This is a genomic window from Rhodococcus sp. MALMAid1271 (assembly GCF_049195265.1).
Taxonomy (GTDB): domain Bacteria; phylum Actinomycetota; class Actinomycetes; order Mycobacteriales; family Mycobacteriaceae; genus Rhodococcoides.
Map to the genome: position 1 here is coordinate 170,699 of NZ_JBMIRQ010000058.1, position 56,225 is coordinate 226,923.

Consider the following 56,225-nt stretch of genomic DNA (forward strand, 5'->3'; position numbering starts at 1 on the left):
ACCAGGGCACGGCAGGGGTGAAGAAGGTCGGCGAGAACATCAAGGACACCTTCAAGTAATCGACGACCGTGAGGGCCGCCGATCCCAGGATCGGCGGCCCTCACCTCGTTGTGCCGGACCCTCGGTATTGGTTGAACAGCGATCTCGGTGCGATGTATACACTGCACAGCGCTGGCCGTTCGGCCGGTACGGGCGTCCAGCAGAAGGCGCATGATGTTGGACCTCTCCGACGAAAGGGCGGCAGAGGTCCCATGCGAGAGGACCCTGTGATGTCGACATCACCTGACGATGTCCACTTTTCCAGCTCGTCCCACGCATCGATGCTTGCCGAGTTCGCCCGCTCACTGCGCGACAGCCGTCGGTCGATGCCCAAGACCGTCAGCTCTATCCTGCGTACCGCGATTCGGCTCATCCCAGATGCCACCATCGGCTGCGTCACCACCGTGAACAAGGGGGAACGCACCGTCGTCGCATCCACCGATCCGTTGGCGGAGAAGCTGTGTCGACTTCAATACGAACTCGACGAAGGACCCATACCCACCGAGGTACGACACATCGACGTCGTTGTCTCGGACGATCTCGCGAGCGAGTCGCGCTGGCCACAGTTCGCCGCCCTCGCAGTCGACGAAGGGCTCCGGTCTCTGGCCGCATTCCAGCTGTACAGCAACGCCGATGATCTCGGGGCTCTCGTTCTCTACAGCACCGTCCCCGACGCATTCGACGCCGACGCGGTGGAGATCGGCGAAGCACTCGCCGCCCACGCTGCCATCGCGATGCTCAGTGTGCGCGACAACGAGCAGTTTCGCGCCGGGCTGGCCAGCCGCGACATCATCGGCCAGGCCAAGGGAATGATCATGGAACGCTTCGGCCTCGACGCGGTACAGGCATTCGAGTTACTCGCGAAACTGTCGCAGCAGCAGAACCTGCCCTTGCACCGGGTGGCTCGCGATCTGGTCGAGGCCGATCACCCGACGAACTCGACCTTCTGACCACCTCGGGGTTTCGATCAGCTGCTTGCGAGGAAGGCTGTCGGTGGTATCGGCTGGCAACACTCGATATCCGCGGGCGGTTACGTCGTTGAGACAACAGCGATAGACCGCTCGTCGCCGCAGTTCTGGTCGACAGCTCGAACACCACCATTGTTCGACGCTGTCCGTGGCCGGGATACCCAGCGTTGTGCCCGCGAGGTCCCTATCCGGCACCGCTCCTCACGGTGCAACCGACGACCGAAGGATTCCCGCCGACGTCGGCCGCAACACCGATGCGAGTTCAGCCAAGGGCACCGGTGCCTCGACGAGGGTTTCCCACGGATACTTCTCACCGGTAGCAGCCAGGAAGTCGACGGCTCGGTGCAGGTGCCGCGGCTCGTAGTTGTGGATTCCGGTGATGGTCAGCCAGTTCCGCACAACTGCTTCGGGGTCGACGGAGATCGGTGCGTCCGGCGCGACGGATCCCGCGAGCACGAGCCGCCCACCGATATCGAGTCGCTCCGAAGCCGCCTGCACAGCCGAGGACGATCCGGAGAAGTCGATGGCCACATCGGTTCGTGCGCCGGCGTCCGGCTCGGCCCCGAATGCGCGGGATCGATTCTGCCGCTCGAAGTCTCGATCGAGCACTGACACCGATGCTCCTCGCTCACTCGCTGCCGCGGCTGCCGTGACCCCCAGCATCCCCGCTCCGACGATCAGTACCCGCCGGCACTCGACATCACCGGCGGCGTCGAGAGCGGCCATCACCGTCGCCGTGGCACACGCTGCGGGCGCGGCGACGGCGTCGGGCATGGTGTCGGGTACCCGGGCCACTGCGGTTCCGTGCGGGAGCACGATGTGTCGGGCGTAGGAGCCGCTGAGAACCCATGAGCTTTCCGCGGATTCGTGACCCACCTTGCGCACGGACGAGCACTTGGCCGTGAAGCCGGAGGTGCACCGGGCGCATCGACGACACGGTACGGTCACCGACCAGACGATCCGATCCCCCACCTGCGCAGACGATGTCGCATCACCGACGGCAACCACACGGCCGACAGCCTCGTGTCCGAGTACCGACGGACACGCTGCGTGCCGCCTACCGGACACGGTGTGCAGATCGCTCCCGCACACCGTGGCGAGATCGACACGCACCAGCAGTCCTCCCGGCTCGAGGGCGGGAATCTCGATGTCCCACATCTCGATCCCGGTCCCGGTCCATACGGCAGCCTGTGTCAGACCAACTGTGATCTGATCCATCCGGAGATCCTTTCCACGACATACACCACGATGAAGATGACGAGAACGATCGCACCGGCGACATCGAAATTCAGAGTGCGAATGGACTCGAACAGCAGGAAGCCGACTCCGCCTGCGCCGACGATGCCCAGAATCGTCGATGTGCGGATGTTCACGTCGAGCAGATACAGACTCGACCCGATGATCGACGGAATAGCCTGCGGAACAATAGCGCTCAGCGTTCTGTTCCACCAACCGCCACCGACCGAGGCCACCGCTTCCACTGGACCGGGGTCGATCTCCTCGATCGCGTCGGCAACGAGTTTGCCGAGGAATCCGATGGATCCGATGGCCAATGCGCAGGTTCCCGCCACCGGACCCAGTCCGAGCGCTGCGACGAACACGACGGCGAGGATGAGTTCGGGGACGGCGCGAACCAGCAGGATCCACGATCTCGCGATCCAGTACACCGTAGGGTGCGGGGATGCGTTGCGCGCGGCCAGGACTCCGACGGGAACGGACAGTGCGATTCCGATCGCGGTGGCTACGACTCCGATGGCGACGGTCTGTACGGCAGCGTCGAACAGGTCCGCTCCCAGCGCGGAGAAGTCCGGTGGGACCATCCGCCCGAACACCTCGATCGACGGCCCGATCCACGTCAGAAGAGAGCGCGGATCCAATTCGAGAACCACGAACGACGCCACGACCGCGAAGACGAGCACGGCCGACGCCCCGACCCGCATCAGTCGATCACGCTGCGGACCTGCCGCGGAGGGCACCAGCAGCATCCGGCGAAGGGCCATCGCTGCCAATTCCATTGCGGCGATGATCGCCAGGATCACCAGCACGATTCCGAGAGCACGCGGGTAGATCAGTCCGCGAAGTGCGTCCTGCAGAGCGAATCCGATACCGCCTGCCCCGACGAAGCCGAGCACCACCGACATGCGCAGGTTGATGTCGATTCGATAGACGAAAGCTCCGATCCATGCGGGAACGACCTGCGGAACAACGGCGTTGATCATCTCCCGGCAGTAGCCGGCTCCGGCGGCTCGGAGCGCCTCCCGCGGCCCGACATCGGTCTCTTCGATGGCGTCGGCGAACAGTTTGCCGAGCATGCCGATGGAATGCAGTGCGAGGGCGAGGATACCGGGCAGCACCCCGATTCCCAATGCCCTGACGAACAGCACCGCGAACAGCAGATCCGGCATCGCCCGGCAGAACGTGATGACGGCGCGAGCAACGCCGTAGAGGACCGGGTGCGGCGAGGTGTTCCGTGCCGCCGCAAATGCCAACGGTACCGAGACGATCGCTGCGAGCACGGTGCCCAGTACGGCCATGAGCAAGGTGTCGAGTGCGAGGGAGACGATCCGGCCGGTGTCGTCGACGCGGGGCGGCAGCATCCGCTCGAGCAGATTTCCGACATCCTCCAGACCGTCGATCAACGTGGTCGGCGCGAAGTCGATGTACCCCGCCGAGAGCACGGTGAGAACCAGCGCGCAGACGCCGAGCGCCGGCAACACCCATCGACGTCGACGCGGATCGTGTTGTACTGCAGCGTTTGCGGGCTTGGGTTCGGCGGTGACGGTCATGTCGGTGCCACCGTGGTTCTGTTCCCGGGGTCGGGCGCGATTCGCTGGTAGATCGGCATGATGTCCTCGCGCTGCAGACCGGCGGCCGGACGATCGAGCACCAGCCGGCCGTCTCGCAGACCTACGAGGCGATGTGCCCAGCCGAGCGCGAGATCGACCTGATGCAGGGTGCACACCACGGTCAGCTTTTCCTCGCTGCACACCCGCTGCAACAGGTCCATCACCACACTCGCGTTCTCGGGGTCGAGCGACGCTACAGGCTCGTCCGCGAGCACGATCCGTGGACGCTGCATCAGGGTGCGTGCGATTGCCACCCGTTGCTGCTGCCCGCCCGACAGTGTGTCGGCGCGTCGATCAGCGAAGTCCGCCAACCCGACTCGGTCGAGGCACGCCCGCGCTTCCTCCCGCATCGCTTTCGGGTAGGTGGCCGCGCCGTAGCGCGGAACAGACAGACGGCCGATACCTCCCACGAGAACGTTCTCGAGGCAGCTCAACCGACCGACGAGGTTGAAATGTTGAAAGATGAAGCCCACATCTCGACGCAGTTCGCGTACCCGACGCCGGTTCGCGAGGTCGACGCGAACATCGAGGGCGGTGATGCTCCCCGAGGTGACGGGATGCAGGCCGTTGATGCACCGCAACAGCGTCGACTTGCCGGATCCGGAAAGCCCGAGCAGAACCAACATCTCGCTGCGATGCACATCGAGATTCACGTCCTTGAGCGCGGTGGTGGATCCGAACGCCTTGGTGACGTTGCGGACGCTGACCACCACATCGCCTCGGTCCATCGGTGCGGACATCATCAGCCCCGGCACTTCTCGGAGCCGGTGATCTCACATACGGCACGGACGCCGTCGTAGTCGCTGTCCTGCGCGGGCACGACGCCCCAGGCATCCTCGTCGGTGATGCGGCATTCCTCGGCGCAGATGCCGTCGGCGACGAAGGCATCCGAGTTCATGCCCTCGCTGAACACGTCCTCGAGCTTTGCGATGGCGTCGGCACCCAGATCGTCGTTGGCGGCGAAGAGCGAGCCGGCGATGGTGTCGGACTTCCAGACGGTTTTCAGTTCGCCGGGTGCGATCTCGCCGTTGTCGATCATCGTCCGGTCGACCATGGTGTCGAATGCGAATCCGGCGTCGCAATCGCCCGCTTTCACAGCAAGTACCGATGCATCGTGCCCGCCGGCATAGATCGGGGTCATCGCGGCGGAGATGTCGGCCTCGGAACCGGAGGCGATCACGTTGTCCTCGATGAGTCCCGCTGTCGGATAGAGGAATCCGGAGGTCGAGCTCGGGTCCACGAAGCAGACCTTCTTTCCCGCGTAGTCCTCGAGACTGTTGACCGAGGCATTGTCCGAGCGAGCGATTCCGTACGACTGGTATCCGGGAGGCGTGCCCTCGTCCTGAACGACCGCACCCAGCGGCGTCATCCGTGCGCCGTTGATCCCGGCGACGACGTAGGCGAAGGGGCCGAAGAACGCGATGTCGACGTTGCCGGCGATCAGACCCTCGACCACACCGGCGTAGTCCGAGGCCTGGATGAACTCGACGTTCGCTCCGGTCTCGTTCTCGAGCCGCTCGATGACGGGGTCGTAGCTGGCCTTCAGATCGGTCGAGTTCTCCGCGGGAATGGCAGCGAGCGTGATGGTTTCGGGGAATCCCTGCTCAGTGGTGGCTCCGTCGGAGGAGCTCGAGCAACCGGCAGCGACCAATGCCGCAGCCGAGAGCATGGCCGCGGCGGTCGCGGCACGACGGTGAGATGTGGTGATCATGGTGTGGTGTCCGTTCGGGCTGTGGTGGATGTTCAGGGCAGAGCTGTTCAAGACAGAGCTGTTCAGGGCAGGACGATGGGGGGAAGGTCGGCGACGCTGTCGAGCACGTGGGTGGCACCGGCGTCGCGCAGCTGGCTGCCGGAGTGCGCTCCGGTGAGCACACCGACCAGAAGAGATGCGCCTGCGCGTCGACCGGACAGGATGTCGCTCGACGTGTCACCGACGACGGCGACGGCGGAAATGTCGCTCACCTCGGAGAGCAGGGCAGCCGAGAGCACGAGATCGGGATGAGGACGGCCGCGACCGGCGCTGCCGGGTGCGAGGAAGGCGTCGGGCAGATCCCGCCAGCCGAGCGCATCGATGATGCGATTCTGGGTGGAGGTCGAGAATCCGGTCGTCAGAACGACAGTGACACCGGACTCACGAAGCTTCGTGATCGCCTGGGCCGCACCGGGTACCGGCGATACGCCATCGTCGATGCGCGCGTCGTACGCCGATTCGAAGGCGCGGTTCGCGACCTGAGCACGGTCCTCCGATCCGAACAGCGCCCGGAACACCTCGATCTTGGACTGCCCCATCGTGTCGAGGACGTAGCGGCGGGCATCGTCGCGTTCGGGGCCGGTGTCGGCGAGTCCGGCTGCGGTCGCAGCGGCTTCGAAGGATTCGAGCACCAGACCGTCGTCGCTGACCGTGGTTCCGGCCATGTCCAGGACGACGAGTTCGATGGCGGTGCTGGTGTGCGGGCTGGTGGGGTTCGGCATGACGAAGAGACTGCCGTTTGGTATAGACCATTGCGTGGAACCCGGGTGAACACATAGTGAACGACGCGCGAAGAATAGGTCTAGACCAATTAGTGCTATGGTCTGTCCATGGTTGTCGACACCGAACCTCGCGTACTCAAGCACCAGATCGTGCGTAGGAGTCTCGACGCCATGCTCGACGGGATGTCGGCGGGCGATGCGTTTCCTTCCGAGCGCGATCTCGCCGATCGATACGACGTGTCTCGCGAGACGCTGCGTCAGGCCATTCGAGAATTGTTGGTAGCCGGTCGAATCGAACGACGCGGCCGTGCGACGGTTGTTGCCGAACCCAAGGTCGTACTGCCGTTGGCCATCGGCTCGTATACCGAGGCCGCGCGGGAAAAGGGCATGAGCGCCACCCGAATCCTGGTCGGCTGGGATGTCTTCCGAGCCGATGAAACTCTGGCGGAGCTACTGCGAATCGACATCGGCTCGGAGGTGGTCCAACTCGAACGCGTCTTCACCACCGGCGACGTTCGAGTGGGACTGGAAACCACTCGCATCCCCGCCTCTCGCATCCCGGGCCTGCAGGACAGTTTCGATCACCGTTCGTCGCTGTATGCCGAATTGGCAGCACGGGGAGTCGCATTCGGTCGCGTCGTCGACACCATCGAAACCGTCCTCCCCGACGCCAGGGAGGCCGCACTGCTCACCGTCGACACTCGGACACCGATGTTTCTGCTGGGCCGTGTCTCCTACGACACGGACGGGGTTCCCATCGAACACCGGCGATCGCTTTACCGCGGAGACCGAATGACCTTCACCGCTGTCATGGACGCCTGACATGACCTCTCGAGGAAGACGCCACTGATGATATCGACATACGACGTCGTGGTCGTCGGGGCCGGCATCGTCGGTCTCGCACACGCCTATCACGCTCATCGGCGCGGTCTCACCGTGGCGGTGGTCGATCATGCCGATCGCGTCGCAGGCGCCTCGGTGCAGAACTTCGGACATGCCTGCATCACAGCGCAATCCGGCACCGCACTGGACTACGCGCGAGTCGGCCGCAGTCACTGGCTCGACCTCGCCCGCACAGCGGGATTCTGGGCTGCCGAATCAGGAACACACTGCGTAGCCCGGCACGAGGACGAGTTCGCGGTGCTCGAGCAGTTCGCCAAACTGCGCGGCGAGGAGCAGGTACAACTACTGGACCGCACCGAGGTGCTGAGCCGACTCCCTCTTGCCGACACCGATGTGGTCGGCGGCATGTATCTTCCGCAGGACGTGCAGGTGGACCCGCGTGCTGCTGCGCCCGCAATCGCACGCTGGCTCGAGACCGCCGGAGTGGATTTCCACTGGCGCACCGCTGCAACGTCGTTCGCACCGGGCGTCGTCCGCACCTCACGCGGCGACCTGCATGCCGGCACCACGTTCGTCACCGTCAACCACGACATCGATCGACTGTTCCCCGAGTACGCCGAACGCGGCGGGCTGGTGCGGTGTCGGCTGCACATGATGCGCGCCGCACTCCCGCTGCGTGCGCCGCTACCCACGCCGCTGTTCACCGGTTGGTCGCTGCTCCGGTACTCGGGTTTCGAGAACCTCCCCGCCGTCGCAGACGTCGCCGCTCGTCTGCAAGCCGAGTATCCCGACTACGTCGAGCTCGATCTGCACCAGATGTACACCCCCCAACCAGACGGGTCGATCCTGCTCGGCGACACACACGTTCGCGAGATCACCGCCTCCCCCTTCCAGAGCGAGGACGGCTTCGAGGTACTGCTCACCGAAGCTCGGGCGCTGTTCGGAGTCGACCACATCGACGTCACCGAGCGGTGGCAGGGGACGTACTGTTCGGCACCGGGTTCGGAGTTCCTGCTCGAAGAGCCGGTCGATGGAGTGCACATCGTCACCGTCACCACCGGGATAGGCATGACCACCAGCATGGGTCTGGCGCTGTCCACTGTGAACAGGACTCTGGTACCGGCCTGAGCGCACCTGGTTGTTCACGATCGAACTCCGGCTGCTTCGATCCCGCCGGCCAGAGACGATCGTGAACACCCCGGTGCGTCTACTCGAGCAAGCTCTGGCCCAGATAGCCGTCCTCGGCCACTCCCGGCAGTATCGCGAACACCGCAGACCCGATCGGTGTGGTCCACTCGTTGAGCGCATCGAATGCATCGAGACGCTGCTGAATCGGCAGAAACTGGGTCAGTACATCGCGCTGATAGCTCGCGAACAACAGCCCGGAGTTCGACACCGAACCGGGATCAGGTGGATCGTCGTAGTTGTACGCGCGCCGGAAGATGCGCTCGTCCTCTCGGGTGTGCCGAGCGCGCGCAATATGCGAGGACGGCGGAATGACGGGTATGCCGAATCGGTCGGTCGCGTCGAAATCGGCCTCGTCGAATTCACTGGCTCCGGTCAGTGGGGCACCGGTATCGAGAGTTCGCCCCACCGACAATTCCCGCCCGGGTCGATCCAGCTCGTCCCAGGTGTCCATCTCGATTCTTATGCGCCGTAACACCATCGACGTTCCGTGTTGCATCCACGGCTGATCGCTGCCGTCGTCCCAGACCAGGGTGTCGAAGTCGGTGCTCCCAGCCGCCGGATTGACCGTGCCGTCCACCTGTCCCATCAGATTGCGCATCGTGGTGCCCGATTGCTCCGTACCACGCGCTCGACGGAATCCACGCTGGGTCCAGGCGATGGTCACCAACGAACGTACGTTCTTGGTGAGCACCCGCACCGCGTGCGCGACGGTGACCGGATCATCGGAACACACCTGCAGTATCAGATCGCCACCCGTGAATTCTGGCTCGAGACGGTCGATTTCGAACGCCGGGAGCGGGGCCAGCCAGGACGGTCGTCGATCCGGTAATCCGATCGCATCGAACACACCGGGACCGAGTCCGACGGTGATCGTCAGACGCGCGGGCCGAAGGGCCAACTCTGCTTCGGTATCGGCCAGCGCCGGTGCACCGGCAGTCAACCGTCCGATGTCCTCGGTCCAGACCTTCAAGATCCCGATCAGCTCCGCACGCCCGACGCGACTGCGCAGATTCAGCCCGACGAAGGCCGAGTGCGCCTGCGGTGGAACGGTATCGATTCCGGCCTGATGCAGCCCGCGCCACGGCACCGTGTCACTTCCGGTGGCAGCCGCCTCGGCGCGACGGTCGTTGATCCCGTAGCCGGTCGCCGCTCCGACGCCCGCGACGCCGAGCGCGGCGACGCCTCCACCGAGGAGGCGTCGCCGGCTCATCGAGCGTGGAAACCGGTTTTCGTGCTCACCCACCGTTCGCCGGTGCCGATGTCGTCGATCCGTCCATGTTCATCCCTCCGGGCTGATAGTTCTCCTGGGCGCCGGAGAAGTCGCGAACCTGTGCGGTGAACGTCGTGGTCGACGCATCCTCGAACTCGAGCGTGACTTCGGCATCGGCTCCGGGGGTCAGCGGCGAGGTGACGTCCATCAACATCAGGTGATCACCGCCCGCGGCGAGCACATGTGTGCCGCCTGCCGGAATGACGAAGCCGCCTTCCTTGGGCCGCATCACCATCGCACCATCGGCCCCAGTTGCCATCTCGTGCAATTCCATTCGGCTCGAGGCAGGAGACGACGCTCCGACCACGTGCACATCGGTGTCTCCGGTGTTCTGTAGTTCGGCGAAGGCAGCTGTCATGCCGGAATCGGCGGCCTTGACCCATTGCTCGCGCACGACAACGGAATCGGACTCCTTCGCGGCAGTCTCGGTGGAGCCATCGCTGTTCGAGCATCCGGTGAGTATCAGACCGGTGACCGACAGGGCAGCCACCAGCATCGAAGTACGTCGGGAGAGGTTCATACGAGTTCGCTTTCGTGTTGGGAATCATGTACTACGGCCGCTCGGGTCCGCGCTCGACTGATCGAGCCGAGGACCACATCGACCGCGAGGAAGGCCACCAGGCTCAGGCCGAGCAGCGGGACGAACCACCCGACGGCACCCGCAACGACGGCCAGTACGACGGCCGAGACCGGCGAGATGCGGCGAATACCGCCACGGAGGGGCGGCCGACCCGCGCTCAGACCGCTCGCTCTGGTGGGACGGCGTTTCCACCACATCATGTACCCGCGAACGATGACTGATGCCAACGCGACTGCGAGTGCAAGGAGCGCAAGCTGATTGGCCACGCCGAACAGTGTCCCCATGTGCAGTTGAATGCCCCAGGCCGACAACTTGGCTGCCAGCGGCCAGTCGGAGAAGCGCGAAATGTCGACCACCGCGCCGGTGCTGCCGTCGATCGAGATGGAATCGTTCGACATCACCCAGGGCTGACGGGTTTGGGCGACGACGAAGGCCGCGTCCTCCGCCGCCGGAATCGATGCCTCCACCGCCCCGTCGATGCCGTTGGCTGCAGCGATGTCGAGCACCGAATCGATCCGTCCGACATTGAAGTCGGCCGTCGACGCGTCGGTCGACATATCCATCGAATGACCATCGTGACCGGAGTGATCCCCCGCCGTCGCTGCGCCGGAGGAACCGATCGTCTTCGTGACGGTCGGGGTGGTCCAACTCATCGCCGCCCGTAGGTCGCTGACGTTCTTTCCCGCGTAGGTGGACCACGTGAGCCCGGTGGCCGACAGGAAGATCAGACCCACCGCTATCCAGATTCCGGCTACACCGTGCCAGTTCAACGAGCGGTTGCGTCCCTTCGACCGTCGATCGAAGGTGAACAGACGTGCCCTGTCAGGGTTGCGTCGATATCGCTCGAACCACAGGAACACGCCGCCGAGCGCGATCACCCACAGCCACGAGGCGGCGAGTTCGCTGTAGAGGCGACCGGGCTCGCCCAGGTGCAGGTGTCGATGGAGTTCGGAGATCCAGCTGCGCACCGGCAATGCGCCGGACGAGCCGTACACCGGTAGTTCGCCGATGGTCATCGCGGTGGCGGGGTCGACGAAGACGGCCAGCCGCTTGGATTCGCCGAGGGTGGGGTCGGTGAACATCACCCGCGTCGTGTCGCCGGGATCGGCGGCGGGGCGCACTGCGGCGACGGTGAGGTCGGGTCTTTCGGCCTGGGCGGCTCGTATCTGATCCGACACCGGCGCGGCCGCGCCTGCGGCGTCGACGTGCAGGTAGTCCCGATACATCAGTTGTTCGATGGTCGGTGCGACGGCGTACAGGCCGCCGCTGATGGTGGCGATCAGGATGAACGGTGCGATGAGGATGCCCGCGTAGAAGTGCAGCCGCAGGATCAGCGGACGCCAACTGCGGGGAATGGTCGGACGGGTGGGCGGGGAAGGATCGGCGATGCGTTCCAATTCCGGTGTGGACACGAGAACTCGTTTCGTGAGTAATGCGGGCGCGCGGATGTGCGCGAGGTGGCATCGCAGGACGGATCGGGCCGCACGGAGGCGGCGCGCGTCACCGAGAGTGCGATGTGCGGTGTCGAATGCGGCAACAGCCCATTACCCGACGACCGAACGGCACGGGCGGGTATGAGATCGGGCTGTGCTCAGGCAGTTCGAGCCGGTGGTCCTCGATTTCCACAGCCGGAGAGGTCGAGCAGTCGGTAGGAGCGCGGAACTCGGTAGACCGGGAACGGTGGGCTGATGCGATTCTCGTCGACGACGAGGGTTGCCAACAGCGGAAGGGCCCTCCGAAGTGAGGTGATGGCACGCCGGATTCCGTGCTCCGCTCCGCGGATGGCCAGCGCCCCGACCACCACTGCAACGGCGTGGGCAGCCAGCATCTGCTGACCGAGCATCGGACCGTGATGGTGACCGTCGACGGCGGTGAGCAGCAGGTGTCCGATCGCCTGAGCTGAGGCCAGCACAACCAGGAGCTGCGCTCGGGGTGCCGCCGTGTTCGGTGTCGCCGATGTCGCATATCCGACCGCCGCGCACACGAGCACCAGCATCACGATCGCCGCGTCGGAGGGGAACATCCCGCCGCCGAAGGTATGTGCTGTTGCCGTGACCAGGGCAGACAGAGCACCCACGGAGGCACCGCGCAGGGGCGCGAATCCATCCGTGGTGGCAGACATGAACGGGATCCTACTACCGACTACGCCGCGTAGTAGACCAGGCATCCGAAACAGATCCTCGGACTCCGGAGCCGGACCGGCGGTCTTTTTTCGGATGGTTATCCTGATCCTCGGTACTCGAATCGTCAACGGTCGAGCCGCGAGATCGAAAGTGGATACATATGGCAGAGGATTCGGACGTGGCTCAGGCGCGGGTGTTCGCCGACATGCTGAACGTCGAGATCGCGGCTGCATCGAGTCGCGTGGAGGCGTCCGAGCAGCTCGCGCGCACGGCATTGCGCGTCGGCGACGCTCGTAGCCATGAGTGGCACGGCGGCGAAACGCAGGCGCACAAGCAGGCCCTCTACGAGCTGCATCGCCAACTGACCGCACTGCGAACCCGGTTTCCCGCCGTGCACTGCGGCTCGTAGAAACCACACGGGATTCAGATACCCAGCAGTCCTTGTCGACACTGATTACCGTGTTCGTTAGAGTCGGGCTCCATGGCCGAAGACTCGCTCGATTCCGCGGTCGCGCGCGTCCATGAAGTGCACCGATGCCTCGTCGATCGCGGCACCCGCGGTGTTCTTCCGACGGTGCCTGCAGCAGACGGGACGTGGGCGCTGCTCCCGCCACTGCCACTGCCACCGATGCCGCTCGACACAGCACTGCGTGACCGTCGTTCGCACTATCGATTCGCGGACATGGACCCGCGCCAGCTCTCGACTCTTCTTCGGTCGGCCACGGGGCCCGGCCGGCGAGTGGAGCGGCCGGACGGCACGCCGCACACCTTCCGCATGAACCCGACTGCTGGTGGCCTCGAATCGATCGACCTGCATCTGGTTGCCCTCCGCCGCACAGGTGAGATCGGCTCGGGAACCTATCTCTTCGATCCACATCGACATGTGCTGAGCAGAACCGGCACCGGACCGTGCATCGACGCGCTCGAATCATGCCTTGTGCAGCCACAATTCGCGCGGCGGGCGCCGTTCGTCGTCATTCTCGTCGGACGCCTCGACCGAACCCTGATCAAATACTCGGCACGCCACTACCGCACCCTTCACATCGACGCCGGCGTCGTCGCGCAAAACCTCTATCTGGTCGCGACGGCACTGAGATTGGCGTGCTGTGCAATCTCCGGCTTCTACGACGCGGAGATCTCGAACATGCTCCGCCTGGACCAATTGTCCGTTCCGCTCCTGGCTTTCGCGCTCGGCGGACTCGACGAGGGCGGCAAGCAGGGGTAACCGCGGCACCCCGAGCCACAGGGCCGCCGCCCCGGCGAGAGCGAGCGCGCCCGCCCCGAGTCCGACGGCCGCGGTCACACCGATGTTACCGGCAACAGCCCCGCCTGCAGCAGCCCCGACAGGAGTGCCACCCATCGCGATCATCCGCGCCGTGGTGTTCACTCGGGACTGCAGGTGGTCGGGTGTGACGGACTGACGAACCACGATGCCGTTGACGACGATCATGGTGTTGGCGGCCTGATAGACGACCAGGAGCAGCAGAGACACCACAAGCACTCCCGTGATGGACCAGGCGAGTACAGACACGAAGGCCACCACCACCCCGAGACAGGTGATCACACCGGTGCCGACCACCCGCTGGATGCGCGCACTGACAAGACTGATCAGGAATGCGCCGAGAGCCGTTGCTGCATAGAGCGATCCGATTCTCGCATCCTCGGGTTCGAGACCGAGCTGCCGAACGCCGACGACCACCATCAGTCCCACCACCACACCGTTGGCGATACTCACCCCGACGCCGACCGTCGTCAGGGCCCGCACCACCCGGTGACGCCGAATGAACGCCAACCCCTCGACGATGGACGCGCCGAGATCGAGACCGCCCGGAGCCGACGCCGATGCCGCTGGTAGCGCAACCGTCGAGGTGACCATCGCCGCGACGAGAAAACACAGTGCGTCGATCGCGATGGCACCCGGCGGACCGAGAGTCGTCGCGGCAATTCCGCCGAGCAACGGACCCGCGATCCCGATAACCGTGCCGACACTGACGAGTGTGCCCGTCGCGTCCGCGATCCGATGGCGTCCGACCAAAGCCGGTACGACGCCGAACGACGCGGCATCGAAGAACACGAACAGCGTCGAGACGATGAACGCGACGATCATCAGGTGTGCAACCGTCACCGATGCCATCAGATGGGCCGCCGGGATGCTGGCCAGGGCCAGAGCACTGGCCAGTTGAGTTGCGAGCAGGACCGCACGACGGTCGTACCTGTCGGCCAGTGCACCCGCGATCAGTCCGAACATCAGGTACGGCAACGACTCCACCGCGAAGGCGACGCCGGAGAGCAGGGGCGAGCCGCTCAACTGGTAGACGAGCATCGGCACGGCAACCGTGGACATCGCGTTGCCGATCCAGGCGACCGCCCGCGCCAGGACGAAACGCTGAAAGGCGGTCACAGGCTCGGGGGCGCAGCGAGCAGCAGCGTGTTCGGATCGGCCAGGTCGCAATCGGGTGCGTACCGTCGGGCGATCTCACGCCACCGGGGTAGCCCGAAGTAAGGAAATGCGGCCGGGGCGTTGGGAATCAAGCCGGAGGCGCAGACCCGGGCCACCCGCAGTGGCGTCGACGCCACGTCCGAGGTGGTGATGTCACAGACGACCACCTCGTGGCCCGCTGTCGCGAGTGCGCTCCGCATGCCGTCGGCGGTGCCGTGAGGAAGCGCGTCGATCGACACCGTCTCCGCCGGATGCGTGAACCGGGGAAGATAGGCGGCCTGAGTCCGCGGATCGAGCCACACCTGGGCCTGTGCGCCCAGGTCGCGGATGTGCTCACTGCGTGCTCCGGCGGCGTCGAGGTAACTGCGATCGGCGCGGTGATCCAGATACAGGCCCGGTGACAGCACCCCGGCCCGCATCGATCCGAACACCCAGCCGTCCGCGTCGAGCAGCCCTCGAGTGAACACCCAACTGTGGATCGCTTCGAGAACCGCCTTGCGAGCCGTCTCCACCGGATCCAGCTTCGCCGAGAAACCGCCTGCGACGATCCCGAGTTCGACATCGTGAACAACCGCCGCTACCAACGGAACTCCGAAGTACGACGGCAGCTCGAGGAGATGACACCGCAGTCGTGAGTCACCGAGGTCTGCCGCGAGGCCGGGCACCGATGCCGGATCTATGCCCCGGGCAGGCAGGTTCAGGTGCCACCACAGCGACAGCGAGTCTCGCTCCACCAGCTCGAGCAGGCCGCGTGTGGCCGCATCGTCGAGCCCCTGTCCTGTGGCGATGCCTGCGTAGTTCAGGTGGTGGATCCACGGGTCCTTCCTGCGAGATCCACCGCGCCAGTTCAGGTACACGTACGAGGCCGGAATCGCGACACATCCCCCGTCGTCCGATACCCCGTCGACCCAGGCGACGCGTGTGTTCTCGGTGAAGCGCTCGAAGGGGAACCCTGGCGAGTTCAGCTGCCAGGGCGCGAAGAACTCCAATGTCGCGTTGCCCCAATGTCGGATGCCTTCGGCGCGCAGCTCCGCCGGCGTTGCGTAGCGCAGAGTGTTCGGTACGTAGTTTCCGCAGTACCGCTCCACCGCTTCGCCGATCGCCGCTATCCGGGCACCTGCGGGATCGGCGAAGGTGGTACCGAGGGACACCAGGTCGCACGGCCAGTTCCCGAGCGCGCGGGTATCGGCGATCTCCGCCGTCAATCCGACGTACCGCTGCGGCATGCCGTCGAGTCTGTCGACCGGATGCAGCGCACGGATCAGTCCGGTGAACGGATCGACCAGATCGTCTGCGCCGAAACAGACCTCGCTCATGAGGGCATCTCCAGCTCGATGCCTCGCACGGTGCGATGCATCGGCACCGCTCGGCTTCCGTACAGATGGTCTTCGTCGGTGTGCAGATCGCGGGCATATCGTGGGAAGGCGTGTGCCGAGATCATCAGTGTCAGTTCCTCTCCCTCGTGGATGTGTGTGGACAACGGCGCGAGGTGAACGACAGAGCCGAGGGACATGCCCTGGGTCAGGTGCTCCACCTCGCCGCCGCGTCGATGAGCGACGAGCATCGCACCCCAATGCCGGTCGCTGTTTCCGCCGTCGATGCGCACCACGGGTGTGCCGACGACGGCTCCCGCTTGCCACGGCACCGGACGGACGAGGCAATCCGATCGGCTCGCCAGGCCGCGGACATCGATGCCGGGCGCGTGGGAAGGAAAGGGCTGCAGAGGGTCTGCGAGAAAGCTGCCACCGGGCAACTCGATCGCCTTCCGATCGCTCGGCCACCGGTGCAGTCGGAGCGGACCATCGGGGTGACCGTACAGCTGCGCTCCGGTCCACGGCCGACCGTCGAGCACAGCACCCAGCCACTCGTTCATGCGTCCGGCTCGATTCGATCCCCGCATGCAGTGGTCCCACGGTCCGAGTGCGAGCGCCGAGGGGCCGCCCCAGGACGACCAGAGGTCGATGGTGTCCTGGGTGAACCAGTCCGCGGTCCCGCCTTGTGCCAGCAGCGGACAGTGTTGTGCTGCAACGACGGCGGCGCGCTCGGCATCGGACCGTCGCGCCGCCAGGACGGAGTGCCACGAGGGTATCGGCGCGCTCGAGGACGATCCGATGTCGGACACCGGCAGCCTCTCGAGCAGACCGGGCGATGCCGAACTCGTGCGCGAGTGGGCAGCGTCGCCGTGCTCGGACCACCAGCCCAGACGAGACTCCAGGTAGAAGGCCCGGTCTCGATTCCGCGCCGTCTCCCCCAGTCCCAGCGCGGGCACCACCACGGATACTCCGGCAATCGAATCGAATTCGCTTGCAGCGAAGACTGTTTCGGTGGCACAGTGCGCTCCGTAGGAGGTGCCGTAGAGGAACAGGGCCGGGGCCTGCAGCCACCACGCTCTGGCGGTGATCCACTCGATGCAGGCCAGGCCATCGGCCCCTTCACCGCAATAGGGTCGAAACGACCCGGCAGAGCCGTATCGGCCGCGCACGTCCTGTACGACGGTGGTGAATCCGCGCTCGGCCCAACCCGTGGCCTCGGCGAGGTGGGCCTCGCTGTTGTACGGGGTACGGAGCAACAGCACTGCACGCGGATCTCGCGCCTCCACGACGAAGGTACGAAGTCCGCCGATTCGATACTCGTGCGGTGTCATCGAGGTGGTTCCGGCACCGGAAGAATCGGATGCCGAGTCACTCGGAGCGTACGCAGGTCAATCGCCGTGACGCTGTGATCGACCCTGGGTCCGATGAACTCGGCCATGACCTGAGCAGCCAGGAATTCGGCCGCGGCCCCGGACACCGGATGAATCGGCGAGATCAGTCGCCGCCCACCCACCCGAGGGGTGTACCCCTCCTCGATTCGATGCCGGTGCCGACGGGAGGCCGAGCGCCGCATCGAGACATCCTTCAGCCGGACCACCTCGGGTACGAGGACATACAGATTGCCGTCACGGAAGCACGCGATCGACCCGGCGGACCCCAGCGTCTCGATGCCGTCGTCACTGACCGTGATCGACCGGGTCGCAGTGCGGCATGAGTTCACACCGACGCGCCGCAGCAATTCCAGCAGCGCCGCGGCGACGGAGCCGCTGCCGAGCACCGCAACGTTCTCGGTCGGTGGATCGGGGACGACATGGCCGGCAGCGAGTAGAGCGGACAGCGCCGCCTTCGGCTTGCCGGATATCGCGTCCTCGGTGCCGGCCAACGCCCGTGCCAGTTGGTCGAACTCCTCGCCGTCGAGTGCGAGTGCGAAGTGTTCGTCGTCGGCGGTGCGGAGTACGAACCCTGAATCGGATTCGTACAGTTCGGTTCTGGGTGTGAGTTCCATGGCGGCAACCCGGCCGGGGTCTGCACATCGTGATGTGCAGACCCCACCGAGATCAGTCCTCGGCTTCCTCGAAGGGATTCTCGACCAGTGCGTTGCTGTGGCCCGCGGAGTGCGTCGCCAGGGATACCGGTGACTGGATCGAACGGAACAGCTCGTTGTCGTTCATGGTTCTCCTTTTTCGATGGTCAAATCGATTGCCGGGCAACCGATTCATGGACTCGACATCGTCGAGGAATCCGACCCTACGTCAAGTGACAATCATTTTCAATAAGCTGTCACGAGTTCTCGAGTTCCGCTGTCACAGTGGCGAGCACCATAAGCAACGAGATCGTTCCGCGCCCGGTCGCCCACACTCCGGCGTCCACCTCGATCACCCGATCGTTGCGAGCAGCGGTCAGGCCCGACCACAACGGATTGCTCGCCAGCCGGTCCGAGAGGGGCTCACTGTCGGAACCCGATGAAAATGCCTGTGCGAAAATCACATCCGGATCCGCCGACGCAATCTGCTCCACCGACACCGTGGCGAAGGCATCGGTTCCCGCCTGCCACGGATAGTCACTGACCTCCGCGAGCAGCGACCCTACGGGGGTAGCGACGGAATCGACTCCGAGACTGGCCGGTTCGCCGTACATCGACAGGGTGGTGAGACCCCGCCACTTCCCTGCGGCCGCATCGACCTCTGCGATGAACTCCTCGGCGGCGGCGTCTGCCTGTTGCTGCCGATCCGTCAAAAGCCCTATCGTGCGCAGGAAATCGACCGAATCCTGCCAGGATGCCGGGTTCACCAGATACATCGGTGCTACATCCTCGACGGCACCGCGCAAGCCGTCCTGTACGCCACCGAGTCCGATGACGAGGTCCGGTTCCGAGAGCGCGATGTCCTCGACGTTCTCCTCACCGAACCCGCCTGTGATCGGGCGCATGTCGGCATCCGGCCCGGCGTATCGGGGGTCGGTCGCAAGTTCCTCGCGGTAGGCGACCGGGGTCATGCCCACCTCCCTCAGGGCGTCGACGCACATGAGCGTCAGACACGCGATTCGCTCGACCGGTGCATCGAGCTCGATCACCGCTCCGCTGTCGTCGGTGACCGAGATGGCAGATGCAGCGTCGGCGCTGCCCGCATCGGCAGTACTGCAGGCCGCCAGCACCAGCACCGAGCTTGCGAGTGCGCCGAACCAGAGCGAAGAGCCGGACAACTTGCGCATGGGAACTCCTTTACAGAATGATGTGTCCGAAATGATAACCATTACCGATAGAGGGGTTCATGCTGCGGGTATCTGCGCCTGCGTCGCGGTGATCGTGGCGGCTCTGTGCCTGGGTGAGCCGACCCTCGATCCCCTGCGCGCCCTCCGTGCCATTGCCGACCCGGCGAACCCCGTTCATGCGCACGTTGCGCTCATCCGACTTCCGCGCGTGCTGTTGGGCCTGGTGAGCGGTGCGGCACTCGGCCTCGCGGGAGCATTGATGCAGGATGTACTGCGCAACAGAATCGCCGGTCCGGAGATTCTGGGTGTGTCCTCCGGCGCAGCCGTCGCGATGACGGCCGTTGCCGTGTTCTCGATTTCGGTTCCGCTCTCAGCACTTCCCTATCTGGCGCTGTTGGGCGCAGTTGCCGCCGGATGTGCGGTGATCACCACCGTCGGACCCACCAGCGACCCGCACCGGGTGGTACTACTCGGGGCGGCGGTGAGCGCACTCGCATCGGGACTGGTCATTGCACTGGTGAGCCTCGGCACCGAAGGGAACCTTCCCCTGCTCTTCCGGTATCTGCTCGGCAGTCTCGGGGAGCGAGGGTGGAGCCATCTCGGCGTCGTGACGCCCTGGCTCGCCGTGTTCATCCCGGTCGCTCTGTTCATGCGGCATCGGGTCGCCGCCCTTGCACTCGGGGACGATGTGGCTGCGGGACTCGGTATCTCCGTGGTGCCGACCCGACTGACCGCGCTGGTGTGCGCCGCTGCGCTCACCGCCGCGGTTGCATCGGTGTGCGGCCCGGTTGCGTATGTGGCGTTGCTCGCCCCTCATCTGGCTCGATGGATGCTGAACACGACCAGTTCACGGCGAGTCTTCCTGCTCACACCCATCGTCGGCGCAGTCCTGCTCGCCGCCGCAGACCTGGCCTCGCGAATCGCGCTGTATCCGATCGAGATTCCCGTGGGTATCACGACGACGCTCATCGGCGTCCCGGCACTGCTCGTAGCACTGCACCGACAGGCCGCCACGCGATGAAGTGTCGACACCTCGTGGCGATCGGGATGATGTGCATCGCCGTACTGGTGATGCTTCACCTCCTTTCGGGGCGAAGCGAACTCGCAGTGGCCGAGGTGATCAGGGCATTGACCGGCACCTCGCCGGTGCGAGCACACGAGATCATCGTCCTGAACTACCGACTTCCACGAGTGCTCGTCGGGTTGGTCGCCGGAGCCCTGCTGGCACTGGCCGGAGTGTTGCTGCAAGCCGTGATGCGCAACCCGCTGGCCGAACCGTCGACGACAGGGGTGGGATCCGGTGCGGCACTGGGCGTTGTGGTGTCGATTCTGGTGTTCCCCGCCTCCGGTGCTGCTCCCCTGGCGTCACTACTCGGTGCCGCATTCGCAGGAACGGCGCTGTACCTACTGGGCCGACGCTCCCTGGCGGTCGCGGGAATCCTCATCGGTGCCGTCCTGTCCGCAGTGACATCACTGCTGCTCGTCGTCGACGCACAACCGATGGGCGTCGTCCTTCGATGGCTGATCGGCTCTCTCAACGCCAGGACCATGGGCGATTGGAACTGGCTGTGGCCCTGGGCAATCGTCTTGATACCTGCGGGGATGCTCTGTGCGTCACGGGCGAATGCGCTCGTCCTGGGCGACGAGAGGGCCACCGGCCTCGGAATCGACACTCGGAGAACCCGAATGTTACTGCTGGCCATCGCGATATCGGCCACGGCAACAGCGGTCACCGCCACCGGCGCCGTTGCGTTCGTCGGCTTGATCGCACCGCACGCCGCCCGTGTCGCGCTCGGCGGGGACCACAGGCGACTGATTCCGGTCAGCATGATCGGCGGTGCAGTGCTCCTGTCCGCCGCGGACCTCCTTGCCTTCAGCGCGTCGATCGACATCCCCGGTAGCGGCCCAGATGTATCGGGGCTGCCGGTCGGTGCAGTGACAGCCCTCGTCGGGGCTCCCTATCTCATCTGGCTGATCAGAAAGGACACCCGATGACGGTGGACGTCACCATTCCGATTCTCGAGGCCGTGGACCTCGCGCTCGGATATCGCAATCGAACGGTATCCGAGCACCTCGACATCGCGATCGAGAAGGGAACGGTCACTGCGCTGGTCGGCCCCAACGGATCCGGCAAGTCGACGCTGCTGATGGCCCTGGCCAGGGTCTTGGCACCTCGACACGGACAGGTACGGCTGGACGGCCGTCCGCTGCGTGATCGATCGGCGATCGAGACGGCTCGACGACTGGCGATCCTGCCCCAGACGGCGGTCGCACCGCCGGGGCTGCGCGTCCGAGAACTCGTCGAACAAGGTCGGTATCCGAGGCTCGGTGCACTGTCGATGCTCAGACGCCATGACGACGAGGCCATGCACACGGCGATGTCCTCGACCGGAATCGAACACCTCGCCGACCGCACTGTCGATTCGCTCTCCGGTGGGGAGCGTCAACGCACGTGGCTAGCAATGGCTTTGGCGCAGGAAACCGGAATCCTACTGCTCGACGAACCCACCACGTATCTCGACGTTCGTCATCAGATCGACGTGCTGGAACTGGTCGTCGACCTGGTCCGGAATCGAGGCAAGACGGTGGTGATGGTGCTGCACGATCTCAATCAAGCTGCGCGGTACTGCGATCGAATCGTGGCCATGCGCGCTGGTGCCATCGTCGCCGACGGTCATCCCCGCGACGTCGTGACGCCGACGCTGCTCCACGACGTATTCGAGATCCGAGCCCGAGTAGTGGCCGATCCGGTTGTCGGTAGGCCGATGTTCATAGCGGAGTGAGCTTCTGCGTCAGAGTTTGCCCACGACGGCGATGATCAACTCGGTCAGTTCATCTGTCGCTTCCTCCGGTGCGATGCCACCCGAAACCGCCGCCTGCGACAGCGCTTCGGCTGCACCGAAGATCGCGGTGATCGACGACGCGGAGATCCCTCCGGAGCCGCTGAACGGCTCGAGAATCGACCGGCACCGATCCGAGTACGCCCGTTCGGCCGTTCGCTTGACCCGTTCGAGTTCGGGTGAGCCCTCCAATGCCGCCAGCACACCCGTCAGTTCGCGCCCCTGTGCCAAGGTGCAGCCCACGTACGAGTTGGCGATCGCGCGTGCGCGTCCGTTCAACGACGTGGGCGCGGCGTGCAGCGATTCCTCGAGCATGGCCGTCTGCCGGTCGTCGAATTCTGTGAAGAGTGCGGCCAGAAGTTCTGCCCGCGAGGCGAAGTGGCTGTACACCACGGGTTTTGCGACGCCTGCATGCTCGGCGAGCCGGCCGAGGGTCAGTGCGTCGGCACCCTCGGCTCGGACGAGGGCCCAGGAGACCTCGACCAACTGTTCGTATCGGTCGGAGCGAGACAGTCGCGTCCGGGCCATCCGGAACCTCCTTGCGCTATATACGAATAGTAACCTACTCTTGGTACATAGCCGTTTCGCCCCATCGAAGGAATCAACCATGACCGCACTCGTCGTAGTCTCCCATTCCGACCCCGACTCACTGACCCACCATGTCGCTCGCTCCGTCACGGACGCGATCCGCACCGCAGGAGGCTCCGTCGAGACGGCCGATCTCGCGGCGGAGAACTTCGATCCGCGATTCACCGGCACCGACCTCGGCCTCTTCCGAGGCACCCACCCCACGCCCGCCGACGTGCTCGCCGAACAGGAACGAATCGACCGGGCCGAGCACCTGATCCTGGTCTTCCCGATGTACTGGTGGTCCATGCCGGCACTACTCAAGGGGTGGATCGACCGCGTCTTCGTCAACGGATGGGCCTACGAGATGAGCGCCGACGGCGGCTTCACCACCAAACTCGATCGTCTCACCGTCCACCTGGTGTCCCTGGCCGGCGACGACGCCGACAGCTTCGCCCGTCACGGCATCGAGGCCGCCTTCCGAACACAGATCGAACGGGGAATCGTCGAATACTGCGGTGCGACAGTAGGTTCGACGACGTTCCTGCACGAGACCGACACCAGAAGCCGAGAGGCACTCGCTGCGCAAACGCACGCGGTGGGCGAGCGCATCGCCGCACAGGTCGCCGGACTCACTGCGGTGCGTTAGGCCCGATTCAGGCGGGAGTGAGGCGGAAGATCGGGAATCGACGGCCCTCGGCGGTCTCGACGTACTTCGCGAATCCGGAGGACGCGTCGAGGAACTTCTGCCAACTTCCGTCCCACTCGGCATCGGGGACTTCCGAGGCGTTCACCGCGACGGTCTGCACTGCGCCGTCCACCGGCACCTCGATGTCGACGGACGGGTGTGCGCGCAGATTGTGAACCCAGGCAGGGTCCCTGGGTGAACCGGCTGCCGAGCCGACGATCAACCAGCTGCCCTCCTCGGGAATCGCCATCAACGGATTCAGCCGGACCTCCCCACTCTTGGCACCGATCGAGTGCACGACGACGAGGGCGTCGCCGAACCCAGCGGTCGATACATGCCCGCCGTTCTCGCGGAACTCCTCGATGATCATCTGGTTGAAGTCGGTCACAGCGCTATTGTGCCGCGCTCTACGGCACCGCGGACCGGTTCTGTGCCGGATTCTTCGGAAGCGACGATTTCCATCACCGCCAACCAAAGGTTAGCCTGGGCTCACACGCACCTCGGTGCGTACCGCCGTCGGGCACTCCCCGGCGGCTCGTTGCTGTCTTCGACCGAAGGACACCTGAAGTGCTCAACGCTCGTCGCCGTGCGGGAACCCTCGCCGCCGCGGTTGCCATGGCCGGATCGCTCGTCGCATGCGGAGCGTCCGAGGAGGTACCCGATGCGACGGCCGTGGCCACCGATGGCGGGACGTCGTATCCGCTGACGATCGAGAACTGCGGCGAGTCGGTCACCTTCGACTCCGCCCCGCAACGAGTGGTCTCGCTCGATCAGAACTCCACCGAGATTCTGCTCTCCCTCGGCGTGCAGGACCGCATGGTGGGCACAGCGTCCTGGACCGATCCGGTCCGTGAGAACCTCGCCGACGCGAACGCCTCGGTTCCCCGGCTGGCCGACAACGCACCGACCTACGAGGTGGTGGTCGATACCGAACCCGACCTCGTCACCGCATCGTTCGGACGTCACTTCGAGCAGGGCGGCGTCGCTCAGCGGTCACGCTTCACCGAAACCGGCGCCGCCACCTACCTCTCACCCACCGACTGCGATGCCGGTCGCAGCATCAACGGGGGCAACACCCGAACGACGCCGCTCACCATGGAGTCGCTGTACCAGGAGATCACCGAACTCGCGGCGATCTTCGACGTCAACGAGCGCGGTGCCGAGTTCGTCGACGAGCTGAAGACCCGCATGGCCGACGCCACCGCGACAACGGCGAAATCGGATGTCTCCATGGCATTCTGGTTCGCAGACACCAAGAGTCCCTACATCGCAGGCGGGCGAGGATCGGCCGATCTGTTCGCCCGCACGGCCGGTACGACGAACGTCTTCGCCGATACCGACGACGACTGGCCCGCCGTCGGATGGGAGACCATGGTCGATCGGGATCCGACCGTCCTCGTCCTGGGCGACCTGGCGCGCAACCGTTTTCCCGGCGACCTCCTCGCCGACAAGATCGCATTCCTCGAGTCCGATCCCGTCACCAGCACGTTGGCCGCCGTCCGCGACAAGCGCTACATCTCGCTGCACGGTGCGGAGATGAACCCGTCGATCCGGACCGTCGACGGTGCCGAGAAGGTGTCGGCCGGACTGCGCGACCTGGGACTGTCGTCCTGACCGCGACCATCGCCCCCAGGCGCTCCACCCAGCGATCGCAGGCCTCCCGTCATCTGTGGCGGTGGACGTTGGCCCTGCTGGGCGGTCTCGTGCTGTGCGTGGTGTCGATTCTCGTCGCCATCACCCTCGGGCCGGCGAACATCTCACTGGTCAACGTGCGCGATGTGGTGCTCAATCATCTCGGCATCACCGATGTGCCGGTGAAGGTGTCGAAGAACGCGATCGTCTGGGAGGAACGGCTACCCCGAGCGCTCGTCGCCGCCGCGAGTGGCATCGGACTCGGCATCTGCGGAGTGGTGATGCAGTCGCTGCTGCGCAATCCGTTGGCAGATCCGTTCGTGCTCGGAGTGTCCTCGGGTGCATCGACGGGAGCGGTCGTGGTCGGGGTACTCGGAGTCGGCGGTGCCGCTCTCGGACTGTCCGGCGGTGCGTTCATCGGCGCGCTCGTCGCGTTCGCCCTGGTGCTCTTCCTCGCCCGCATGTCCGGGAGCGGACACGACCGCGTCATCCTCGCCGGTGTCGCGACCACCCAGTTGTTCTCTGCGCTCACCTCGTTCGTGATCTTCGCGTTCGCGGACTCCGACGAGACCCGCGGCGTGATGTTCTGGCTGCTCGGATCGTTCGAGGGCGTGCGGTGGAACGACGTCGTGCTGTGTGTGACCGTGGCAGGCGTCGGCGCAGTGGTGTGTTGCTACTACGCGTACGTGCTCGACGCATTCGCGTTCGGCAACTCGGTGGCATCATCGCTCGGCTTCGACGTCCAGAAGGTACGGTTGGCACTGCTCGTCGGCACCGCGCTGATCACCGCGACATTGGTCAGCGTGGCCGGTGCCATCGGTTTCGTCGGCCTCATTCTTCCGCACGCAGCAAGGCTGCTGGTGGGGCCCAACCACAGCCGCCTCGTGCCGACCACTGCCGTCATCGGCGCGATCTTCATGGTGTGGGTGGACGCCGTCTCGCGAGTCGCGTTCGCCCCTACTCCTTTGCCGGTCGGCGTGGGGACCGCACTGGTCGGGGTTCCCGCGTTCATCGCAATCATGGCTCGCAAGAGAGGAATTCGATGACTCTGCATGCGTCGAACGTGTCCTGGAAGCGAGGCGGCGCTCTGGTGGTAGACGGTGTGACGCTGCACGCCGCGCCCGGCCGAACAGTGGGGCTGTTGGGGCCCAACGGTTCCGGTAAGTCCTCGCTGCTGCACCTGCTGGCCGGGGCGGCGTCGCCCACCTCCGGCGTCGTAGAACTGGACGGCACCGATCTCGGTTCGCTCAAACGCAAACACATCGCGCGCGCCGTCGCGGTCGTCGGACAGCACGCGCACACCGACGTCGACGTGACGGTCGGCGACGTGGTCCGACTCGGACGGATCCCGCACCGCGGGGCCTTCGGCGGAAACGAACTGGACGACGACGCAGTGGACGATGCGCTCGCACAGACCGGACTCACCGACAAAGCGGATCGATTGTGGCGAACGCTCTCCGGCGGTGAGCAGCAGCGGGCGCATATTGCCCGCGCGCTCGCTCAGCAGCCCCGCGAGATGTTGCTCGACGAGCCGACCAACCACCTCGACATCCATCACCAGCTGGAATTGCTGGCCCTCGTCGCTCGGCTACCGATCACCTGCATCGTCGCACTGCACGACCTGAACCTGGCCGCGATGTTCTGCGACGAGGTGTTGGTGCTTCAGGACGGAAAGATCGTCGCGGGAGGTCCACCCGCGCAGGTGCTGACCGAGGAACTCATCGCCAAGGTGTATCGAGTACGGGCGCGAGTGTCCGTGGACGGCGACGACGGACGCGTGCACATCCGCTTCGATGCCGCTGCCGGGGACGCGGCGCTCGCGAGGAACCCGGGCACCGGCCTACCGGCAGCGGTCCACCTCTGATCGACCTCGCGGGACTTCGGTCGCCGACCTGCACCGGGATTGGGGACCGCGGTTCGTGGCTACCCTTCACCCATGAGTGAATCGTCGACCGGACCGGCAGCCCCCAGCACGATCGGGCCCGCGTTCGGGTTCGAAGCAACGCTGGCGAACGAGGTTCCCGGTGTGACAGTGCCGTGGCAGGGTACGCGCTCGCCGGACCCTCGTGTGCTGGTCCTCAACGAGGATCTGGCGCATTCGCTTGCACTCGACCCGGCTTCCTTGCGCAGCGACGACGGTGCCGCGGTGCTGTCCGGGTCGACTCCACCGGCCGATGACGTCGGCGTGGCGATGGCCTACGCGGGACACCAGTTCGGCAATTTCGCACCGCTACTGGGCGACGGTCGAGCGTTGCTTCTCGGCGAACTGCACGACGATCGAGGCCGTCGCGTGGATCTGCATCTCAAAGGCTCCGGTGCCACGCCGTTCTCGCGCGGCGGCGACGGACGTGCGGTGGTGGCAGCCATGCTGCGCGAATACTTGATCAGCGAGGCGATGCACGCTCTGCACATCCCGACCACGCGCTCGCTCGCCGTGGTGACCACCGGCGAACACGTACGGCGAGATGGCGTTCCGCAGCCAGGCGCGGTGCTCGCCAGAGTGGCCGCCAGCCATCTGCGCGTGGGCACCTTCGAATTCGCGGCCCGGCGTGAAGGACTCACGCAGCCCCTCGCCGATCATGCGATCGCCCGGCACTACCCGGAGCTCGTCGAGCTGCCCACCGAGGATCGCTACCTCGCCTTCTTCGAGGCCGTCGTGGAAGCGCAGGCATCGCTTGTAGCACAGTGGATGTCGGTCGGATTCGTCCATGGAGTCATGAACACCGACAACACGACGATCTCCGGCGAGACCATCGACTACGGACCGTGTGCCTTTCTCGACGCCTACGAACCGGCGACGGTGTTCAGCTCCATCGACCACGGCGGACGTTATGCCTACGGCAATCAACCCGCGGTCCTCGGATGGAATCTCGCCCGGTTCGGCGAAACCCTGTTGCCGCTGGTGAGTTCGACACCGGACACTGCGATCGAGGCACTCACTGCCGTCCTCGACACGTTCGGGCAGCGCTATCGGCTGCACTATTCTGCCGCGATGGCCGCCAAGCTGGGCCTGGACGACACCGCCGACAACGCCGCTCTCATCGACGACATGCATCGGCTGCTCACCGAACACCGCGCCGACTGGACCCTTGCCTTTCGTGCCCTCGCCGACGAACTACGCGGACACTCGGCACCGCTGGCGGCGCTGATTCCGCCGGACGCGTCGTCGACCTGGTTGAACCGTTGGCGCACTGCGGTATCCGACACGAATCAGGACCTCGCGTCGATCGCCGACGGTATGGATCGGGTCAATCCGGCGTACATTCCCCGCAATCATCTGCTCGACGCTGCCCTCAGGTCTGCCACCGAGGGCGATCTCGAGCCTTTCGAGCAACTGCTCGACGTCGTCACCACACCGTTCGGCTACCGCGCCGAACGGTCCGATTACGCCGCGCCGGCCCCAGCGAGCTTCAGTGCCGGATTTCAGACCTTCTGCGGCACCTGACAGCGGCGTTTCAGTTCGCAGGCGCGGAGCATCGCAGTGCCGGCTCGGACTGTCCGAAATGGAGCGTGCGACCGCCGAGGAGTAGCCACTTCGGCGCATGTGCTCGCAGACGGTCCGCGAAAGAATGCGAGTTGAGATCGGCCGAAACCGAAGTACCGCAACCCGAGGAGCTCGACAGTGCCCACCCTGAAACGTGACGTCGCCATTGTCGGGGCCGGTCCATCCGGCCTTGCCGCAGCCACCGAACTACGCAAGGCGGGGCTGTCGGTGGCAGTGATCGAGGCACGCGACCGGGTCGGCGGACGCACCTGGACCGAGACCATCGACGGCGCGTCCCTCGAGATCGGCGGTCAGTGGGTCTCTCCCGACCAGGAGTCGCTCATCGCCTTGATCGACGAGCTCGGCCTCGACACCTTCGACCGATACCGCGAGGGCGAGTCGGTCTACATCTCTGCCGCAGGCGAGCGCACCCGCTACTCGGGTGATTCGTTCCCCGTCGACGAGACGACGAACAAGGAAATGGATCGCCTCATCGCCCTGCTCGACGACTTGGCCGATCAGGTCGGCCCCGAGGAGCCGTGGGCGCACCCTCTCGCCCGCGAACTGGACACCATCTCGTTCGAGCAGTGGCTGATCGGCCAGTCCGACGACCCGGAGGCACGTGCGAACATCGGCATGTTCATCGCCGGTGGCATGTTGACCAAACCTGCGCACGCGTTCTCCGCTCTGCAGGCGGTGTTGATGGCGGCCTCGGCAGGTTCCTTCTCGCACCTGGTGGACGAGAACTTCATTCTGGACAAGCGCGTGGTCGGCGGCATGCAGCAGGTGTCGATCCGTATGGCGGCTGCCCTCGGCGACGACGTGTTTCTCGGCGCCCCGGTACGGACGATCCGGTGGAACCCCGATCGAGCGGTGGTACTGGCCGACGGCGACCTCGAGGTCATCGCCACGCGCGTCGTCCTCGCCGTTCCGCCGAATCTGTATTCACGTATCTCCTACGACCCGCCGTTGCCGCGACGCCAACATCAGATGCACCAGCATCAGTCGCTGGGTCTGGTCATCAAGGTCCACGCCGTCTACGACACCGCGTTCTGGCGCGCGGACGGGCTCTCGGGCACAGGGTTCGGTGCGTCCGAAATTGTGCAAGAGGTCTACGACAACACCAATCATCAGGACAGCCGTGGCACTCTCGTCGGATTCGTCTCCGATGCCAAGGCCGATGCGATGTTCGAGTTGGACGAGTCGACGCGCCGCGCGACGATCCTCGAATCCATCGCGCGCTACCTGGGGCCGAAGGCAACCGAACCGGTGGTGTACTACGAGTCCGACTGGGGTTCGGAGGAATGGACCCGCGGGGCGTACGCGGCCAGCTTCGATCTCGGCGGACTGCATCGGTACGGCAAGGACAGTCGCACTCCTGTCGGTCCGATTCACTTCTCGTGCTCGGACATCGCTGCGGAGGGCTACCAACACGTCGACGGCGCAGTGCGAATGGGTCATCGCACCGCAGCAGATATCGTGTCGAGAATCCGAGCCTAGCCCCGCACCTGGCCGAACCGTCGCCGATGTCGACGGTTCGGCCTGCGGGGAGTCCGGGTCAGCCGGGCCGGTTCGGCATCGATGCCGAATACTGCTCTCGCAGAACGTTCTTTCGGATCTTGCCCGTCGGATTGCGGGGGATCTCGTCGACCAGAACGTACCGCTTGGGAATTTTGTATCCAGCGAGCCGGCCACCGAGGGCCTCGGCCAGCGAGTCCAGTGCCACCCGAGTTCCCTCGCTGACGGTGATCGCGGCCACCGCCGATTCGCCCCACTTGTCGTCGGGCACACCGAACACCGCACAGCTCTCGACACCGGGTAGCTCGAGCAGTGCCGCCTCGACCTCGGCGGGGTAGATGTTCTCGCCGCCGGAGATGATCATGTCCTTGAGGCGGTCGACGATGGTGACGAACCCTTCTGCATCGGCGATTCCGATGTCGCCGGTGCGAAGCCATCCGTCGTCGAAGACATCCGCGGTCGCGTCGGGGCGACCCCAGTACTCCTTCATCACGTGGGGGCCCTGAATCTGAATTTCTCCCCGCTCGCCGGGCGAGACCGGCTCCGACAGTGCGTCGACGATCCGCACGTCGGTGAACGTGTGTGGCACCCCCGCGGTACCTATCTTACGTTCGGCATCGACAGATGCGAGAATCGTTGCACCCGGTCCACTTTCGGTCAGCCCGTAGCCCTGACACATTTTCACTCCGCGTTCGGAATACGCACGTAACGTTCGCGCCGGCACCGGCGCAGCGGCCACCACGACCCTCCTCAGCGACGACAGATCGGTCTCTGCCCACATCGAATGAGCCACGAGCGCATCCAGCATCGTCGGAACACCGAATGTGTAGGTTACCGAACGCGATTCGACGACATCGAGAACTCGTCGAGCATCGAAGCCCTCCTCGATCACCACTGCTCCGCCCTTGAACAGTGTCGGAAGGGCCACCATGTCCAGTGCGGCGGTGTGGAACAGCGGAGCGCAGACCAGGGCGACCTCGTCGCTGCACAGATCGAGATCGAGTACTGCATTGAGGACCGCAAAGAGCACGTTGTCATGCGTCATCACGACACCCTTGGGCTTCCCGGTCGTACCGGAGGTGTACATGACGAAGCACAGGTCCTCACCCACCACAGGTTCGTCGATACGCGAGGAATCCGCAGCGGCGATCAGCGCGTCGAGCTCATCCCCCAGCGCGATGCGCCGAGTACTGCCCGTCTCCGTCGCACCGACGGCGACAGCGACGAGCGCCGTCGAGTGGACCAGGACCGCCAATCCCGAATCCTGCACCGCGAACGCAACTTCCGAGGCCGTCAGCCGGGCGTTGAGGGGTACGAAGATTGCTCCGATGATGCCACACGAGAAGAGCACCTCGAGATAGGCGGGATGGTTGGTGGAGAGAATTCCCACTCGGTCACCTGGACCGACACCCAATCCGCGCAGTACGTGCGCGAAACGCGTCGTACGGTCGTCGAGTTGCGCATAGGTCGACACCTGCCCCCGAAACTCGAGGGCAGGCGCGAGCGGGCACTGCCTGCTGCGTCGCCAGATCCACGAGCCGACTCCTTGATTGCGCATCGCGATCGGTTCCTCTCGGTGTGTGGATCAGACGAACATGCGGTAGAGAGCCTCGACGACGACGGCAGGCCGCTCGCTGCCTTCGAGCTCGATCTTGGCGTCGACGGTCAACTGCGCTCCGCCGTTCGGCAGTTCCTCGTAGGATTTCAAGGTTGCGGAGAGTCGAACCCGCCCGCCTGCAGGCACCGGATTGGTGAAGCGCACCTTGTTCAGGCCGTAGTTGATTTTCGTGGTGACGTCGTCGACCACGAGCACCTCCTCCCACATCGGAATGATCAGTGACAGGGTGAGGTAGCCGTGTGCGATCGGGCCTCCGAACGGGCTGTGCGCCTTGGCTCGCTCCGGGTCCACGTGAATCCACTGATGATCGTCGGTGGCATCGGCGAAGGTATCGATCCGCGGCTGCGCAACCTCGATCCACGAGCTGGTTCCGAGTTCGGTGCCTTCGAGGCTCTTCAACTCGGCAAGTGTTGCTACCCGCGTGGTCATGCTGTCTCCTTGGGTGTCAGGCCGAGTGCGGCCAGTGCATTGGTCTTCATTACGAGAGGGCGTACCTGGTCCTTCAGGTCGAGCTCGGCGAAATCCTTCATCCACCGATCCGGCGTCAGTACGGGAAAATCCGAGCCGAACAGCACTTTTCGCTTCAGCATCGAGTTCGCGGCCCGAACAAGCTGCGGCGGAAAGTACTTCGGTGCCCACCCCGACAGATCGATGTACACGTTCGACTTGTGTGTCGCGATCGAGATCTGCGCGTCGACCCACGGCACGGCCGGGTGGGCCATGATCACCGTCAGATCGGGGAAGTCGGCAGCGACGTCGTCGAGCAACATCGGATCCGAGTACCGAAGCTTGATGCCGTGCCCACCAGGAAGTCCTGCACCGATACCGGTTTGGCCGGTATGGAACAGTGCGGGCACTCCGGCTTCGGTGATGGCTTCGTAGATGGGATAGAAGCGACGGTCGTTGGGTTCGAAGCCCTGCATGCTCGGGTGGAATTTGAACCCGCGGACACCGAACTCCTCGACGAGCCGGTGCACTCGCCGCACCGCGACCTTTCCCTGCCACGGGTCGACCGAACCGAACGGAATCAGCACGTCGTTGTGGCGTGCTGCTCCTTCGGCGATCTCCTCGACCGAGTTCGGCGTATGCCCCGACGCCGCACCGGCGTCGACGGTGAACACCACCGCAGCCATGTTTCTCGCCCGGTAGTAGTCGGCGATCGCGTCGATTCCGGGGGTGCGTTCTTCACCGGACTTGAAGTACTTCTCCGACGCTGCCATCAATTCGTCGTCGAGCGACCGATGCCCACAGCCGTCGATCTCGACGTGAGTGTGCACATCGAGTGCGACGATGGCATCGACGTCGATGTTGCACTCGTACTTCGAGCTCATCGTGCGGGCTCCACCGGCAGGTTCTCGCCGACCGACTCGAGACTGTCGGAAAACGTGGAACCCCAGGCCTGAGCGATGCTCTCGGCCGACCAGCCGCCGTCGCGGTAACCGGTGGCGATCATGTCCGGATGGGTCCACAGCGCCAGTCGGTCGCCGCCGATGGCGAACGCCTGCCCGGTGACCTCCGCGGCCGCATCGCTGGCGAGGAACGACACGATTCCTGCGGCATCGGCCGGCGTGCCGAATCCGAGTTCGCGACGTGCGAACGGCGGCAGCGGTTCTCCGTTGCGCATCGCTTCGATGTAGGGCTGCAGGAACGGGACGCTCTCGGTCATCGCGGTCGCAGCGACCGGGCACACCGCGTTCACGGTGATGCCTGCGCGCTCGAGTTCCATGGCCCAGGTGCGCACCATGCCGACGATGCCTGCTTTGGCACCGGAATAGTTGGTCTGGCCGAAGTTTCCGCGCTGGCCCGCGGGCGAGCCGATACAGACGATCCGACCGCCATCGCCCTGCGCGCGGAACTGAACAGCCGCCTCGCGGGCACAGGTGAAGGTGCCACGCAGATGGACGTTCACGACGGTGTCGAAGTCCTCGTCGGTCATCTTCCACAGCACCTTGTCGCGCAGAATCCCGGCGTTGGTGACCATGATGTCGAGGCGACCGAATGCTTCGATCGCGCCGGCAACCAATTTCTGGGCGGTCTCGGTGCTGCCGACCGGTGCCACGACGGCCACTGCTGTGCCGCCGGCCTCGACGATGGAGGAGACGGCTGCATCGGCGATCGTGTGATTCACATCGTTGATCACGACGGACGCGCCGTGGCGAGCGAGGTCCTGTGCGTAGGCCAGACCGAGACCCTGGCCGCTGCCGGTGACCACTGCCACCTTGTTGTCGAGCTTCATAGCCGTCTCCTTCTCGTGGTGTAGTGCCAGAGAATCATCAATGATTGCGAATGTCAATGATTTAGATTTGCTAGGCTTTGCCGTATAACCGAGGAGCACCATGACCGACATCGCACCGTTGTCCGACGACATCGGGTTTCTGCTCAGCCGCGCAGGCTCTGCAATGGCAGCCGCGGCCAAGTCCGCCCTCGTACCGTTCGAGCTGCGCGTGCGCTCGTACTCGGTACTCGCACTCGCCTGCGAGCACTCGGGCGGACTCGGACAGCGACAGATCGCCGAAAATCTCGGTCTCGATCCCAGCCAGATCGTCGCGCTGGTCGACGAACTCGAAACCCGCAGCCTGATCACCCGGCGCGTCGACCCCGAGGACCGCAGACACAAGCGGATCCACGCCACAGAGAACGGGCGCGCGACGTGCGTGGACGCTCAGCGCGCGCTCGCGTCGAGCAACGCCGACATCCTCGCTGCCCTCGGCAACGAGGATGTTTCGGCGCTACGACGGGCCTTGAAGGCCATCGTCGGCTGAGCCGGAACCTGCGATCAACGCAACCAGAAGAACCGAATACAGATCTGTCCGCCCTCGTTGCGGGCCATCCCGAGGAACTGATTGTCGGCCAACCATCGAAACTGCTCCGAATCGGTTTGGAACACCGGAGCCGTGCGGTAGTAGTAGTCGCGCTCGTCCACCACTTCACCTGCATCCAAACGAGATTCGACACCGGAATCGGCGCGATAGTAGCCCCGATTCCGAACGTCGATCAATGATCCGTCATCGGCGCGCAGCACGTACCGGGCATCGAGTTGAACCGTGTCTCCGCGCTCGACGAACCAGTCGCCACCATGGGCGAGCACCTCGCCCGTCAGCCTCGGGCCCGCGACCGTACCGCCCGTGATCGCGACGAAGTGCAGCACTTCCTCCGCACTTCGACCGATGCGCAACTCGTCGGCAACGCTGACTCTGACCTCGAAGACGAACTCGAGTTCCGGCTGCGGCAGATCGACGGGGGCCACCGTCACCGTTCGTACACCACTTCGCCTGCGACGACAGTGGCGATGATCGGTAGCTCGGGCAGCCGCTCGGCAGGTCCGGACAGATCACCGTCTATCGCGGTGAAATCCGCGGGCCCACCGACGACTATGGTTCCGGTGCCGTCGGTGAGACCGGCGGCCGCGGCGGGGTGGGTGGTGTAGCCGTCGAGGGCCTGCCGTGCCGAAATCGCCTGCCGCGGTTGGCGAGGCGGATCGGACCGACGATCGGCCGGGCGGCGCAGCTGGGCATCGGCCATCACGATTCGTGGGTCGAAATCCGCTACGGGCCAGTCGGATCCGAGGGCCACCGTGACACCGAGATCCCGAAGCTCGGCTACCGGCCAAGCGCGGTCGATACGATCACGACCCATGCGCCGCGACCAGTCGTCGGCCTCGTCGGCGCGGGTGTACCTGGTGCAGTGCGTCGGTTGCATGGAGGTGGCGATGTCGACCGCAGCGGCAATCGAGATCAGGTCCTCGGGGCAGACCGTCTCCAGGTGTTCGAGGCGGTGCCGAACCCCGTCCCCCAGAGCGGCGAGCGTCCGGACACAGTGGTGGACAGCAGCATCGCCGATCGCATGGGTTGCCGTCGTCACTCCGCGAGAGCTGAGCTCACGCACGACGTTCGCGTAGCGTTGCGGATCGGTCCACGACGGGTGGGTGCTTTCGCCGTACACATCCGGATGGCACAACCATGCCGTGCCGCCTTCGACGGTTCCGTCCATGAACAGCTTCGCACCTGCGTATCGCCATCGCACGCCGCCGGGACCGTCGACCAACGCTGCCAATTCGTCCACCCGCTCCGCGGGGTGATCCGGCTGAACCCAGCCGTACACCCAGAACCGCAACCCCGACTCGTCCTCGTCGAGGGCCCGGATCATCTCGACCGTTCCCGGCAAGTCGTCCATCACATGAACGCCGGTCAACCCGACCGAGGCCATCTTCTCGGTCACCTCGCGCAGCAAGGCCTTCGCCATGACCGGGTTCGGTGCCGGTGCCACGCTTTCCACCAGGTGGATGGCCGCCTCCTCCAGGAGGTGACCGGTGGGTCTTCCGGCACTGTCGACTACCACCCGGGCAACGCCGTGCTCGAAGACTTCTCGGCCGCTCACACCGGCGGCCTCCAGCGCCGCCCGATTGGCCAGTGACGAATGGGCGTCGTAGAACCGGATCAGCACAGGCTCGGTGATCGACTCGGAGATCGCGTCGAACGTCGGTGCCTTGCCCTCGAACACGTTGTGATCGAGGCCCCATCCGCGTATCCACCCGTCCACCGGCGTCGCCCCGTCGAGCGCACGGCGAACGTCGTCGAGAGTCTCACACCCGTTCATGTCCACCCCGAGCGACATCAGCGCACCTTGAACGACGTGGGTGTGCGCGTCCACCCAACCCGGGGTCAGGGTGCCGCCCGCGAGATCGACGATTCTCGTGTCGCTGCCGCTGATGTCGAGGATCTCCGCGGTCGTGCCGAGGGCCAGGACACGGTCCCCGCGGACCGCTACCGCCTCCGCGGTGGGCGCGTCGTCCACCTGAGTGAGTACGTGCCCGTTGATCAGGGCGAGGGTGGCGTCAGCCATGGTGAAACTCCTTGTGCGTAATCGGCCGAGAAAGTGGGATCGGCCCCCTGACTTGCGTGAGCGTCTACTCGACGGGCTGTGGGGCGGCGGCGAGTTCGGAATCGACATCGGTGCTGCCCAATCCCTCGTATACCTCCGGGCGACGGTTGCGAATCCACAGCGCGAGAAGGACACCGAAGACGAACACCAGGAAGGGACCACCGATGGCGATGGTGTTGACGACGGGATTGTCTGTCAGGGTGGCTATTTCGATCTTGCTGATCACCAGGTAGAGGGCGAGACCGAACAGGACGAACGCGGCGATGCCCGCCGCCGCAGCACCTCGATCTCGCACGGCGTCTCTGCCCTTGAGGAAGAAGACCGCGATCGACAGCGAGGTCAGCCATTGCAGCGCAAGAATTCCCACGGTTCCGGTACTGGCAGTCCACGCGGTCATCTGCAGAATCGGCTCGACGCCGGAGATCGCGAAGCACAGCACGGCCACAACGGCGATCACCGTCTGCGTGACACTGGCGACGTGCGGAGACAAATGCTTGCTGTGCACCGAGCTCAGTCGTTCCGGAACGATTCGTTCGCGGCCCAATGCGTATCCGTAGCGCGTGATCGCGTTGTGCAGGGCCAACAATGCAGCGAGACCGCTCGAGACGATGAGTATCCGCATCGCATCGGTTGCGGCACTTCCGACGTAGATGTCCATCGCGGTGAAGAAGTACTCGGCCGGATCCTCCGCGGCCGTCTCGACCGCCTTGCCGGTACCGAACGCCATGACCGCCACCCAGACGATGAAGGAGTAGAAGATCGCCAGGAAGATCACCGCCGTGTAGGTTGCGCGGGGAACCGTCCGGTCCGGCCGCACGGCCTCGTTCCGGAACAGTGCTGTCGCCTCGAACCCGATGAACGCAGCGAAGGACACGGCCAGCACTGCACCCATCGATCCGGTGAAGACGTTCTCCGGATAGAACGGCTCGAGGGTGAGACCGGTTGCCCCGCCTTTCGCGATGACGCCGACGGCCAACACCACCAGGACGAGTACCTCCAGCACGAGCAGCACTCCGAGAACCTTGGCACCGATCCGAACCGACCGGTAGCCGAGAACAGCGACGATCGCCGCTGCGACCAACCCCCACAACCACCAGGGGAGGTCGATACCGAGGAAGTCCTTCACCGTCGCTTCGGTCACGGCACCGAACAGTCCGTAGATGCTCAGTTGAAGCAGGCTGTAGCACACCACGGCGACCATGGCGCTGCCGAGACCGGCCACTTTGCCCAGGCCCTTGCGGATGTAGGAGTAGAACGCACCGTTGTTGTGCACATGCTTCGCCATCTTGGTGAATCCGATGGCGAAGACCATGTTGATCAGGCCTGCGGCCAGGTAGCCGGCAGGAGCGCCGACCCCACCGACGAGCAGGGCGATCGGGGCCACCGCCACCATGACGGTGAGTGGTGCCGCCGCGGCGACGACGAAGAACACGATGTCGCGCGAGTGGAGACTGGCGCGATCGAGGGCACTCGGCTGCCCTGATTGATGGGGGGTTGTCATGGCGGGCTCCCGTCCGATTAACCAAAACTGTTTTGGTTTTGCTGTAATGTAGACCACAGAGACCAACTTGGATAGTCGTAGAGAGAAATTGGTGGAATGTGGCAAGACCACGAACAGCGTTACTCGACGTGGATCGCATCGTCGAAGAGGCACTCCGGATATCCGACGCCACAGGCGATTTCACCGTCACCCAGCTCGCCGCGAAGCTGGGCGTACACCCGTCCTCGCTGTATCACCATGTTGCCGGTCGCGACGAGGTCGTCGATCTCATGCGAGCGCGGATCGCTCGGGCGATCGACAACTCGGCATTCGGGCAGGTCCCGTGGGACGAGGCCCTGCGCAAGTTGGCCTGGTCGTATCGTGCCGCTTTCGCACGTCACGCCGGATCGATTCGACTGTTCGCAACTGCGCTCATCCGCGACAAGGAGTCGCTGGCGGAGTACGACCGCATCGCGGACGGACTCCACTCCGCAGGCTTTCCGTGGCCGGAGATCTTGCCGATCATCGTCGCGTTCGACAGCTTCGTCCTGGGATCCGCACTCGACTTGGCGAGCGGGGGCAACATCAACGCACCCGATCCGCAGCTGCACCCTGCACTGTCGGCCGCGGTGGAGGCGAGCGAGAGCGGTGCGCACCCCGCCGACGCCGCCTTCGAGGCGGGGCTCACGGCCTTGCTGACCGGATTTCGGCACCGCCTCGGCAGCCCCTGACATACCGGAATCCGTCCGTACCGAAGTTCCGTCCGCACCGAAATTCTGTCACCACCCGAACAGCAACCTCACGCACATCATGGTCGGAAGCGTCAGTGTGTCCGACGACGAACGGAGAAACACCCATGTCCGACATCGTTTTCGACTTCTTCGATTGCCCCGAACTCCCCACGCCCACCCTCGAGATCGACGAGGTGCAGCGAATGCTTCTCGAAACGTTCGGCCTGCCGGCCACCGTCGTCGAACTAGGAAGTCAACAGGACCAGAACTTTGTGGTCCACGACGAGAACTCCACTCCGATAGGTGTTCTCAAGCTCAGCAATCCCGTCTTCAGCGAAGCGGAGATCGAGCTACAGGACCTCGCCGCCTCGACCGTCTCCGAACACCGACCGGGACTGCGTACTCCGCAGGTGGTCGAGGGACCCCGGGGCCCGATGTCGGCATGGTGGCAGACCTCGCAGGGACCTATCCACGGCCGAATCATTCAATTCATGTCCGGGTCGACCCTGATGGGATCGAACTACCTGTCCCCGGCCACGGTGGAGCGGATGGGCGAACTCGCCGCGCAGGTCAGCCTCGCTCTCGCCGATATCGCGCACCCCGCGTCGAGCCGTGTCCTGCAATGGAACCTACGTCATGCCGAGCGCGTCATCGCGACACTTCTGCCCGATGAACCTGACGCCGAGGTCAGCCGATTCGCCGCGGACGTCACCGAATCGGCATGCCGACAGTTGCACTCGGTCTCGTCGACACTGCCCGTTCAGATCGGCCATTTCGACATCACCGACGACAACGTCATCGCCCCCGCGACACCCGGGGCCCTGCCGGACGCCGTCATCGACTTCGGTGATGTCGCCGAGTCCTGGGCCGTCGGAGAAATCGCGGTCACGGTGTCCTCGCTGCTCCACCACGACGGCGCCACCCCGGTCGACGCCCTCCCTGCCATCCTCGCGTTCCACTCGGCTCGTCCGCTCAGCGAAGACGAGGTGGAAGCGCTCTGGCCGTTGGTTGCCCTACGCGGAGTGGTGCTGGTACTCAGTGGCCGCCAGCAGGTTCGACTCGACGCCGGGAACTCGTACGCAGATGCTGCGCTCGAGCGTGAATTCAGGATTCTCGAACAGGCAGCCTCGGTCCCGTTGGCGGTGATGACCGAAACCATCCGTCGGGCACTGGGTTTCGCGCCCCGACCACGACCGATCTGGAACGACGCTCCCCTGCTCGCAGGCGTGGCCGAGGCCGTGGTCCTCGACGCCGGAACCGTGTCCGAACTCAACGACGAAGGACGGTGGCTGCGCCCGGACGCGCTCGACGATGCTGCGCTGGCGGCACTGAACAGCGGAGCATCCGCAGCAGTCGCACCCGCCTGGTCCGCGCGGTTGACCGGAGCACCCTTCCGCACCCCCGCATCACCCGCCACCGTACCCACCGCCCTGACCCTGTGGCTCGCCCACGACACCGCCTTGGACGTCCCGGCGAGCGCGCAGATCGCCGATGTCGACGATGGCATCACCATCTCGGTGGACGCGGGGGTCGTCCACATCACCGGCCCGCTCGGCTGGGATTCCGAACGCCCGATGCTCCCCGCCCGCTGCGCTGTCGAGATCCAGTTCACCCGTGCCGATTCCGGCGCTGTTCCACCGTTGGTCGGCCGGCCGTACGCCGAAGGCTGGCACATCCTGGCTGGTGATCCGGCACCGGTGATCGGGCTTGCTCCGACGGCAGACGATACCGACGACGACACCCTCGAACGCCGCGAACGAGTGCTGGCCGAGGTACAGGAGCACTACTACGCGCACCCGCCACGCATCGAGCGTGGTTGGCGCGAGTTCCTGGCCGACACCGACGGTCGGGTCTATCTCGACATGGTCAACAATGTCAGCTCGGTCGGGCATGCCCATCCCCGAGTGGTCGACGCCGCAGCCAGGCAGATGCGACTGCTCAATACCAACTCACGCTTCCACTACCGCGCGATCTCCGACTTCGCGGAACGGATCACGGCAACACTGCCCGAGGAACTCGACACGGTGTTCTTCGTCAACTCCGGTTCGGAGGCAACCGATCTGGCCATCCGCATTGCGATGGCCGCGACCGGACGCACGGACATGGTGGCGATGAGGGAGGCGTACCACGGCTGGACCTTCGCCAGCGACGCCGTCTCGACCTCGATTGCAGACAACCCCAATGCCCTTGCCACACGACCCCATTGGGTGCACACCGTCGATGCGGCGAACGGGTATCGCGGGGTCCACCGCGGATCGGATGCCGGCCGGTACGCCCCAGAGGCAGTGCAGTTCATCGACGACCTCGCGGCTGCAGGAACACTTCCGGCCGGCTTCATCTGCGAGTCCTACTTCGGCAATGCCGGCGGTGTCGCGCTACCCGACGGCTACCTCCAGCAGGTGTACGCCGCAGTGCGCAGGCACGGCGGCATCGCGATCTCCGACGAGGTGCAGGTCGGGTACGGCCGACTGGGTGAATGGTTCTGGGGCTTCGAACAGCAGAAGGCAGTTCCCGATGTCGTGGCCGTCGCGAAATCCGTGGGCAGCGGGCAGCCGATCGGCGTCGTCATCACGCGACGGGACATCGCCGACCGGTACCGCACAGGTGGCTACTTCTTCTCGTCGACCGGCGGCTCACCGGTGTCCTCGGCCATCGGCCTCGCCGTCCTCGACGTCATCGAGCACGAGGGACTGCAGGAAAATGCAAGAACAGTCGGCGGGCACCTCAGATCGCGTCTGCTCGAGCTCGCCGAACGACATCCGATCGTCGGTGCTGTCCACGGGTCGGGCTTCTATCTCGGGCTCGAGTTCGTCCGGGATCGGGCCACCATCGAGCCCGCGACCGAGGAGACGGCCGCCATCTGCAACCGCCTGCTCGAGCTGGGTGTGGTCATGCAGCCGACCGGCGACTTCCAGAACGTACTGAAGATCAAGCCGCCGCTGTGCATTTCGCAGGACTCGGTCGACTACTTCGTCGACTGCCTCGATCGCGTCCTCACCACGGGCTGGTGACCGCACGTGACGAGCACCTCGCCCGGCGCCCCACGCGTTGCCCTCGTGACGGGGGCAGGCAGTGCCACAGGAATCGGATTCGCCTGTGCCCGGGCCCTGGTACCCACGCATTCGGTGCTGATCGCGGCGACATCTCGCCGCATCGATGATCGCGTTGCCGAGTTGGCATCTGCCGGTGCAGAAGTGGTGGGTTTCGTCGGTGATCTCACCGATTCGGCCAGTGCCGAACGCCTCGTGCACTCCGTCGTGGAGCACTTCGGCCGAATCGATGTCCTCGTCAACAACGCGGGCATGACGTCCACCACGAGCAGCGAGGAGCAGGCACCGGCAGAGCTCACGTCCGACGAGCAATGGCACGCAGGAATCTCCCGGAACCTCGACACGAACTTCTTCGTCACCCGTGCGGCTCTGGCACCCATGGCGCAGCAGGGATTCGGGCGGATCGTGAACATCGGCTCGATATCGGGATCGGCGATGGCCTACCGAGGAGAGGCCGCCTACCACGCGGCCAAGGCGGCCCTCGTCGGGCTGACCCGCTCGGTCGCGATCGACAATGCCCATCGCGGTATCACCGCGAACATCGTCGCACCCGGTTGGATCGCAACGGGTTCGGCAACCGAGCACGAGAACGCGATGGGAGCGGCCACCCCGTTGGGCCGTTCGGGTCGGCCCGAGGAGGTTGCCGCACTCGTGGCGTTTCTCGCCTCCGAGTCTGCGTCGTACATCACCGGCCAGGTCTTCGTCGTCGACGGTGGTAACTCGGTGGCCGAAGAACGGGGATATCGGGCCGCGTCGGCGTACTGATGACGTGTCGGCTGCGCTGCGAGACCGTCCAGGTCACGGTTCGTGACGGTGCGGGCTGCTACCGAGTGCGTTTTTGTTCGGCACGAATCAACCCGCCGCCGACGATCAACCGTTGAATTTCGCTCGTCCCCTCGTACAGACGCAGCAACCGCACATCGCGATAGATTCGCTCGACGGGTACCTCACGCATATACCCTGCGCCACCGTGGATTTGAACCGCCAGATCGGCGACCTTGCCCACCATCTCGGTGCAGAACAGTTTCGCGGCAGAGGGCGCGATCCTGCGGTCGGTCTCCTCGACCCACGCACGCGCGGCCTCGCGCACCATCGCCCGCCCGGCCATCACCCCGGTCTGTTGGTCGGCGATCATCGCTTGAACGAGCTGGAAGCCCCCGATGAGCTCCCCGCCCTGTGTGGCGACGGCGGCATGGGAGACCGATTCGTCGAGGGCCCGCTGCGCTTGCCCGACGGACAGGGCCGCAATGTGTATTCGTCCCCGCGCCAGCGAGGTCATCGCCGACCGATACCCGACATCTGCGTTGCCACCGACCAACGCATCGGCCTCGACCCGTACGTCGGTGAACGTAACGTCGGCCGTCATGGACCCCTGCTGACCCATTTTGGCGTCCTTGCCGCCGACCTCGACGCCCACCGAATCGGCCGGGATCAGAAACACTGCAATACCGTTGCTGCCCTCGGGTTTCGGGTCCAGCTTGGCGAACAGGACGAACAGATCGGCAACCGGGGCGTTGGTGATGTATCGCTTGCTGCCGTTGACGACCCAGCCAGACCCGTCGACCCTCGCAGTCGTCCTCAGACCGGCCGGGTTGGAACCGGCCCCGTCCTCGGTCAGTGCGAACGACGCCACTATCTCGCCTGCGGCCATCCCCGGTAACCATCGAGCCTTCTGCTCCTCGGTTCCGTATCCGACGAGCACCTGGCCCGCGATCCCGTTGTTGGTACCGAACATCGACCTCAGCGACAAGGTGGTGTACCCGAGTTCCATGGCGATCTCGACATCTTGAATCAGGTTCAGCCCCAGTCCACCCCACTCCTGGGGGATCGCGTAGCCGAACAGACCCATCTCGGCGGACTGCCTACGGAGATCCTCGGGTATCGAGTCGGTGTTCATGATCTCGAGTTCTCGTGGCACCACCCTCGACCGGACGAACTGCGAGACCTGCGTTCTCACATCGGCGAAGACGTCCTCGGGTACATCGGGGTTGAGCATGTCCATGCCTCACACTATCGGCGGCGCAGGAAGATCAGGCAACCATCGCCTCGCGGGCCCGGCCGACTCAGCCGCCGACGATGGCTCGTGTCACCACGTAGAACAGCGAGGGGCCGAGCAGGCAGCCGACTCCGGTGTAGAACGTCGCAGTCATCGCGCCGTAGGGAACCAGTCGCTTGTCGGTGGCCGCCAACCCACCAGCCACCCCGGAGGTGGTTCCCATCAACCCGCCGTAGGCCATCGCCGATTTCGGGTTGTTCAGGCCGATCACCTTGGCGATCAGCGGAGTGCCGACCATGACCACGACCGACTTCACCAATCCCGCGGCCACGGACAGCGCTATCACCTCCGAGCTCGCGCCCACCGCGGTTCCGGTCACCGGACCCACGATGTAGGTCGCCGCACCGGCCCCGATGGTCACCAGGGATTCCGCGTCCCGGTAGCCGAACGCCGCGGCGATGGCCGCGCCCACGACGAAGGACACCAGCACACCGAGCACGATCGACAACGCACCCGTCAACCCGGATCGCTTGATCTCCTTGAGATCGACTCCGAATGCCGTCGACACGATTGCGAAGTCGCGAAGCATCGATCCGCCCATGAGCGCCAGCCCCGAGAGGACGGCGAAGTCCGCCAGGCCGTGCGTGCCTCCGGTGGTCACGCCGCCCCAGTAGGCGAGGGCAAGACCGAAGATGATGGCAATGGCAGAAGCGTGCAGTCTGCCGCGGGTCAGGTTCTTCGACAGCCATCCCGACACCAGCATCAGCGCGCCGACCACCACGAAGGCCACCAGAAGATCGTTCTTCTCCAGTACCGAGCTCAGGGTTTCCATATCAGGCCTCCTGCTTTTCTTCTTCGGTCATCGGCGGCAGAGGCTCGGACGGTTCTCCGATTCTCGCCAGTACCGGAACCAGTGCGGCCCCGGCGACCAGGGCACCCAGTCCCGCCAGAATGGCCATCGGGCCACCGGTGATTGCTGTGGCGACGTTCTGGATCGATGCCATCGCGATCACGATCGGGATGTACATCGCGCTCCAGAAGAGCACGCCCTGTTCGGTCGCCTTGGGGAACTTGTCTTTCTTTCGCAACCAGTCGGTGACGAAGATCAGCATGATCATCGCGAAGCCGACTCCACCGACATTGGCGTCGATACCGAGGGCCAGCCCCAGCAGTTCACCGACGATCGTGCCGGACAGCATGCAGAGCGCCAACGCTGCCACTCCATACAGAACCATCACGTACTCCTTAGGTCGACAAGGGAATTCATGCGTCTATACCGTCGAAAAGATCGGCGTATTGCTTACGGAGTTCGGCCTTCTGCACCTTGCCCATGACGTTTCGGGGCAGGGCCTGCACGACGCGCACGGCGCGTGGCTGTTTGAATCGCGCGAGATCGCCGGCGATGAAGTCCAGCAACTCGGGTCCCTGCGGTTCCGCACCAGGACTGGGAACAACCACGGCCACAACGGTTTCGCCGAACTCCGGGTGCGGAACACCGATGACGGCCGATTCGAGCACCATGGGGTGTTCGTCGAGCAGTTCCTCGATCTCCTTGGGATAGATGTTGTATCCCCCGGAGATCACCAGATCCTTGTCACGTCCGACGATGCACAGGTAGCCGTCGTCGTCGATCATGCCCAGGTCGCCGGTGATGAAGAAGCCGTCCGCACGAAATTCCGAGGCCGTCTTCTCCGGCATCCGCCAGTAGCCGGAGAACACATTGGGCCCGCGTACCTCCACGATGCCCACTTCCCCGTCGGCCACCGGGTCTCCCGTCTCCCGGTGAACCACCCGAATCTCACTGCCGGGAAGAGCCTTACCGACGGTTCCCGGCTTGCGTGGGCCACCGTCGTACGGGTTGGTGGTGTTCATGCCGGTTTCGGTCATTCCGTAGCGTTCGAGGATCGCGTGGCCGGTGCGAGCGGAGAATGCCTCGTGATCGCTGGCCAGCAGCGGGGCGGAACCCGAAACGAACAGGCGCATCGAGGAACAGAGTTCCGGGGTGACGCGCTCGCTCTTGGCCAGCCGCGTGTAGAAGGTCGGCACGCCCATCAACACAGTCGATGTCGGGAGCAGATCGATGATCGCCTCGGCGTCGAATTTGGGTAGGAAATGCATGGAGGCACCGGCCGCGAGCGTCATGTTCGCCGCAACGAACAGGCCGTGGATGTGAAAGATCGGCAGCGCGTGAATCAGCTTGTCGTCGGCGGTGAACTGCCAGGCGTCGAGCAACGCCTCGCAATTGGAGGCGAGGTTGCCGTGGGTGAGTACCGCGCCCTTGGAACGCCCGGTGGTTCCCGAGGTGTAGAGGATCGCCGCGGGATCGGCGGAGATGGCGTCGTAGACGTCCTCGTGCGCGCCATCGCCGCTCAGGAGGGTGCCGTCGGCGCTGTCGCCGAGGGTCTCGATGACCACATTGCTTCGGTACTCGGCGTATTCGGCCTCCCGCTCGGGCGAACAGACCAGGACACGAGGTTCGGCATCGCCGATGAAGTAACGCATCTCGGCACCGGTGTAGGCGGTGTTGAGCGGCAGGAAGACACCACCGATCTGCAGCGTGGCCAGGTAGAGCGCCACGGCCTCAGGCGATTTCGACACCTGCATCGCCACTCGATCTCCGGGCGACACGCCGTCCTCGATCAGGCGGGCAGCGATCTTGTGCACGATGTCAGCCGTGTCGCGGTAGCTGATCTCACGTCCGTCCGGCAGCTCGAAGAGCGGTGCGTCCTGGCGAGTACGAACCTGCTCTGCGAACAGGCGGTAGATGGTGGTGGGGTGCGCCATCGGTGTTCCTTTCTCTGCGGATGATCTCGGGTCGGATGCGCCGGGCAGCGCGGCGGCAAGCTCGGACAGCGGCCCGCTCACTGCGACCCTGCGCCTGCGCACGAAGTCCTCGTGCCTTTGTTCGAGCTGCTCCGGTTCGTATTGGTAGTTGACCATCGCCCCGTAGGACTGCCGCCACGCTTCGTCAGAGGGATTCGCCGGCCAGTTCAGCCTCCAGGCGGTGGCCCCGTTCCCCAGATGAAAGCGAGCAACGGCGTCCACCGGGCAGCCGTCGGCTCGGCGCTCGACGGTCAGGTAGGCCAACAGGGCCGGGAACAGTGCACTGCGAAGCTCCTCGATGCGGTGCTCGCCGAGCTGCGCCGGATCCTCGACGCCGTCGAGCTGATCGACGAGCGAACGCAACTCGGCATCACCGGCTGCCTTGGCATCGAGCCAGCATCGAAATCCGGGAATCGGTGACAGCGTGACGAATTCACGCAAATGAGGCAGCTGCTGACTCACCTGCTCGATGACCTGCTTGATCAACAAGCTCCCGAACGACACGCCTGCCAACCCGTCGAGCGCATTGTTGATCGAGTACAGCGCGGCCGTGTCCGCGGCCGTCGGATCGAGCTCCTCGCCCGGTTCGAGCAGCGGACCGATGCGGCTCGGTACGCCGCGAACCAGGGCGACCTCGACGAAGATCAGCGGTACATCTCCGGTCGCCGGATGGAAGAACGCGTAGACCCGCCGATCGGCGGGCTGTAACCGCCTGCGCAACTCGCTTTCGCTCGCCATGGGATGGACCGTTTCGTAGTGCAGCAGATACCGGTGCAACTCGGGCGGGGAATCCCAGGTGACCTCCGCCATCTGAAGGAACCCGCGGTTGAACCACGAGGTCAACAGGTGATGGAAGTCGTGATCGAGGGCCCGCAGGCCGGGGTGGCCATGCATCAGCCTGCGCAAGTCCGCGCGCATCTCGACCAGGGCGAGTGTTGCACCGGGCGCGTGGTTGATCCGGCGAAGCAACTGCTGGCGCGCGGGTTCGACCGCGCTGAACAGTTCGATCATGTCCTCGTCGGCGGCGGACGGGGTGTCGCCCGCGTTGTCCCATTGGTGAAACGCGGACCGAACTCTGTCGGCGTCGACGCCGTACGCGGAGGTGATGTGCTCGAAGAATCTCAACTTGTCGTGATCGTCGAGTTCGGAATACGCGCTGAGCGCACCGGTGGCGACTGCACGGATGGATGCCTCGCCCACGTCACCGATCAGGAGTTCACACGCGGCAAGCAGCCTGTTGAGCGATCGGCCGTCCTCGCATCCCATGTCGTGTCCTTTCGGTCGTACCTGCGTCACCGGGAGGGTGAGTCGAACCATATACAAGGTTCTGCGTGATATATATAACAAGGACCATAGCGGATAAATGTGAGCTGCACCACCCCTGGAATCGGATAAACTTTGCCGAGGAGGCACACATGATTCGAGTTCCCGAGTCTGCGCGAGTGCGCGACGCGCTGGAGAACGCCGTCGTCGACGGTCACTATCGACCCGGCGAACGCCTGGATCCCGCCCAGCTGGAGAAGGAGTTCGGCTGCTCACGCACCCCGATTCGGGAGGCCCTGCAAGCTCTCGAACGCTCCGGCCTGGTACAGATCCGCCCGAAACAGGGCACCTACGTCACCGAGTTGGGTATCTCGGAAGTGGCCGAACGCTTCGAGGTCATGGCCGAGTTGGAAGGAATGGCGGCGCGGCTCGCCGCCGGCCGCATCGGTCGCGAGGCCCTGACGGACCTCGAGCTGGCGCTGGTCGAATGCGAGGAACACGCGCTCAGTGGCGATGCGGATGCGTACTACTACGCCAACGCGCGTTTCCACGGCATCATCAACGAATCGTGCGGAAACGACTACCTCAGACAACAGGCATTCGCATTGAAGCGAATTCTGCAGCCGTACCGGCGATTACAGCTACGGGTGCCCGACAGGATGCGTCGCTCGATGGCCGAGCACCGAACAATCGCCGACGCCATCTCCCGCGGTGACGCCGCCGCAGCCGAAACAGCCGCACGCGACCACGTCTTGGTTCAGGTGAAGGAGTTCAGCAACCTGGTGCGGATATGGAATCAGCTCTCGGCGAGCTGAGGCCACGCATCGAACCTCGCGAGGGCGGACGCAACGCTCGTCCTCCCTAGTGCCGGTCCTGTAGTTCCTCGGCACCGGCGTCCGGTCGGTCGTCCTCGGTCACCGCGACTGCTCCCCCGGATCGTTTTGCGATGTACATCAGTTGATCGGCCGACCTCAGCGCTGTTGCAAAAGAGGCGTTCGGATTGGCGTGCACCAGCGGGAGGCGCACGATCCCAGCGCTCAGCGTTGCCCGAGGCCCCCGCCTACCCCGAGTCGACAGCGGAAAGGCGGCCCCGACCTCGTGCAGGCAGATCTGCGCTTTCTTCGGCATCAGCAGTGCGAATTCCTCGCCCCCGATTCTGGCGGCATGCGCGCTGTGTCTGCGGGCGAAGTCGTCGAGCATCTCGGCGACCTCACGGATCACGAGATCGCCGACGTCGTGGCCATGGGCGTCGTTGATCGATTTGAAGTTGTCGATGTCGAGCACGACGATCGCGCAGTGCCCAAGACCGGAGCTCATCGCGGGATCGGTCAGCCGGTGCAGTCGATGCTCGAGACCTGAACGGTTCAGCAGACCGGTCAGTGGGTCGGTCAACGATTTCGCCGCGTACACCAGAAGACGTGACCAGGTGATGCGGGCCGCCCAGGGAGTCAGGACAGCTGCGACCAACAGAACATAGGTCGCCAGAAGTGTCGAAGTGACCGACATCGAGCCCTGTTGTGCTGACCGCACGGCCATGGTTCCGATGACCGCGGCCGCTACGCCGAGATGCAACACCAACCATCGTGTTCCCATGAGGAGGGTGAACTGCGCTCCCAGAACGGCGAACAGCGAGCACCCCACCAGGGCAACCTGCGCATCCGGTACGCACAGGATCACCAGTCCGGTGCCGATCTCACCGAACACGCCGAATGCGTTACGAGGTAAGGCATTGAGCATCTTGTCGGTGCAGGCCCACAGTCCGGCGGCGACAGCTGCCGACGCGGCAGCTACGCCGACTGCGATGCGCATGGGTTGCGACGTGGGTCCCACCGCGGTGTCGAGGGCGACCCACAGTGCGATGAAGGCGAAATTCAGCGATCCGAATCCGATGCTGAACCGAAGTGTCGTAGCGGTCCCTGTCCCCGCGATGAGGTCGTGAAGATCGGGCGTATTCGGCTTGCCTGCTCGAGTGATCACGTCGGTGCCTCTCGGAGAGGGCATGCACATCCACTGGCAGTTGGCGAGCATCAGTTCGTATCCCGACGAAGTGCCAGCCTATCAAGGTTCCTCTGCCGATGGCCGGCTTGTGTCCACCTCGAAGGCCACGAAAGTATGGACGCCATGACACAACTCGGCCTCGGACTCGCTGCCCTCGGACGCCCCGAATATCTGACGATCGGCCACTCGGAGGCTGTGGACGGCCGATTCGAACCGGCCGCCCTGGAACAGCTGTGCCACGCAGTCCTCGATACCGCATGGGAACGCGGAATTCGACATATCGATGCCGCGCGGTCCTACGGGTCGGCCGAACGGTTCCTCGGCAGCTGGTTGTCTCGACACCCCGGTCGGCGGGAGCAACTGGTGATCGGCTCCAAATGGGGATATGCCTACGTGGCCGATTTCCAACAAGGTGCACCGGTGCACGAGGTCAAAGAACACTCGGTTGCGCGGTTGGCCGAACAGTGGCCCCAGACTCTGCGCGAACTCGGCGGCGAACCCGATCATTACCTGATCCACAGCGTCACCCCGGACAGTCCGGCTCTCCACGACACCGCATTGCTCGACGATCTACGTGCACTGGCCGAGGGCGGCACCCGAATCGGCATCAGCACCAGCGGTCCACGCCAAGCCGATGTGGTGCAGGCAGCGCTCGAGATCGAGGTGTTCAGCTCGGTGCAGTCGACATGGAACCCCCTCGAGCCGTCCGTCGGGCCGGCACTGGCGCTCGCACACGACGCCGGCTGGTTCGTCGTCGTCAAAGAAGCCATGGCCAACGGACGACTCGTCGCCGAGCAGTCCGAACTGGCCCGGATCGCCGACGCGGCCGAGATCGGCCGCGACGCACTCGCGCTGGCGATCGCACTCGCCCAACCCTGGGCCGATGTCGTACTGTCCGGAGCAGCCACCGAAGCGCAACTCGAGCAGAACCTCGCAGCACCGACCGTCGATCCCGAGCTGATCACCGCTGTCGAGGCCGACCTTGCCGAATCCCCGGACCACTATTGGGAGAACCGGTCCGCACTGGCCTGGACCTGAGATCCGTTCGGTTCTGGTCGTCGACGGACGCGACGGGGCGGGGCGATCAAGCCCGCGCGAACCCGGGCGAGATGACGACATCGGACGGTCCGAGCGTGTGCACCGTCGAGTGCCCGAGTCCCAGCACCGTCGAGTCCAGGCCCCCACGCAGGATGTCGAGCACGTTCTCCACGCCGGTCTGCCCGTTCGCCGCCAGCCCCCACAGATACGCCCGCCCGATCAACACCGCCCGCGCACCGAGCGCCAACGCCTTCGCCACATCACTACCCCGCCGAATTCCGCCGTCGAGAGTGATCTCGACCTGATCACCGACCGCCTCGACGATCGAGGGCAGCACGCGAATCGACGCACGGGAACCGTCGAGATTGTTGCCGCCGTGATTGGACACCGACACCGCGGTGGCACCGGCGTCGATGGCCCGCCGCGCGTCGTCGACCCGCGAAATACCTTTGAGCATGAACGGCCCGTCCCACTGCTCACGGAGCCACGCGATGTCCTCCCAGGACGGCAGCGGTGTCGATTTCCACTCCCGGTACGCGGCGAAGAATGTCGGTGCGGGCTTGCCGGGCGGAGCAAGGTTCGGAGCAGTCAGATCCGGATACGAACGCGAGCGGGCCCACCGAGCGAGCCACCGCGGCCGCGCCAACACCTCCGGTGCCAATCGCATCATCGCCGGTAGGTCGACCCGCTCGGGTATCACCGGGCTGCCCCAGTCGCGGCCCTCGGAGAACGACCAGTCCATCGTCAGAATCAATCCGACCGCTCCCGCTCGGCGTGCGCGATCGAGCATGTGCAGCAACAACTCCCGCGACCCGGCCCAGTGCAATTGGAAGAACGTCTGCGAGTTCGCCGCGACGACGTCCTCGATGGGCTTGCTCGCGAACAGCGACAACCCCATCGAGATCCCTCGGGCCGCAGCGGCTCTGGCGACGGCGACCTCCCCGTCAGGGTGCACCGCCTGCACACCCGTCGGGGAGATCATCACCGGGAACGACAGCGGTTGCCCCATCAGCGTGGTCGACAGTTCACGCTCGTTCGACAGTCCCGCCACGTGCGGAGCCATACCGAGCTCACCGAACGCAGCAATATTGTCACCGAGAGTGATTCCGCGTTCCGACCCGGCCACCAGAGCTGCATACACCGAACGCGGAAGCCGCTTCTGTGCACGCCGCTGCGCGTGCGCAACGGTCTCGAACCACGCCGACTCGGTGAACATTCAGGCTGTGAGGACGCCGAGTCGCCGTTCGAACCCGTCCGCCATCACCACATCCGAGGGTGAGAGATCGTGGACCGAGGTATGCCCGAGCCCCAGAACGGCCGAGTCGACTCCGCCGCGCAGAATGTCGAGCACGTTCTCCACCCCGGCCTGGCCGTTCGCCGACAGACCCCACAGGTACGCCCGACCGATCAACACCGCGCGCGCACCCAACGCGAGCGCTTTCACCACGTCGCTGCCGCGGCGGATTCCGCCGTCGAGGGTGATCTCGATCTGATCTCCGACGGCGTCTGCGATGGCAGGCAACGCCCGGATCGGAGCCGGCGTGCCGTCGAGATTGTTACCACCGTGATTGGACACCGAGATCGCCGTACATCCGGCATCGACGGCACGTTTCGCGTCGTCGACCCGCATCACTCCCTTGAGCATGAACGGCCCGCCCCACTGCTCCCGCAGCCAGGCGACGTCCTCCCACGTCGGCAACGGGGTGCCCATCCATTCGCCGTACGCCCCGAAGAACGTCGGCGCAGGACCGCCGGTGGGCGGGGTCAGGTTCGGGGTCGTCAGGTCAGGGATCTTGCCGGTCTTGGCGAACTCCCACAACCACTTCGGCCGGGTGATGCCCTCCGGTGCGAACTGGACCATCGCTTTGAGGTCCATCTTCTCCGGGATCGACGGGCTGCCCCAATCACGTCCGTTGGAGAACGACCAATCGAGAGTCATGATCAGCCCGACGGCGCCCGCAGCGCGGGCGCGTTCCATCCGCTGCAACAAGACCTCACGTGAACCCACCCAGTACATCTGGAAGAACGTCTGCGGGTTGGCCGCAGCGACCTCCTCGACGGACTTGCTCGCGAACGAGGACAATCCGATCGGAATACCCCGCGCTGCAGCAGCTCTCGCGACCGCGACCTCACCGTCCGGGTGGACGGCCTGTACACCGGTAGGAGAAATCATCACCGGGAACGACAGCGGCTGTCCCATCACCGTTGTCGACAGATCGCGCTTGTCCGACAGCCCCGCCACGTGTGGGGCGAAGCCGAGTTCACCGAACGCCGCCATGTTGTCGTCGATCGTCAACCCACGTTCGGACCCCGCCACCAGCGCGGCGTATACCGACTTCGGTAGCCGTTTCTTCGCGCGCCGCTGCGCTTCGGCAACGGTTTCGAACCACTCACTCTTGGCCATTACTGTGTTTCCTGTTCCATTCCTGCGAGCGGATTCTCGTCGCAGATCTTCGCCGGGGGACGCATCAACAACGTGAGCGGCACCGACTTTCGGGGTGTCTTGCGCTGACCGGTACGGGAATGATCGACACTGGACTTGGGGATCTCTCCCGCCGCCGCCAACGCCGCTTCACCGTTACCGATGACGCATTCGGGATCGGGACCGTCCATGGGAAGTCCGGTGAAAAACTTCGCCGCCATGCACCCACCACGGCAGGCGTCGAAATGCGCACACTTGGTGCACGCACCCGAGGTCTGTGGTGAGCGCAGCTCCTGGAACAAGTCCGATGTCTGCCATACGGATTGGAACCCGCCCATGCCGTCCTTCGCGTCACGGACGATGTTGCCGGCAAGGAAGTTCTCGTGGATGGCGAACGGGCAGGCGTACACATCACCGATCGGATCGATCAAACACACCACACGCCCGGCACCGCACAGATTCAGACCCGGCAACGCGTCTCCGAATGCCGACAGGTGGAAGAACGAATCCCCCGTCAATACGCCCTCGCCGTTCGCGACGAGCCAGTTGTAGAGCTCACGCTGCTGACCAGCCGTGGGATGCAGATCATCCCACACGTCTGCGCCGCGTCCCGACGGCCGAAGACGCGTGATCCGAAGCGTCGCCGCGTATTTGTCGGCCAACGCCTTGAAATCGTCGAGCTGACCGACATTGTGGCGGGTGACGACTACGGAGATCTTCGCATCCCGAAACCCGGCCTCCTTCAAATTCTCCAACGCCCGGCATGCCATGTCGAACGACCCCGGACCACGGACGGCGTCGTTGACCTCCGCGGTCGCGCCATCGATGGAGATCTGCACATCCACGTAGTCCGACGCCGCCAGCCGCGCCGCCACCTTCTTGTCGATCTTGACGCCGTTGGTGGAGAACTTCACCCCCACCTGATGCGCAGTGGCGTAATCGACGAGTTCCCAGAAATCCGATCGCACCGTCGGCTCACCGCCGCCGATGTTGACGTAGAACACCTGCATCTTCTGCAACTCGTCGATGATCGATTTGCACTGCTCGGTCGACAATTCACGCGGATCACGGCGACCCGACGACGACAGGCAGTGCACACAGGAGAGATTGCAGGCGTAGGTCAACTCCCAGGTCAAACAGATCGGGGCGTCGAGACCGAGTTCGAATTGATCGACCAGTTTTCCTACCGGAGCTGGTCTTTCGAGGGTGGATGTCATGAGGGCGGTCCTGTTCTGCAGTAGTCAGGGCATTACGAGCGAGTGATCATGTTCGACTCGGCCAGCGTCGCCAGGGCTTTCACGTACGGAGCCGACGCGGATTCATCGATACCCGCTGCCGCGATGGCCGAGCGCATATCGCGGTGATCGGGCAGGGATTCGATGATCGCCACGATCGTGCGGTTCTTCAGAAACGACAGCTTGCGCGTGCCGAAGTGGTACAGCAGCGCCCCGAACGACTCGGGACGCAGCGCCACCTGCGGATGCAATACCCACGGCACATCCACATCGAGTGCGTCCTGCACTGCAGCAGTCATGATCAGTACACGCCGCACATGCCGTCGATGGACACTTCCTCGACCAACGACTCCTCGACCAGATCGGACTCCACGACAGCCGTGCTGACCACAGCATTCTCGTTGTTCTTGGACATCTGTAACCTCCTGGAATTGATGGGGACCACACTCGCGATCGACAGTGGCTTGGATCACCCACCATAATGGCACTGAGTGCAGAAAACTAGAAGTTGGAAGGACAATGATGGCGAAGACCGCGAAACCGTCCACTCGGGCAGGTCGCCGCCCGTCCACCACGCTGGGCGAATTGAGCGATCTCGGAATCGAATTGTTCGCATCCAAAGGCTTCGAGGAGACCAGCGTCGACGACATCGCCGACGCAGCGGGTATCGCCCGGCGCACGTTCTTCCGCTACTTCCCCTCGAAGAATGCGGTCCCCTGGGGCGACTTCGATACTCAACTCGCAGCGCTGAGAACTCATCTGGCCGGCTTGCCCGAGGACATCGAGCTCGCCGACGGACTACGTTCGGCCTTGCTGCAGTTCAACACCTTCCCGGTCGAGGAAGCCGCCGTCCACCGACAACGGATGTCGTTGATTCTGGGAAATCCCGCACTGCAGAGCTATTCGATGCTGATGTACGAGGGCTGGCGAGCCGTCATCGCAGAATACGTCGCCGCGCGAACCGGATCCGAGCCCACGGACCACTTTCCGCGGACCGTCGGCTGGATGGTCCTCGGGGTGGCCATCTCGGCATACGAACAGTGGCTCACCGACGAGGCTCTCGACCTCGCACAATTGCTGTCCGAGGGCACCCGAACACTGTTCGTTGGCCTACGCGCCCCCGGCTCATCCGATCCGGCACACCTACCGTGACTCGCGCTCCTCGCCGCGCCCGCGGAGCAGCAGCGTAGGACCGGAATTCTCGATCGAAGCTCGGTATGATCGGCCGGTGAGCTTTTCGGTGCGGGCTGCAACGTCGTTCGCGGATGTTCGCGCGATCCTCGGCCCGAAGAATCCGACCTCGTCCGTGTGCTGGTGTCTGAGTCATCGACTCGATTCCGCTACCCACAGAGCACTGGTCGGCCCCGAACGCGCCGCCTATGTCGAGAAACTGACCCGTCGCGCAGTGGCGCCGGGAGTCCTGGCCTACGACGGGGACGAGGTGGTCGGGTGGGCGGCGGTGGCACCACGCTCGGAGTTGCCGTTCGCGCGGTCGAACAAGATTCCGCATGTCGACGATCTGCCCGTCTGGACGATCTGGTGCTTCCGGGTCAGAGCCGGGCACCGAAAACGCGGCATCGCACATGCTTTGCTCGACGGTGCCGTTCGGTTCGCTGCCGACCACGGAGCCCCGGCGGTGGAGGGATATCCGGTGGACAACGAGGGCCAC

At 64.8% G+C, this 56,225-nt stretch carries 56 protein-coding genes and 1 pseudogene (2 of these 57 running past the window's edge); 23 read left to right on the top strand and 34 right to left on the bottom strand.

Annotated elements, in window-relative coordinates; genetic code table 11:
• Together ACOQFP_RS07330 and ACOQFP_RS07335 are read left to right on the top strand one after the other, a co-directional pair.
• Positions 1–59 carry the end of a CsbD family protein gene (locus tag ACOQFP_RS07330; protein WP_206492147.1) on the top strand. Its footprint begins 112 nt before the window's first position, so 59 of the gene's 171 nt are visible here — the last part of the coding sequence; the start codon falls outside the window, past its left edge; the stop codon is at positions 57–59.
• Between the two features lie 210 nt (positions 60–269).
• Positions 270–989, top strand: coding sequence for a GAF and ANTAR domain-containing protein (locus ACOQFP_RS07335; protein WP_206492146.1), 720 nt, complete (start codon positions 270–272; stop codon positions 987–989).
• Between the two features lie 219 nt (positions 990–1,208).
• Here the strand turns inward: ACOQFP_RS07335 and ACOQFP_RS07340 are convergent, their stop codons facing one another.
• The 5 genes from ACOQFP_RS07340 to ACOQFP_RS07360 all read right to left on the bottom strand — a co-directional run bounded on the left by ACOQFP_RS07340 (position 1,209) and on the right by ACOQFP_RS07360 (position 6,325).
• A complete protein-coding gene (locus ACOQFP_RS07340; protein ID WP_206492145.1) occupies positions 1,209–2,225 on the bottom strand; it encodes a zinc-binding dehydrogenase in 1,017 nt (338 codons plus the stop codon).
• Positions 2,201–3,724: a phosphonate ABC transporter, permease protein PhnE gene (gene phnE / locus ACOQFP_RS07345; protein WP_421583940.1), complete on the bottom strand. Its 1,524-nt coding sequence runs from the start codon at positions 3,722–3,724 to the stop codon at positions 2,201–2,203. Before phnE ends, ACOQFP_RS07340 begins: the two co-directional genes overlap by 25 nt.
• 65 nt (positions 3,725–3,789) lie before the next feature.
• Positions 3,790–4,596, bottom strand: coding sequence for a phosphonate ABC transporter ATP-binding protein (gene phnC / locus ACOQFP_RS07350; protein WP_206492143.1), 807 nt, complete (start codon positions 4,594–4,596; stop codon positions 3,790–3,792).
• Entirely contained in the window at positions 4,596–5,564 is a 969-nt protein-coding gene (locus ACOQFP_RS07355) for a phosphate/phosphite/phosphonate ABC transporter substrate-binding protein (protein WP_421583902.1), read from the bottom strand. The genes phnC and ACOQFP_RS07355 overlap by 1 nt, the downstream gene beginning before the upstream one ends.
• A gap of 62 nt (positions 5,565–5,626) precedes the next feature.
• Positions 5,627–6,325: a phosphonatase-like hydrolase gene (locus tag ACOQFP_RS07360; protein WP_206492142.1), complete on the bottom strand. Its 699-nt coding sequence runs from the start codon at positions 6,323–6,325 to the stop codon at positions 5,627–5,629.
• Between the two features lie 108 nt (positions 6,326–6,433).
• Between ACOQFP_RS07360 and ACOQFP_RS07365 the strand changes: the two genes are divergently transcribed.
• On the top strand, positions 6,434–7,147 hold the full coding sequence (locus ACOQFP_RS07365) for a GntR family transcriptional regulator (protein WP_341244748.1): 714 nt from the start codon (positions 6,434–6,436) through the stop codon (positions 7,145–7,147).
• Positions 7,148–7,174: 27 nt separating this feature from the next.
• Complete coding sequence (locus tag ACOQFP_RS07370; RefSeq protein WP_421583903.1) at positions 7,175–8,296, top strand: TIGR03364 family FAD-dependent oxidoreductase; 1,122 nt, start codon at positions 7,175–7,177, stop codon at positions 8,294–8,296.
• A gap of 79 nt (positions 8,297–8,375) precedes the next feature.
• Here the strand turns inward: ACOQFP_RS07370 and ACOQFP_RS07375 are convergent, their stop codons facing one another.
• From ACOQFP_RS07375 to ACOQFP_RS07390, 4 genes are all read right to left on the bottom strand, one after another.
• Positions 8,376–9,566, bottom strand: coding sequence for a Dyp-type peroxidase (locus ACOQFP_RS07375; RefSeq protein WP_421583904.1), 1,191 nt, complete (start codon positions 9,564–9,566; stop codon positions 8,376–8,378).
• 25 nt (positions 9,567–9,591) lie between these two features.
• A complete protein-coding gene (locus ACOQFP_RS07380) occupies positions 9,592–10,146 on the bottom strand; it encodes a copper chaperone PCu(A)C (protein WP_421583905.1) in 555 nt (184 codons plus the stop codon).
• On the bottom strand, positions 10,143–11,618 hold the full coding sequence (locus tag ACOQFP_RS07385) for a PepSY-associated TM helix domain-containing protein (RefSeq protein ID WP_421583906.1): 1,476 nt from the start codon (positions 11,616–11,618) through the stop codon (positions 10,143–10,145). Before ACOQFP_RS07385 ends, ACOQFP_RS07380 begins: the two co-directional genes overlap by 4 nt.
• A 179-nt stretch (positions 11,619–11,797) precedes the next feature.
• The gene (locus ACOQFP_RS07390) at positions 11,798–12,328 is read right to left on the bottom strand and encodes a hypothetical protein (RefSeq protein ID WP_206492136.1); all 531 of its coding nucleotides are present in this window, start codon (positions 12,326–12,328) and stop codon (positions 11,798–11,800) included.
• Between the two features lie 161 nt (positions 12,329–12,489).
• Between ACOQFP_RS07390 and ACOQFP_RS07395 the strand changes: the two genes are divergently transcribed.
• Positions 12,490–12,738: a hypothetical protein gene (locus tag ACOQFP_RS07395; RefSeq protein ID WP_421583907.1), complete on the top strand. Its 249-nt coding sequence runs from the start codon at positions 12,490–12,492 to the stop codon at positions 12,736–12,738.
• Between the two features lie 273 nt (positions 12,739–13,011).
• Positions 13,012–13,554: a SagB family peptide dehydrogenase gene (locus ACOQFP_RS07400; RefSeq protein ID WP_421583941.1), complete on the top strand. Its 543-nt coding sequence runs from the start codon at positions 13,012–13,014 to the stop codon at positions 13,552–13,554.
• 57 nt (positions 13,555–13,611) lie between these two features.
• On the opposite strand, the pseudogene ACOQFP_RS07405 reads toward ACOQFP_RS07400, so the two are convergent.
• From ACOQFP_RS07405 to ACOQFP_RS07430, 6 genes and pseudogenes are all read right to left on the bottom strand, one after another.
• Positions 13,612–14,730: pseudogene (locus ACOQFP_RS07405) on the bottom strand (MFS transporter); the annotation flags it as partial.
• Entirely contained in the window at positions 14,727–16,085 is a 1,359-nt protein-coding gene (locus ACOQFP_RS07410; protein WP_421583908.1) for a YcaO-like family protein, read from the bottom strand. The gene ACOQFP_RS07410 and the pseudogene ACOQFP_RS07405, both read right to left, overlap by 4 nt.
• Positions 16,082–17,413: a CocE/NonD family hydrolase gene (locus ACOQFP_RS07415; RefSeq protein ID WP_421583909.1), complete on the bottom strand. Its 1,332-nt coding sequence runs from the start codon at positions 17,411–17,413 to the stop codon at positions 16,082–16,084. The genes ACOQFP_RS07410 and ACOQFP_RS07415 overlap by 4 nt, the downstream gene beginning before the upstream one ends.
• The gene (locus tag ACOQFP_RS07420) at positions 17,410–18,087 is read right to left on the bottom strand and encodes a hypothetical protein (protein WP_421583910.1); all 678 of its coding nucleotides are present in this window, start codon (positions 18,085–18,087) and stop codon (positions 17,410–17,412) included. The genes ACOQFP_RS07415 and ACOQFP_RS07420 overlap by 4 nt, the downstream gene beginning before the upstream one ends.
• A 52-nt stretch (positions 18,088–18,139) precedes the next feature.
• A complete protein-coding gene (gene amiA, locus ACOQFP_RS07425; RefSeq protein ID WP_254924168.1) occupies positions 18,140–18,253 on the bottom strand; it encodes a streptamidine family RiPP in 114 nt (37 codons plus the stop codon).
• 109 nt (positions 18,254–18,362) lie between these two features.
• A complete protein-coding gene (locus tag ACOQFP_RS07430) occupies positions 18,363–19,292 on the bottom strand; it encodes an ABC transporter substrate-binding protein (RefSeq protein ID WP_421583911.1) in 930 nt (309 codons plus the stop codon).
• Between the two features lie 31 nt (positions 19,293–19,323).
• On the opposite strand from ACOQFP_RS07430, the gene ACOQFP_RS07435 reads away from it, so the two are divergent.
• Genes ACOQFP_RS07435 through ACOQFP_RS07445 form a run of 3 tightly spaced genes read left to right on the top strand, consistent with a single transcriptional unit; the run spans position 19,324 to position 22,075 of the window.
• A complete protein-coding gene (locus ACOQFP_RS07435) occupies positions 19,324–20,313 on the top strand; it encodes a FecCD family ABC transporter permease (protein WP_421583912.1) in 990 nt (329 codons plus the stop codon).
• A 14-nt stretch (positions 20,314–20,327) separates the two neighbouring features.
• Positions 20,328–21,287: an iron ABC transporter permease gene (locus tag ACOQFP_RS07440; protein WP_341245356.1), complete on the top strand. Its 960-nt coding sequence runs from the start codon at positions 20,328–20,330 to the stop codon at positions 21,285–21,287.
• A complete protein-coding gene (locus ACOQFP_RS07445) occupies positions 21,284–22,075 on the top strand; it encodes an ABC transporter ATP-binding protein (RefSeq protein WP_421583913.1) in 792 nt (263 codons plus the stop codon). Before ACOQFP_RS07440 ends, ACOQFP_RS07445 begins: the two co-directional genes overlap by 4 nt.
• A 9-nt stretch (positions 22,076–22,084) precedes the next feature.
• Here ACOQFP_RS07445 and ACOQFP_RS07450 read toward each other — a convergent pair whose 3' ends face one another.
• Positions 22,085–22,660 carry a TetR/AcrR family transcriptional regulator gene (locus ACOQFP_RS07450; RefSeq protein ID WP_206492133.1) on the bottom strand — a complete coding sequence of 192 codons (576 nt, stop codon included), beginning with the start codon at positions 22,658–22,660 and terminating at the stop codon, positions 22,085–22,087.
• Between the two features lie 79 nt (positions 22,661–22,739).
• Between ACOQFP_RS07450 and ACOQFP_RS07455 the strand changes: the two genes are divergently transcribed.
• A complete protein-coding gene (locus tag ACOQFP_RS07455) occupies positions 22,740–23,348 on the top strand; it encodes an NAD(P)H-dependent oxidoreductase (protein WP_206492132.1) in 609 nt (202 codons plus the stop codon).
• Positions 23,349–23,355: 7 nt separating this feature from the next.
• Here the strand turns inward: ACOQFP_RS07455 and ACOQFP_RS07460 are convergent, their stop codons facing one another.
• Entirely contained in the window at positions 23,356–23,775 is a 420-nt protein-coding gene (locus tag ACOQFP_RS07460) for a nitroreductase/quinone reductase family protein (RefSeq protein ID WP_206492131.1), read from the bottom strand.
• Positions 23,776–24,002: 227 nt separating this feature from the next.
• On the opposite strand from ACOQFP_RS07460, the gene ACOQFP_RS07465 reads away from it, so the two are divergent.
• The 5 genes from ACOQFP_RS07465 (at position 24,003) to ACOQFP_RS07485 (ending at position 30,003) form a co-directional block, all read left to right on the top strand.
• Entirely contained in the window at positions 24,003–25,001 is a 999-nt protein-coding gene (locus tag ACOQFP_RS07465; RefSeq protein WP_421583942.1) for an ABC transporter substrate-binding protein, read from the top strand.
• A 98-nt stretch (positions 25,002–25,099) separates the two neighbouring features.
• The gene (locus ACOQFP_RS07470) at positions 25,100–26,065 is read left to right on the top strand and encodes a FecCD family ABC transporter permease (RefSeq protein WP_421583943.1); all 966 of its coding nucleotides are present in this window, start codon (positions 25,100–25,102) and stop codon (positions 26,063–26,065) included.
• A complete protein-coding gene (locus tag ACOQFP_RS07475) occupies positions 26,062–26,883 on the top strand; it encodes an ABC transporter ATP-binding protein (RefSeq protein ID WP_421583914.1) in 822 nt (273 codons plus the stop codon). The genes ACOQFP_RS07470 and ACOQFP_RS07475 overlap by 4 nt, the downstream gene beginning before the upstream one ends.
• Before the next feature lie 72 nt (positions 26,884–26,955).
• Positions 26,956–28,464, top strand: a complete 1,509-nt coding sequence (locus tag ACOQFP_RS07480; protein WP_421583915.1) for a protein adenylyltransferase SelO — start codon at positions 26,956–26,958, stop codon at positions 28,462–28,464.
• A gap of 177 nt (positions 28,465–28,641) precedes the next feature.
• A complete protein-coding gene (locus ACOQFP_RS07485) occupies positions 28,642–30,003 on the top strand; it encodes a flavin monoamine oxidase family protein (protein ID WP_421583916.1) in 1,362 nt (453 codons plus the stop codon).
• 58 nt (positions 30,004–30,061) lie between these two features.
• Here the strand turns inward: ACOQFP_RS07485 and ACOQFP_RS07490 are convergent, their stop codons facing one another.
• Genes ACOQFP_RS07490 through ACOQFP_RS07505 form a run of 4 tightly spaced genes read right to left on the bottom strand, consistent with a single transcriptional unit; the run spans position 30,062 to position 33,875 of the window.
• Positions 30,062–31,579 (bottom strand): acyl-CoA synthetase, encoded by a 1,518-nt coding sequence (locus ACOQFP_RS07490; RefSeq protein WP_421583917.1) that lies wholly within the window; start codon positions 31,577–31,579, stop codon positions 30,062–30,064.
• Between the two features lie 27 nt (positions 31,580–31,606).
• Positions 31,607–32,068 (bottom strand): MaoC family dehydratase, encoded by a 462-nt coding sequence (locus tag ACOQFP_RS07495; protein WP_341243663.1) that lies wholly within the window; start codon positions 32,066–32,068, stop codon positions 31,607–31,609.
• Positions 32,065–32,970 carry a 4-hydroxyphenyl-beta-ketoacyl-CoA hydrolase gene (gene couO, locus ACOQFP_RS07500; protein WP_341243662.1) on the bottom strand — a complete coding sequence of 302 codons (906 nt, stop codon included), beginning with the start codon at positions 32,968–32,970 and terminating at the stop codon, positions 32,065–32,067. Before couO ends, ACOQFP_RS07495 begins: the two co-directional genes overlap by 4 nt.
• On the bottom strand, positions 32,967–33,875 hold the full coding sequence (locus ACOQFP_RS07505) for an SDR family NAD(P)-dependent oxidoreductase (protein WP_421583918.1): 909 nt from the start codon (positions 33,873–33,875) through the stop codon (positions 32,967–32,969). The genes couO and ACOQFP_RS07505 overlap by 4 nt, the downstream gene beginning before the upstream one ends.
• 100 nt (positions 33,876–33,975) lie before the next feature.
• Here ACOQFP_RS07505 and ACOQFP_RS07510 point away from each other — a divergent pair, with 100 nt between their 5' ends.
• Entirely contained in the window at positions 33,976–34,401 is a 426-nt protein-coding gene (locus ACOQFP_RS07510) for a MarR family winged helix-turn-helix transcriptional regulator (RefSeq protein ID WP_421583919.1), read from the top strand.
• Between the two features lie 14 nt (positions 34,402–34,415).
• Here ACOQFP_RS07510 and ACOQFP_RS07515 read toward each other — a convergent pair whose 3' ends face one another.
• From ACOQFP_RS07515 to ACOQFP_RS07525, 3 genes are all read right to left on the bottom strand, one after another.
• On the bottom strand, positions 34,416–34,892 hold the full coding sequence (locus ACOQFP_RS07515; protein ID WP_341243661.1) for a DUF3237 domain-containing protein: 477 nt from the start codon (positions 34,890–34,892) through the stop codon (positions 34,416–34,418).
• Complete coding sequence (locus ACOQFP_RS07520; protein WP_421583920.1) at positions 34,889–36,481, bottom strand: amidohydrolase; 1,593 nt, start codon at positions 36,479–36,481, stop codon at positions 34,889–34,891. Before ACOQFP_RS07520 ends, ACOQFP_RS07515 begins: the two co-directional genes overlap by 4 nt.
• Positions 36,482–36,545: 64 nt before the next feature.
• The gene (locus ACOQFP_RS07525; protein ID WP_206492119.1) at positions 36,546–38,021 is read right to left on the bottom strand and encodes an APC family permease; all 1,476 of its coding nucleotides are present in this window, start codon (positions 38,019–38,021) and stop codon (positions 36,546–36,548) included.
• A gap of 128 nt (positions 38,022–38,149) precedes the next feature.
• On the opposite strand from ACOQFP_RS07525, the gene ACOQFP_RS07530 reads away from it, so the two are divergent.
• From ACOQFP_RS07530 to ACOQFP_RS07540, 3 genes are all read left to right on the top strand, one after another.
• A complete protein-coding gene (locus ACOQFP_RS07530) occupies positions 38,150–38,731 on the top strand; it encodes a TetR/AcrR family transcriptional regulator C-terminal domain-containing protein (RefSeq protein ID WP_421583921.1) in 582 nt (193 codons plus the stop codon).
• Positions 38,732–38,856: 125 nt separating this feature from the next.
• Positions 38,857–41,742 carry an aminotransferase gene (locus tag ACOQFP_RS07535; protein WP_421583922.1) on the top strand — a complete coding sequence of 962 codons (2,886 nt, stop codon included), beginning with the start codon at positions 38,857–38,859 and terminating at the stop codon, positions 41,740–41,742.
• 6 nt (positions 41,743–41,748) lie between these two features.
• Positions 41,749–42,546, top strand: coding sequence for an SDR family NAD(P)-dependent oxidoreductase (locus ACOQFP_RS07540; protein ID WP_421583923.1), 798 nt, complete (start codon positions 41,749–41,751; stop codon positions 42,544–42,546).
• Positions 42,547–42,604: 58 nt separating this feature from the next.
• Here the strand turns inward: ACOQFP_RS07540 and ACOQFP_RS07545 are convergent, their stop codons facing one another.
• From ACOQFP_RS07545 to ACOQFP_RS07560, 4 genes are all read right to left on the bottom strand, one after another.
• Positions 42,605–43,783 (bottom strand): acyl-CoA dehydrogenase family protein, encoded by a 1,179-nt coding sequence (locus ACOQFP_RS07545; protein WP_206492115.1) that lies wholly within the window; start codon positions 43,781–43,783, stop codon positions 42,605–42,607.
• Between the two features lie 61 nt (positions 43,784–43,844).
• Positions 43,845–44,609 carry a malonate transporter subunit MadM gene (gene madM / locus ACOQFP_RS07550; RefSeq protein ID WP_206492114.1) on the bottom strand — a complete coding sequence of 255 codons (765 nt, stop codon included), beginning with the start codon at positions 44,607–44,609 and terminating at the stop codon, positions 43,845–43,847.
• Between the two features lies 1 nt (position 44,610).
• Complete coding sequence (gene madL, locus ACOQFP_RS07555; protein WP_206492113.1) at positions 44,611–45,012, bottom strand: malonate transporter subunit MadL; 402 nt, start codon at positions 45,010–45,012, stop codon at positions 44,611–44,613.
• 28 nt (positions 45,013–45,040) lie between these two features.
• Entirely contained in the window at positions 45,041–47,866 is a 2,826-nt protein-coding gene (locus ACOQFP_RS07560) for an AMP-binding protein (RefSeq protein WP_421583924.1), read from the bottom strand.
• 149 nt (positions 47,867–48,015) lie between these two features.
• Between ACOQFP_RS07560 and ACOQFP_RS07565 the strand changes: the two genes are divergently transcribed.
• Positions 48,016–48,678 carry a GntR family transcriptional regulator gene (locus tag ACOQFP_RS07565; protein ID WP_206492112.1) on the top strand — a complete coding sequence of 221 codons (663 nt, stop codon included), beginning with the start codon at positions 48,016–48,018 and terminating at the stop codon, positions 48,676–48,678.
• A 46-nt stretch (positions 48,679–48,724) separates the two neighbouring features.
• Here ACOQFP_RS07565 and ACOQFP_RS07570 read toward each other — a convergent pair whose 3' ends face one another.
• Entirely contained in the window at positions 48,725–49,864 is a 1,140-nt protein-coding gene (locus ACOQFP_RS07570; protein ID WP_206492111.1) for a GGDEF domain-containing protein, read from the bottom strand.
• 111 nt (positions 49,865–49,975) lie between these two features.
• Here ACOQFP_RS07570 and ACOQFP_RS07575 point away from each other — a divergent pair, with 111 nt between their 5' ends.
• Complete coding sequence (locus tag ACOQFP_RS07575; RefSeq protein WP_421583925.1) at positions 49,976–50,899, top strand: aldo/keto reductase; 924 nt, start codon at positions 49,976–49,978, stop codon at positions 50,897–50,899.
• Between the two features lie 46 nt (positions 50,900–50,945).
• Here the strand turns inward: ACOQFP_RS07575 and mftD (ACOQFP_RS07580) are convergent, their stop codons facing one another.
• The 5 genes from mftD (ACOQFP_RS07580) to mftA are packed head-to-tail and all read right to left on the bottom strand — an operon-like array spanning position 50,946 to position 54,971.
• The gene (gene mftD / locus ACOQFP_RS07580; protein ID WP_421583926.1) at positions 50,946–52,115 is read right to left on the bottom strand and encodes a pre-mycofactocin synthase MftD; all 1,170 of its coding nucleotides are present in this window, start codon (positions 52,113–52,115) and stop codon (positions 50,946–50,948) included.
• A complete protein-coding gene (gene mftD / locus ACOQFP_RS07585; RefSeq protein WP_206492108.1) occupies positions 52,116–53,303 on the bottom strand; it encodes a pre-mycofactocin synthase MftD in 1,188 nt (395 codons plus the stop codon).
• The gene (gene mftC / locus ACOQFP_RS07590; RefSeq protein ID WP_206492107.1) at positions 53,303–54,538 is read right to left on the bottom strand and encodes a mycofactocin radical SAM maturase; all 1,236 of its coding nucleotides are present in this window, start codon (positions 54,536–54,538) and stop codon (positions 53,303–53,305) included. The genes mftD (ACOQFP_RS07585) and mftC overlap by 1 nt, the downstream gene beginning before the upstream one ends.
• A 32-nt stretch (positions 54,539–54,570) precedes the next feature.
• Positions 54,571–54,855, bottom strand: a complete 285-nt coding sequence (gene mftB / locus ACOQFP_RS07595; RefSeq protein WP_206492106.1) for a mycofactocin biosynthesis chaperone MftB — start codon at positions 54,853–54,855, stop codon at positions 54,571–54,573.
• 2 nt (positions 54,856–54,857) lie between these two features.
• Positions 54,858–54,971, bottom strand: coding sequence for a mycofactocin precursor MftA (mftA, locus tag ACOQFP_RS07600; RefSeq protein WP_128646009.1), 114 nt, complete (start codon positions 54,969–54,971; stop codon positions 54,858–54,860).
• A 107-nt stretch (positions 54,972–55,078) separates the two neighbouring features.
• Here mftA and mftR point away from each other — a divergent pair, with 107 nt between their 5' ends.
• Together mftR and ACOQFP_RS07610 are read left to right on the top strand one after the other, a co-directional pair.
• Complete coding sequence (mftR, locus tag ACOQFP_RS07605; RefSeq protein ID WP_341243668.1) at positions 55,079–55,708, top strand: mycofactocin system transcriptional regulator; 630 nt, start codon at positions 55,079–55,081, stop codon at positions 55,706–55,708.
• A gap of 76 nt (positions 55,709–55,784) precedes the next feature.
• Positions 55,785–56,225, top strand: the 5' portion of a protein-coding gene (locus ACOQFP_RS07610) for a GNAT family N-acetyltransferase (RefSeq protein WP_206492105.1). 135 nt of this gene lie beyond the right edge of the window; the window shows 441 of its 576 coding nt (coding positions 1–441); its start codon is at positions 55,785–55,787; its stop codon lies beyond the right edge, outside the window.

Excerpts from the sequence above, each read along its gene's own strand:
- ACOQFP_RS07335 (WP_206492146.1), top strand. The coding sequence starts at position 270 with ATGTCGACATCACCTGACGATGTCCACTTTTCCAGCTCGTCCCACGCA.
- ACOQFP_RS07340 (WP_206492145.1), bottom strand. The coding sequence starts at position 2,225 with ATGGATCAGATCACAGTTGGTCTGACACAGGCTGCCGTATGGACCGGG.
- phnC (WP_206492143.1), bottom strand. The coding sequence starts at position 4,596 with ATGATGTCCGCACCGATGGACCGAGGCGATGTGGTGGTCAGCGTCCGC.
- ACOQFP_RS07355 (WP_421583902.1), bottom strand. The coding sequence starts at position 5,564 with ATGATCACCACATCTCACCGTCGTGCCGCGACCGCCGCGGCCATGCTC.
- ACOQFP_RS07360 (WP_206492142.1), bottom strand. The coding sequence starts at position 6,325 with ATGCCGAACCCCACCAGCCCGCACACCAGCACCGCCATCGAACTCGTC.
- ACOQFP_RS07365 (WP_341244748.1), top strand. The coding sequence starts at position 6,434 with ATGGTTGTCGACACCGAACCTCGCGTACTCAAGCACCAGATCGTGCGT.
- ACOQFP_RS07370 (WP_421583903.1), top strand. The coding sequence starts at position 7,175 with ATGATATCGACATACGACGTCGTGGTCGTCGGGGCCGGCATCGTCGGT.
- ACOQFP_RS07375 (WP_421583904.1), bottom strand. The coding sequence starts at position 9,566 with ATGAGCCGGCGACGCCTCCTCGGTGGAGGCGTCGCCGCGCTCGGCGTC.
- ACOQFP_RS07380 (WP_421583905.1), bottom strand. The coding sequence starts at position 10,146 with ATGAACCTCTCCCGACGTACTTCGATGCTGGTGGCTGCCCTGTCGGTC.
- ACOQFP_RS07390 (WP_206492136.1), bottom strand. The coding sequence starts at position 12,328 with ATGTCTGCCACCACGGATGGATTCGCGCCCCTGCGCGGTGCCTCCGTG.
- ACOQFP_RS07395 (WP_421583907.1), top strand. The coding sequence starts at position 12,490 with ATGGCAGAGGATTCGGACGTGGCTCAGGCGCGGGTGTTCGCCGACATG.
- ACOQFP_RS07400 (WP_421583941.1), top strand. The coding sequence starts at position 13,012 with ATGGACCCGCGCCAGCTCTCGACTCTTCTTCGGTCGGCCACGGGGCCC.
- ACOQFP_RS07410 (WP_421583908.1), bottom strand. The coding sequence starts at position 16,085 with ATGAGCGAGGTCTGTTTCGGCGCAGACGATCTGGTCGATCCGTTCACC.
- ACOQFP_RS07415 (WP_421583909.1), bottom strand. The coding sequence starts at position 17,413 with ATGACACCGCACGAGTATCGAATCGGCGGACTTCGTACCTTCGTCGTG.
- ACOQFP_RS07420 (WP_421583910.1), bottom strand. The coding sequence starts at position 18,087 with ATGGAACTCACACCCAGAACCGAACTGTACGAATCCGATTCAGGGTTC.
- amiA (WP_254924168.1), bottom strand. The coding sequence starts at position 18,253 with ATGAACGACAACGAGCTGTTCCGTTCGATCCAGTCACCGGTATCCCTG.
- ACOQFP_RS07430 (WP_421583911.1), bottom strand. The coding sequence starts at position 19,292 with ATGCGCAAGTTGTCCGGCTCTTCGCTCTGGTTCGGCGCACTCGCAAGC.
- ACOQFP_RS07435 (WP_421583912.1), top strand. The coding sequence starts at position 19,324 with ATGATAACCATTACCGATAGAGGGGTTCATGCTGCGGGTATCTGCGCC.
- ACOQFP_RS07445 (WP_421583913.1), top strand. The coding sequence starts at position 21,284 with ATGACGGTGGACGTCACCATTCCGATTCTCGAGGCCGTGGACCTCGCG.
- ACOQFP_RS07450 (WP_206492133.1), bottom strand. The coding sequence starts at position 22,660 with ATGGCCCGGACGCGACTGTCTCGCTCCGACCGATACGAACAGTTGGTC.
- ACOQFP_RS07455 (WP_206492132.1), top strand. The coding sequence starts at position 22,740 with ATGACCGCACTCGTCGTAGTCTCCCATTCCGACCCCGACTCACTGACC.
- ACOQFP_RS07465 (WP_421583942.1), top strand. The coding sequence starts at position 24,003 with ATGGCCGGATCGCTCGTCGCATGCGGAGCGTCCGAGGAGGTACCCGAT.
- ACOQFP_RS07475 (WP_421583914.1), top strand. The coding sequence starts at position 26,062 with ATGACTCTGCATGCGTCGAACGTGTCCTGGAAGCGAGGCGGCGCTCTG.
- ACOQFP_RS07480 (WP_421583915.1), top strand. The coding sequence starts at position 26,956 with ATGAGTGAATCGTCGACCGGACCGGCAGCCCCCAGCACGATCGGGCCC.
- ACOQFP_RS07490 (WP_421583917.1), bottom strand. The coding sequence starts at position 31,579 with ATGCGCAATCAAGGAGTCGGCTCGTGGATCTGGCGACGCAGCAGGCAG.
- ACOQFP_RS07495 (WP_341243663.1), bottom strand. The coding sequence starts at position 32,068 with ATGACCACGCGGGTAGCAACACTTGCCGAGTTGAAGAGCCTCGAAGGC.
- couO (WP_341243662.1), bottom strand. The coding sequence starts at position 32,970 with ATGAGCTCGAAGTACGAGTGCAACATCGACGTCGATGCCATCGTCGCA.
- ACOQFP_RS07505 (WP_421583918.1), bottom strand. The coding sequence starts at position 33,875 with ATGAAGCTCGACAACAAGGTGGCAGTGGTCACCGGCAGCGGCCAGGGT.
- ACOQFP_RS07510 (WP_421583919.1), top strand. The coding sequence starts at position 33,976 with ATGACCGACATCGCACCGTTGTCCGACGACATCGGGTTTCTGCTCAGC.
- ACOQFP_RS07520 (WP_421583920.1), bottom strand. The coding sequence starts at position 36,481 with ATGGCTGACGCCACCCTCGCCCTGATCAACGGGCACGTACTCACTCAG.
- ACOQFP_RS07525 (WP_206492119.1), bottom strand. The coding sequence starts at position 38,021 with ATGACAACCCCCCATCAATCAGGGCAGCCGAGTGCCCTCGATCGCGCC.
- ACOQFP_RS07535 (WP_421583922.1), top strand. The coding sequence starts at position 38,857 with ATGTCCGACATCGTTTTCGACTTCTTCGATTGCCCCGAACTCCCCACG.
- ACOQFP_RS07545 (WP_206492115.1), bottom strand. The coding sequence starts at position 43,783 with ATGGACATGCTCAACCCCGATGTACCCGAGGACGTCTTCGCCGATGTG.
- madM (WP_206492114.1), bottom strand. The coding sequence starts at position 44,609 with ATGGAAACCCTGAGCTCGGTACTGGAGAAGAACGATCTTCTGGTGGCC.
- madL (WP_206492113.1), bottom strand. The coding sequence starts at position 45,012 with ATGGTTCTGTATGGAGTGGCAGCGTTGGCGCTCTGCATGCTGTCCGGC.
- ACOQFP_RS07560 (WP_421583924.1), bottom strand. The coding sequence starts at position 47,866 with ATGGGATGCGAGGACGGCCGATCGCTCAACAGGCTGCTTGCCGCGTGT.
- ACOQFP_RS07565 (WP_206492112.1), top strand. The coding sequence starts at position 48,016 with ATGATTCGAGTTCCCGAGTCTGCGCGAGTGCGCGACGCGCTGGAGAAC.
- ACOQFP_RS07570 (WP_206492111.1), bottom strand. The coding sequence starts at position 49,864 with ATGCCCTCTCCGAGAGGCACCGACGTGATCACTCGAGCAGGCAAGCCG.
- ACOQFP_RS07575 (WP_421583925.1), top strand. The coding sequence starts at position 49,976 with ATGGACGCCATGACACAACTCGGCCTCGGACTCGCTGCCCTCGGACGC.
- mftD (WP_421583926.1), bottom strand. The coding sequence starts at position 52,115 with ATGTTCACCGAGTCGGCGTGGTTCGAGACCGTTGCGCACGCGCAGCGG.
- mftD (WP_206492108.1), bottom strand. The coding sequence starts at position 53,303 with ATGGCCAAGAGTGAGTGGTTCGAAACCGTTGCCGAAGCGCAGCGGCGC.
- mftC (WP_206492107.1), bottom strand. The coding sequence starts at position 54,538 with ATGACATCCACCCTCGAAAGACCAGCTCCGGTAGGAAAACTGGTCGAT.
- mftB (WP_206492106.1), bottom strand. The coding sequence starts at position 54,855 with ATGACTGCTGCAGTGCAGGACGCACTCGATGTGGATGTGCCGTGGGTA.
- mftA (WP_128646009.1), bottom strand. The coding sequence starts at position 54,971 with ATGTCCAAGAACAACGAGAATGCTGTGGTCAGCACGGCTGTCGTGGAG.
- mftR (WP_341243668.1), top strand. The coding sequence starts at position 55,079 with ATGGCGAAGACCGCGAAACCGTCCACTCGGGCAGGTCGCCGCCCGTCC.